The following is a 57,671-nucleotide window of genomic DNA, read 5'->3' on the forward strand; positions in this document are numbered from 1 at the left end:
CAGACGTGAAGCGTGAAGGTACGGATATAACGGTTATCTCTTACGGGATGACCCTTCACTTCGCTCTTCAGGCTGCTGAAAAACTGGCTGAAGAAGGGATTTCTGCCCACGTACTTGATCTTAGAACCTTGTATCCATTGGATAAGGAAGGCATTATCGAAGCAGCCTCCAAAACGGGTAAGGTACTGATCATTCATGAGGATAACAAAGAAGGAGGAGTGGGTGGCGAGGTCGCAGCAATCATTGCAGAGCATTGCTTGTTTGAACTGGATGCTCCAATCAAACGTCTCTGCGGACCTGACGTACCAGCTATGCCATATAGCCCTCCTATGGAAAAATTCTTTATGTTAAATCCGGAAAAAGTACTGGAAGCAATGCGTGAACTGGCGCATTTCTAGTAGAGGGAGGACAAAAAGATGGCTACAAAAGTACTGATGCCACAATTAGGTGAGAGCGTAACAGAAGGAACAATTGCTAAATGGCTCGTGCAAAAGGGCGATTTTGTAAATAAGTATGATGCACTTGCAGAAGTGAATACGGACAAAGTTACAGCAGAAGTTCCTTCAACTGTCTCAGGGCGTATCCAGGAAATTTTGATTGCAGAAGGTGAGACGGTTAGTGTCGGCACGCTCATGATGTATATAGTAGAAGAAGGAGAAAATGAGACATCTGAAAACAGTCCAGAGGTAACAAAACAGACTGAACAGAGTTTCGTACCTGAAACTACAGGAAAGCAACCCGAAATGAAAAGAGAGACAATCAATCAGATAGAGAAGCCTACACAGCAGGGGAGTAGAGGGAAAGTAAGATATTCTCCGGCAGTGATGACCTTAGCGCAGGAGCATGGTATTGATTTGTCTTTAGTAATGGGAACAGGCATAGGTGGACGGATTACGAGAAAAGATGTGGAGAAAGCCGTTCAAGAAGGTGTACCCGCCCCTACTTTTACTCAAGGAGTAAATTTGGATACAGAAGAGAAGACAGCAATGGCTTATACAACTGCTGGGCTTACTCAGGAAGATACACGGAAGCAAAACGCAGTGACCCAAGCAAAAGCTCAGCCCGTTCCAATTGGTGTTGGCGATCAAGAGATTCCGATCACACCTGTTAGACGCACGATTGCGAATCGAATGGTTCAAAGCAAGCAGGAAGCTCCTCATGCATGGATGATGGTGGAAGTTGATGCAACAAATTTAGTAAAACTGCGAGAAGTCAGTAAGGATGAGTTTAAAAGAAAAGAAGGTTTTTCACTCACATATCTTCCGTTCTTCATTAAAGCAGTGGTAGAGGCGTTAAAAGAATTCCCGATGATGAATTCCAGCTGGTCTGGTGATAAAATTATTATGCATAAGAATATAAATATCTCACTAGCGGTTGCAACGGATAACGCATTATTTGTACCAGTCATCAAAGACACCGATCAAAAATCTATTTATGGCATTGCTAAATCAATTGAAGGTTTAGCACAAAAAACGCGCGCTGGTAAACTGAGCATCGATGACATGGCGGGAGGAACGTTTACTGTTAATAATACAGGTACGTTTGGTTCTATTTTGTCGCAACCGATTATCAATGCTCCACAAGCGGCGATCATGAGTGTTGAAGCAATTGTAAAGCGTCCGGTTGTAATTGATGACATGATTGCTGTGCGTTCTATGGTGAACCTATGCTTATCCCTTGATCATCGTGTACTGGATGGTCTGATTTGTGGACAATTTATGCAGAGTGTAAAACGAAAGGTAGAAGGATACGGGGCAGGAACGAGCATCTATTAAATATTTCGTTTTTATTGATTCTAACGGTTGTTTTTGAGGTAATATACTTCAAAGGCAACCGTTTTTGAACATCATACAGATTAATTTGGATTTTTTTACGTTTTTATTGGTAACTTCATGTAACTTTCTTAGTTTTTTTACGTATTACTATATGATCTATGCCCAAAAAATTATTAGAATCTTATAGGCTATCTTCTACAACTCTTACTATTTTATGCTAAACTATAAGTGGGTCCTGTATTAGAAGACTTAGGGATAAATAGAATATTCAGGAGGATAATTATGAAAAAACAAGTGAAACAAAGCGCATTTTTACTACTCGCTACAACATTAGCATTAACACCAGTATTTAGCATGCCTCAATCTACATATGCTGCTTCAGATTTAAATATTTCTGCTGATGATTATAGAACAGAAGAAGAAACGGAATATACACTTGAATTTACAATTGATAAAAAGATGAAAGAAGGAGACGATATTATCATCACGTTTGATGAAGAGTTCGATCTCTCAGAAGTAACCAAAAAGGATGTCGATGCAGATTTTGATATCGATACTGTTTCAATCAACACAAAGAAAAACAAAATAACCATTACAATCGGTGATGATATTGATAAGGACGATGTAGTTGAGATTACTATCGATAATGTAATTAATCCAGATGATAAAGGTAAATATGAGATTTCTGTTGAAGATGCTAAAGGCAGTGAGTATGAAAAAGTAACTATTGATAACAAGAAAAGCAGCAGTAGCAGCAGCAGCAAAAACGAAAAAGATGCATTCAAAGTAGTAACCAACTCAGATAAAACCAGTGAAAAAACAAAATTTGATCTGGATAAATTTACGACAAGTACAAAATTGTCAAAGAGCGATACGATTACAGTAACCTTCCCTTCTTCTGACATGTTACCTAGTAGCATCAAAACAAAAGATGTTATTTTAAATGGTGATGAACCAGCAGATGTTACTATCTCCGGAAAAACAGTGAAACTTAAAGTTTCAAAAGATCAAGAAGGGGATAAATATATTGAAATTGAATTTGCCAAAGACGCAGGTATTAAAAACCCTAGCTCTTCTGGAGACTATAAAATCGAAGTAGATTTTGATAAGAACACATACATCTCAAAATCTTTCGAAGTGAAAAAAGGTTCTTCCAATGTTGACAGTAACTATGGCGTAAACCTGTCTGACAGCCGTACAGGTGCTCGTACTACAGTTACAATGGAAGTTGCTTTAGATTCAAATCTTGAGTCGAACCAAGAGTTTGTTGTAGAATTCCCTACGCAAGATATGATTCCTGGCTTTATCTTTAACAGCCACGTAACAATCAATGGTAGCGCATCTAAAAACGTATATGTTGCTGGAAACAAAGTATATATTTCTACACCAAACAACTTCTCTTCAACTAAAAATGCTCGTATCAACTTTGCAAACGATGCCTTTATCAAGTCTCCAGGTTCTGCTGGCTCGTACAACCTAAACGTAGTTCATAAAAACACAACATACAAATCAGCTAGCTTTAACGTTACTGGCTCTTCTGTAGTAGACCCAGGAAATCCTGGCCAAGTTACACCACCAGTTACGCCTCCTGTAACTACACCAGCTAATAACAGTGCAGCTACAGTATCGCTTAGCAAGCCAAACCCTAACTCCTTCACTGCTGTAACACTTGGCATTAAGGCTCTTGGGGCACAACTGAATACTACAGATTTCATTGAAGTGGTAATGCCTAGTAATTTCGTTGTACCTTCTACAATTGCTAATACCAATGTAACATTGAATGGTGTATATGCACGTGCGGTTGTAGTACGCGGTAAAAATCTGGCAATTTATCCTTCTGCACCGATTGCTGCTGGTCAAGCGGTTAACGTAGTAATTGGAGAAGGGGCAAAGGTTCAAACTCCAGGTGCTTCTAATATCTATAGTGTAGGTGTTTACACTTCTGAAGAGCAAAATCCATTGTTCATCCGCCAAGTAACAGTTGGTGCACAAAATGGTATTAGCTTCAAAACAGGTCAGGCTTCCTACAAAACACAAGGAAAAACGTACCCACTTGCAGTAGCACCATATACTTTGAATAGTAATACAATGGTTCCTGCAACTTTCGTTCGTGACGGTTTGAAAGTAAACACTACGTACACAAAAACATCTGCTACTGTGAAACATGGTAACAACACAATGGTATTTACAGTTGGCTCTAACATCGTGAAAATAAACGGTAAAAACTACACATTGCCAGTGGCTGTACAACAAAAAAATAACATCCCAATGCTTCCTCTCCGTAACATCACGGATACCCTTCGTTTCAACCTAGCTTGGGACAACAGCACTTCTAGCGTAATTATTTTCAAATAAGAATTGAAGTAGCAATGCTACTTCGTTCGTAAAAACCCTCGCAGACTAAGACTATCCCATAAGTATGGGATGCTTACTGCGGGGGTTTTCCTTTGTAGTAACAGGTTTTTAGAATGGACTTGGGTAGGAGTTTTCCCTCGATTCAATCATGTAGTGGGTGAGCAGAAGAAGTGCAATTTTTGTCTGTAAACTAGTTGGGGTTCTACCACTTGCGGGCGAAGACTTGAGCGAAGGATGAAAGCAGTGATACAAAAAAGCCGATTTGCTTTTACAAGCAAATCGGCTTTTTTCACCTACCTTTTTATACGATATATTGTAATACCATTGGAACCACCAGGGCCAATACAAGTATAAAAACAAGGATTTTGACGATGGTAGATTGATATTTCACAGTATACAACTCCTTCAACTATGGTAAAAATTATCCTCACTCAGCACATAGCACAGATTGAAAAAGATTTTGGCTATGCTAGAATATATTGGAGGATATTTCTTTAAATTCCAACTTTGTCACACAGGGGGACAACTGATGTCACAACATCATTTTACTCAAATCTATGAGAAGTGGCAACAAAGCATTGACCAAAAGCTAAAAAAGACACCAGAAAGAAAAGGGACTTTCACAACTTCATCCAATATTGAAGTAGAACGAGTCTATCTACCGAAAGAAGTCGACCAAGAGTATGAAGAAAAACTAGGCCTGCCTGGTGAATATCCCTATACGCGTGGAGTTCAACCCACTATGTATCGGGGGCGCTTATGGACCATGCGCCAATACGCTGGCTTCGGGTCAGCAGAGGAAACAAATCGTCGTTTTCGATATTTACTTGAACAAGGGCAGACTGGATTAAGTGTTGCGTTTGACCTTCCTACGCAGATTGGCTATGATTCTGATGATGCCATGGCTGTAGGAGAGGTTGGCAAGGTCGGTGTAGCTATTGATTCCTTGGCAGATATGGAATTGCTACTTGATCAGATTCCGCTTGATAAGGTAAGTACATCCATGACGATTAATGCCCCGGCTTCGGTCTTACTCGCTATGTACATTGTCGTGGCAGAAAAGCAGGGCGTATCCTCCGAAAAGCTTAGCGGTACCATTCAAAATGATATTCTCAAAGAATATATTGCGAGAGGTACTTACATTTTCCCACCACAACCCTCCATGAGACTCATCACAGACATTTTTGCCTATTGTGCCAGTCACGTACCAAAATGGAATACGATTAGTATCAGCGGTTACCATATCAGAGAAGCAGGATCGAGTGCTGTACAAGAAGTTGCATTTACTCTTGCGGATGGAATCGCCTATGTAGATGCTGCCATACAAGCAGGTCTCGATATAGATCAATTTGCACCCCAACTCTCTTTCTTCTTTAATGCTCACAATCATTTCTTCGAAGAAGTCGCAAAATTCAGATGTGCCAGAAGAATCTGGTCAAACCTCATGAGAAACAAATACAACGCTAAAAATCCAAAATCCTGGCAATTCCGCGTTCATACACAGACAGGTGGATCAACGCTTACTGCACAACAACCAGACAATAACGTGGTTCGAGTTACATTACAAGCATTAGCAGCAGTCCTTGGGGGAACACAGAGCTTACACACGAATTCACGTGATGAAGCGCTCGCTTTACCGACAGAAGAATCTGCTCGAATAGCATTGCGCACCCAACAAATTATTGCTTATGAGAGCGGTGTTACTGATACGGTTGATCCATTGGCGGGTTCGTATTATATGGAACAGTTAACGGATGAGATGGAAGCAGAAGTAGCAGTCTATATGGAAAAAATCGCTCAAATGGGCGGAGCTGTTGCTGCTGTTGAAGCAGGTTATATGCAGAGAGAAATTCATAAGGAAGCATATGACATGCAAAGAAAAATCGAGTCTGGTGAAGAGATTGTCGTTGGGGTAAATCGTTTTGTACTGGAAAATGAAACTCAACCAGATTTGCTTAGAGTTGATCCGTTGATTGGGAAGAAGCAAACAGAAAAGCTAGACACGCTACGGAAAAACCGCAATCAAGCACTAGTTGAGCAAACGCTCAATCAATTGCGTGAAGGAGCTAAGTCTACAGAAAATGTAATGCCACTCATTGTTGATGCCGTGCGTGCATATGCCACGATCGGAGAGATCTGTGGTGTTCTTCGTCAGGTATTTGGTGAGTATCGGTCTGTGTAGTCTACGTGTAGGAGGAAAAGCAATGAAGCAGAAGATACGTGTCTTAATTGGCAAGCCTGGATTGGATGGACATGATAGAGGTGCGCTGATTATTGCACAGGCACTTCGTGATGCTGGAATGGAAGTAGTTTATACCGGTTTGAGACAAACCCCCGCCCAAATTGTTCATGCAGCAATCCAGGAGGATGTTGATTTTATCGGTCTTTCCTGTCTGTCTGGCGCTCATAATGAATTGTTTCCGGAAATTGTCCGGTTATTAAAAGAACAACAAGCAGAAGACATCATTGTTTTTGGCGGCGGCGTTATACCGCAAGAGGATATCCCGTTTTTAAAAGAACAAGGTATTCGTGAAATTTTTACACCTGGGACACCTACACAGGCTGCAATTGATTACATTCGTCAACAAGCGAGACCAAAACAAGAGAATTGGCTAGAGCCCCCAAAGAAGATTGCTCATATTGGGATTGCAGTCCATTCCATTGATCAGGCTTTACCTTTTTACACAGAACATCTCGGTCTTCGATTAGAGGGTAGAGAAAAGGTAGAGAGTGAACAGGTGGAAGTTGCTTTTTTACGAATTGGTGAATCACGGATTGAGTTATTGGAAGCTCTTGCACCACAGAGCTCGATCGCAACATTTATAGAAAAAAGAGGGCAGGGCATTCATCATATTGCGCTCGAAGTAGATGATATAGTAGAGCGAATGAATACATTACACGAACATGGAATTCGTTTACTTCAAGAGCAACCTAAGATAGGTGCGCATGAAGCACAAATCGCTTTTATCCACCCGCGAGAAGCTCATGGTGTATTGGTGGAACTTTGTCAACCGAAAGACAGTGGGGTGGCAAAAAACGATGAGTGAAGAAATGTATAAAAAAATTGATGAAATGCACGTGAAAAAGAGAAAAGTAGAGCTCGGCGGAGGAGAAGCACGCACTCAGGCTCAGCATCAACGTGGTAAACTAACCGCACGAGAGCGAATTGATCTCCTGCTTGATCCAGACACTTTTATAGAGTTACAACCATTCGTGAAGCATCGCTCCCATCTATTTGGACTAGATCAGATGGAGGCACCAGGAGAAGGTGTCGTTACTGGATATGGTAAAATAAACGGTCGGATCGTTTATATTTTTGCTCAAGACTTCACAGTTTTTGGTGGTGCATTAGGTGAGATGCACGCTAAAAAAATCTGCAATATCATGGATTTGGCTGCAAAGAATGGAGCTCCAATCATCGGTCTTAATGATTCAGGTGGTGCACGAATCCAAGAGGGAGTTGTCTCTCTAGATGGGTATGGACATATTTTTTACCGGAATTCCATTTACTCAGGGGTAGTTCCACAAATATCGGTTATTTTAGGCCCTTGTGCAGGTGGAGCTGTCTATTCTCCTGCCATAACCGATTTTGTGTTCATGGTAGAAGAGACTTCTCAAATGTTTATCACAGGACCAAAAGTAATTGAAACGGTCACAGGTGAAAAAATCTCAAGTGAAAACCTTGGTGGAGCAAGAGTACACTCTAGTATTAGCGGGAATGCTCATATAACTGCAAAATCAGAAGTAGAGGTGTTTGAAGAGGTAAGACGACTGATGCAGTTTCTACCTCAAAATTGTGAGGAACGCCCTCCAGAGATCTCCTACGATGATAATCCTGGGAATTGGTTAGAGGAGATCATTGACCTCGTACCAGTTGCAAGCACAAAGGTTTATGATGTGAAAAAAGTATTAGAATTGATCGTTGACCATGGAGATTTCTTTGAAATTCAACCTGATTTTGCGAGGAATGTTGTCGTAGGTTTTGGTCGAATCAATGGAAAACCAGTTGGCTTCATAGCTAATCAGCCGAAAGTAATGGCTGGAGGATTAGATATTAATTCATCTGATAAGCTTGCCAGATTTATCCGAACATGTGATTGCTTTGGAATTCCACTGGTTACTTTAATCGATGTAACAGGCTTCTTTCCTGGCATTAACCAGGAACATGGAGGTATTATTAGGCACGGTGCGAAAATCCTGTATGCTTATTCCGAAGCAACGGTTCCCAAAATCAGTGTTATCACACGAAAAGCTTTTGGTGGAGCTTATGTTGCACTCAATTCCAAAGCGATAGGTGCGGACGTTGTTTATGCCTGGCCAAATGCAGAAATTGCGGTAATGGGTCCGGAAGGTGCGGCTAACATCATTTTTGCCAAGGAGATTGAAGTAAGCGAGGATAAAGTAGCGACCAGACAAAGGAAGATTACTGAATACCGTGAAAAATTCGCCAATCCGTATGTTGCAGCCGAACATGGGATGGTAGACGAAGTGATTGATCCTCGTGAAACAAGAAAATATTTACTGCATTCTTTAGAAATGTTACGTACTAAAAAAGAAATTCGCCCAAATAAAAAACATGGAAATATCCCATTATAACTCGGTTGAACCATTTTCTTCGCAAGACTACATGCAATTGAAATCTTTACACATCAGCGAAGAAGTGGAGCTTCATCAAAGATTGTTTTTCAATTATCTCAAGGTAACACTCAGCCTTTTCACTAACCTGATATCGTAAAAAGTTACATACCAAGTAGTACGGTAGTTGATTTTTAATGGTATACTAAGGAGTGTTACATAGGAGAATTTTGATCGGAGGTATGATCGTGATTAATGAACAACGTCTGTTAAATGAGTTTCTGGAATTAGTCCAGATTGATAGCCCTACAAAAGAAGAAGCAAATATCTCCAAGATTTTGAAGGGTAAACTGGAAGAAATGGGTTTCACCGTGAAAGAGGATGATGTGTCCTCCAAAACAGAGCATAGCGGCAACAACTTGTTCGCTACATTAGAAGGGACTGCGCAAGGCCCAAGAATTCTTTTCAGTAGCCATATGGATACAGTTGTTCCAGGTAACGGTGTGAAGCCCTCAATCAAGGACGGTTACATTGTATCAGATGGAACGACAGTTCTAGGTTCAGATGACAAAGCTGGAATCGCAGCGATTTTTGAAGGGATTCGTACACTGAAAGAACAAAACCTGCCTCATCCAAGCATTCAAGTGGTTCTTACTGTAGGGGAAGAATCTGGTTTGGTTGGTTCCCGTAATATGGACCCTAGCCTCCTGCAAGCAGATATGGGCTTTATCATGGACTCTACTGGAAAAGTAGGGGAGATTGTAAAAGCTGGCGCAGGACAATATCGTATCATTAGCAAAATTCACGGAAGAGCTGCCCATGCAGGTGTTAATCCTGAAGATGGTGTAAGTGCAATCAGTGTTGCTAGTAAAGCTATTTCTCGCATGCCGCTGGGACGAATTGATGAAGACACAACTGCTAACATCGGACGCTTTGAAGGTGGTAAAGCGTTTAATATTGTTACGGAGTATGTGGAGATCTGGTCTGAAGCGCGCAGTATGGTAAATGAGAAGCTGGAAGCTCAAGTGAAGAAAATGACAACAGCTTTTGAAGAAGTAGCCGAAGAAATGGGCGCGCGTTGCGAAAATGACGTGAAGTTCATGTATTCAGGTTATAAATTCAATGAAGATACCCCTGTTTTGCAGAAAGCAATTGCAGCAGTTAAGCGTGTAGGTCGCGAGCCTAAACTGACTAGCAGTGGTGGAGGAAGTGACGGAAACGTATTTAACGGACATGGTATTCCTTCCGTTAACTTTGGTATCGGATATGAAGATATCCACACAACAAATGAGCGTATGCCGATTGAAGAGCTGAATAAAGCGGCTGAATTGGTACTTGCGATTATTGCTGAATCAGTTGAATAGAAATAAAAAGGTATGCAGCCTGATTAACCGGGAAGCATACCTTTTTTTCGTTTAGATTGCTGATACGTGAGTCACATAACACTAGTACAGGTTCAATCGCTTACCGATCTGGAGTAGCTCATCATAAGGATTGCCTACCACATTAAGTACTTTCGCGAAGGCAGGCTCTGTCTTCAATCCGCTTTCCTTCAATTTGATTATCGTTTGCCTGAGAGACGGCTCTTTTTCCAAATAATAATGCTCCACGATCATGTGGCGATAAGCGTTTTGCTCTGTTACTGCTCGTGGTTGTCCAAATAGCTCAAATAAAAAACCATCATATTGAAAGTGAACCAGAACGGTAGGGTAGTCGTGAATGATATTCTTTTGAATGGAAAAGCCGTCTACATGATGATAGAGAGCAGTCACTTCTTCTCTAAAAAGAGAAAAATCATTCACCTCCATCACAATATCTAAATCTGAACTTACAATATCGATGGCAAGCGGAATCGTTCCACAAAGAACAGGGTCATAGGCGTCAAGCGAGTTCATAATTCCTAGTGAGGTAAGAGCGTTATATGCTTGCTGTTGTTTCGTTGTACCATTTCTTAAATATTCAATAGAGGTAAACAAATTTATTTCTCCTCTTCTTCCTTAATCCTTAATCTTCTTCCCATAGTATACATGCCAGTGTAAGTGTTTGGAATCCTGATAGGAACCAAGGTTAGTGAGTACCCTGCAAGCACCGTGTGTTTCAACTAATTGGGAGGCCACTTTTTTCACAACATCAAGGAGTTCTAGTAACAGCATTGAATCCGTTTCTTCCAAAGTAAGAAGCGAGGAAATATGCTGTTTAGGAATAACAACAATGTGTACCTCGTAATATGGTCGTGTGTGGTAGTACGCAAGAACATTTTTTGTTTCCCAAACCTTTTTTACCACTGTATTACCACTTAAAACCTCATCACAATAAAAGTCTTCTGACATGGAAAGCACCTCTCTTTTAACATGATATCTTTTTCTAGGAAAACAAGAGTAAATCCTTTTGTACATATTCCGTTGGTTTTTGATCATATAGATACCTATACCATGTGTGAGATGAGGAAATGTATATGCTGCAAATGAAATGCGCGGTAGTTCTGAAGCTTCTGGCTTCTAGAGACGGGTATCTAGAAGTATTAACTGAACACGAAGATGGCGAAAGAAGTGTAGCAGTATGGCTAGGATCAACTAATACTTCCTCGAAACCAGAGGTAGGCAATCATGTACTTTTAAATATCACGGGTCGCACGTTACGGTTAGGAACGGGAGGGATTGATTTTATCGTCGCCTTTCATTCTGAACGAAATCAGCTTACACAGAAGGGAATCGACTATGCTCCCAATCAATACGGGCATATTATGAAAATGAGGTACTCTCCTTGGCAACAATCCGTAGACTCGGCAGAAGAACAGAATAGTCCTTATCATCATGTGTTTCTTGATGGGCAACTGAATCTAGAGGGAGCAATCGTTATCTTGGGAGAGCTGCATAGTATGCTACCTGCGATTTGTTTACGGATCAAAGAGATGGAGCCTCAAGCTAAAATTGTATACATCATGCCTGATCATACATCACTCTTTCTCAACTTTTCCAAGCATGCCCATCATTTGAAACAGGGAGGATGGCTCGATCATACCATTACCTCAGGACATGCTGTAGGCGGGGATCTGGAATGTGTAAATACAGCTACAGCTATGCTTGTTGCAAAGCATATTTATCAGGCTGATTATATCATCTGTATACCAGGACCTGGTGGAGTCGGTACAGGAACCCCACTAGGTCATACTTCCTTGCAAGTTGCTGAAGTTATCCATCATGTAACGATATTACAGGGTACTCCTATATATGTACCTCGTATTGCTTTTCATGATCATAGAAATCGTCACATAGGCTTAAGCCATCACTCGGTCACTTTACTTACCAGATTTGTCCTATGTCCCGTATTGGTACCAATCCCTATCTTTCAAAACGAATATGATGCACTGCTGGAAAAGCAAATGAAAGAGCATCAGATCGCAAAACGTCATGTTGTGATGAAAGAGACGGTAGAAGACGAGCTGAAGCTGACTCGACTTTACGCAACATTTCCTGTTCCGTTACGCACAATGGAGACAGAGTGGCAGCGTGCATTAGAGGCATTTCAGACAGTAGACATAACAGTAAAAGCTGCCTATCGAATCAGGCAGCTCACAGAATCGTACTATTATTTATAAGAATCAAGGGTTAACGAATTTGTTGATTCAAATATTCTTGTAGGCTGAGATTTCTGGTTGCCAGTTCTTGTAAGGTAGCCTGAATCTCTTTTGCTTTGCCCACTAATCGTAACTGCTTCTTTTCTACGTACAGTTTCATCATCGATCATTACCCCTCTCAAGCGCAATGGTATTGTCCTAACAGTCTTACCAGAGTGAGCATGTACCAGACATCCTTGAAGTTTTTTTACTAGGATAGTTTGTCCCAACCGCTCTTGATGATAAGATATGGGAGGAAGATGCATTTTAGAACAAGAGATGAAAGCATACATGAGGAGGATTTACCGTGGCGAACAATCAGGCAGATCATTTGTATGAAAAAACGATCAAAACTAAGCAGATTTTTGAAGGGAAAGTTATATCTTTACAAGTAGATGATGTTGAATTACCTAATGGAAATCTGGCAAAGCGTGAAATTGTGAAACACCAGGGAGCCGTAGCAGTACTTCCCATTTCCAATGACAATAAAATGATTGCAGTAAGACAATTTCGTAAACCATTAGAGCGTAGCATTATCGAAATACCGGCAGGGAAACTGGAAAAGGGCGAGGAACCTCTAGAATGCGCAAAACGGGAGCTTGCAGAGGAGACGGGCTATACAGCGAAGAACATCACACACATTAGCAGTTTTTATACGTCTCCTGGATTTGCGGATGAGCTACTTCATCTGTACGTGGCAAAAGATTTAACGGCAGGAGAGCTTAACCTGGATGAAGATGAGTTTGTTGAGGTGTTGCACCTTACATTAGAGGAAGCAAAAGAGCTGCATGCAACTGGAGAAATACGCGATGCCAAAACAGTGTTAGCTCTCTTTGCATGGGAAAATGACATGTTAAAAGAGCAACGGAGCTAACCGAAGATGCGAGATTTTTTTGCGGATTTACATATTCATATTGGTGGAACGATGTCAAAAAAACCTGTGAAAATAACTGCTTCTCATACCATGACTCTTACAAAAATTCTGGAAGAAGCATCTGAGCGAAAAGGTATGGAAATGATCGGAATTATTGATTCCCATTCGCCTGAGGTTCAGCAAGAGCTAGAAGAGTTACTGGATAGGAAAGAGGCAAGATCACTAGCAAATGGCGGTATTGAATATAAAAGAACCACATTGTTATTAGGGTGTGAATTAGAGATCAAAGAACCTGGACGGGGAGAAGCACACTATCTCTGTTATTTACCTACATTGAACGAAATGAAGGAGTTTACATCATGGTTGGCTGCTCGTTGTAAAAATGTACATCTTAGTTCGCAACGAATAGCAACTAGCTTACTTGAATTACAGCAAAAGGTTCAAGTACTTGGTGGTGTCGTGATACCAGCCCATATTTTTACCCCTCATAAAGGTGTATATGGCAGTTGTACGGATAGGTTGGAGGAGGTAGCAGCTACAGATCTTTTGTATGCAGTGGAACTGGGATTAAGCGCAAATACGGAGATGGCAGATCGAATTAGTGAACTTCATACTATGACTTTTCTAACGAATTCTGATGCTCATTCACTGGGTAAAATCGGTCGAGAATATCAAACAATCCGAATGAAAGAGGCTTCTTTTACTGAGTGGGTAATGGCTTTACGGCGAATGGATAATCGTTCTGTTACTTGTAATTACGGGCTTTCACCCATGTTGGGAAAATATCATCAGACTGCTTGTCAGGGATGTGGCTCTACTAAATCTGCGAATGATCAGGGGCGTTGTCCTTCCTGTGGGTATAAACGTGTCGTACAGGGAGTCAGCACACGAATAGCTCAATTAGCAGATGTACAGCTTGGTATTCATCCACCGCACAGACCCCCCTATGTAGAACAGATTCCCTTGGAGTTCTTGCCAGGTATTGGATTAAAAACGAGAGAGCGAATGTATCAGCAAATCGGTACTGAGATGGATATACTCCATCGGGCAGATGAGTCTACACTGCAACGAGAACTGGGCGAAAAGGTAACAAACACGATCATGAAGGCTCGGAATGGTGAATGGCGGCTAGAAGCAGGTGGAGCAGGAATTTACGGGAAGGTACGCATCGATTAATTTGAGAGGGACAGGTTGTCATAATCAGGGAAGGGGTTCGCATAGATTGTTAGTATCCTGAATTGTAAGGAGGCGAGCAATGGTGCGATCCCGTTTTGGACAAAGCATTCAGATGTTCCTGATAGAAAACCAGTCACTCTTTTTATTTGCCATTATTCTTTTAACCATGGGCGCTATTTTTGGAGCTATTTTGGTTAATTCGCTCGACCTATCACAAAAACAGGAGTTGTTAGGATTTCTCGGATATTTCTTTACAAATTTTGATCAGAATGGAATTAGCGACCCTTCCCTTCATTTTCAACAAGCATTCGGTCATCATGTTAAAACATTGTTGATTTTGTGGCTATTAGGTATGTCGATCATTGGTTTGCCTATGATTGTGCTCCTTTTATTTTTGAAAGGAATCATTGTTGGGTTTACTGTAGGATTTTTAGTTGAAGAACTCCAATGGAAGGGGATGACTTTCGCTCTTTTCGGCGTTCTTCCACAAAATATGCTTGTTATTCCAGCGATGTTAATTGCAGGCGTGGCAGGTATTTCATTCTCATTAAAACTGGTACGCACTAGATTATTATCGAGAAGAGAGAGTATTATGCCATACTTTCGAACGTATTCGTTTCTGGTTGGCTGTATGTTTGCCATTATGATTGCAGCAGCAGTGGTTGAGACTTTTCTGTCTCCTCTGCTCATGCGCTACGCTATCAATTAAGAATAATTATAATTTAATAACAGATGTATTTGACTTAGAACATTTCTCTCCTCTATAATAAGTACAGGTTTGATGCGAACGGGGAGGGGCAAACATGGAAGAAAAAATAGAAAAAATTAAACAGCAATTGCACTCGCACCACTATAAATTGACGCCACAACGCGAAGCAACAGTTCGTGTCTTACTTGAAAATGAGGCAGATCATTTAAGTGCGGAGGATGTTTATCTCAAGGTGAAGGATAAAGCACCTGAAATAGGGCTTGCAACTGTATATCGCACCTTGGAATTATTAAGCGAACTACGCATTATCCATAAAATGAATTTTGGGGATGGAGTAGCACGGTACGATTTACGGGATGACAATGCCAAGCATCACCATCATCATTTAATATGTCTGCACTGCGGTACTGTAGATGAGATATTTGAGGACTTGCTTGCAGGATCAGAAGAGAAAGTGAACAATGACTATAATTTTGTCGTGACGGATCACCGTTTAACCTTTTATGGAATTTGTCATCGCTGCCTCGATATAGTGGATGTCGACGTTTATAAATAGAACTTCTCTATACATACGGAGAAGTTTTTTCTTTTTCAGCTAATTGGACAATCTGAGTGATACAGGAGCATAAATATAGGGTAGAGAATGTAAGAGGAGTGGTCTTTTGTGCTCATGCCTGTCAAAAAACTGATTGAACTAATCCGGTTTTTTCTGATTTTTGTTACCTGTTCACTTCTTTTTTACGGAGTTATTTCTTATTTATCTCATTTTTTGCTCCCAATTGATCCTTATGATGAACCCCTGGGCAAAGCGGTAAAAGTAATGAGTTTATTGAATCAGGAACAAGCAGATAAAGTGGACTGGTATATCCAGCGTTTACAGCTCTTCTATTCCGAATGGGAATAGATAAAAGCAGGAGAATGCTTGCTATATATAGAAAGTACTAATGTGCCTCTTTTGGTAATACTAGTCCAGAAGGAGAAGTGGCTTCATGGATATGTTGATCGATCAATTTTCTCACTTTCTCGCTGTAGAAAAGGGTCTTTCTACTAACACGTTAGAATCGTATCAGCATGATTTGGTCATGTATACGGCGTATTTAAATGAACAGGGAATATGTAACATGGAAGAAAGTACGCGAAGTCATATCGTCGGGTATCTATTGATGCTGCAGGAAAAGGGACGTGCTACTTCAACCCTTTCTCGAAATTTGGCTTCTATACGTGCTTTTTATCAATTTTTAGTTCGTGACCGCTATTTGAATAATGATCCGTCCATTCATTTAGAAACACCAAAAATTGAGAAGCGCTTGCCAAAGGTATTGTCAGTAGAGCAAGTGGAACGTTTATTAGACGGTCCTCAAGGTACTTCGCCCAATTCTTATAGGGATAAGGCCATGTTGGAATTATTATATGCAACAGGTATCCGTGTTTCCGAGTTAGTTTCGTTACAGTTCGGAGATATTAATCTGGAAATGGGTTTTCTGAAATGTATGGGGAAAGGTTCAAAAGAAAGGATCATCCCGCTAGGCAGTATTGCGATCACTGCAATACGGACCTATCTAGAAAAGGGACGACCACATCTGGTGAAGGCGGGAACTGATCAGGCATTATTTCTTAACCATTTAGGGAAACAAATTACCAGACAAGGTTTCTGGAAAATCATTAAAAAACATGCCTTAGAGGCAGGCATCCAGTCGGATATTACGCCGCATACACTCAGGCACTCGTTTGCTACACACCTGCTTGAAAATGGTGCAGACCTGCGTTCTGTTCAAGAAATGCTTGGACATGCTGATATTTCAACCACCCAGATTTATACTCATGTAACAAAAACACGTATCAAAGATGTATATGCAAAGACACATCCTCGTGCCTAGCAACGATAAATATGATAGAACTAATCGCAAAATAACTGTGCATAAGGAGGACCTACAAAGATGAAACGATTTAAACGTGTATTTCTAATTGTACTTGATAGCGTAGGAATTGGAGAGTTGCCAGACGCAGCTAATTTTAATGACAAAGGAGCGCATACTCTTGGTCATATCGCTGAAACGGTGAAAGGTTTTGCCTTGCCTAATCTGGCTCAAATGGGACTAGGAAAAATTGCGCCCCTACATAATGTGCCTGCAGTGGATAATCCAACGGCAATGTACGGTAAAATGAAAGAAATCTCTCTTGGTAAGGATACAACAACAGGTCATTGGGAGTTCATGGGGCTTCATGTATCAGCTCCTTTTAACACCTTCCCAGATGGGTTTCCACAAGAACTGATTCATGAGTTCGAAGAGAGAATTGGTCGCAAGGTATTAGGAAACAAGGTTGCTTCCGGTACAGAAATTCTGGACGAACTAGGCGAAGAACACATGAAGACAGGAAATGTGATTGTGTATACTTCTGCGGATAGTGTCTTCCAGGTTGCCGCTCATGAAGAAGTAATTCCGCTTGAGGAGCTATATCGAATTTGTGAAATTGCTCGTGAATTGACACTACGCGATGAATATGCGGTAACTCGTGTTATTGCTCGTCCGTTCCTTGGAAAGCCGGGTGCTTTTGAACGTACGTCTAATCGCCATGATTATTCTGTTAAGCCATTTGATACAACTGTTATGAACCACTTGGTGGATGCAGGTATTGATAGTATTGCACTAGGCAAAATCTCTGACATTTATGCGGAGGAAGGAATCACGAAAGCTGTTCGTACGAAGGATAACATGGATGGAGTAGACAAGCTAATCGAAACCATGAACGAGTCATTCACTGGACTCTCCTTTGTGAATCTGGTTGATTTTGATGCGAAATATGGTCATCGTCGAGATCCAGAAGGGTATGGACAAGCATTGATGGATTTTGATAACAGACTATCTGAAATCTTGGCTTCTCTTAAAGAAGAGGACCTTTTGATTATCACTGCGGACCACGGTAATGATCCAACCCACCATGGAACAGATCATACTCGTGAATATGTACCATTACTCGTAACCTATAAAGGGTTGGAAGAAGCAAAAAATCTGGGTATCCGCGAAACATTTGCTGATATTGGAGCAACTATTTCCGATAACTTTGAAATAAAGGCACCGAAGATTGGTAAAAGCTTTTTATCAGAGATATAAAGGGAGGAAGCAGAGTGTCTAACATTGAACAGGCTAAAGCATTTATTGAGGAGAAACTAAATGAAAAACCAACGATCGGTCTTGTCCTGGGCTCTGGTCTAGGAGTATTGGCTGATGAAATTGAAGATGCTGTCATTATTCCTTACGATGAGATTCCTCACTTTACGAAGTCAACTGTTGTAGGGCACAAGGGCCAACTCGTTATCGGGAAGCTGCAAGGAAAGCAAGTAGTTGCCATGCAAGGCCGCTTTCACTACTACGAGGGGCATGAACTAGAAGCAGTAGTTTTTCCGATTCGCGTGATGAAGGCGATCGGTGTGGAAACAATCATCGTAACCAATGCAGCAGGGGGAATCAATAAAGAGTTTGATTCTGGTAATCTGATGTTGATTAGCGATCACCTAAATCTAACGTTCCGTAACCCACTGATTGGTCCAAATGATGATACACTAGGCGTTCGTTTTCCAGACATGTCGGAAGCTTATTCAAAGCGTCTGCGTGAATTAGCTAAAGAAGTGGCAAATGAGCTTGCGATTGACGTAAAAGAAGGGGTTTATGTAGGTCTTCTTGGTCCTTCCTATGAAACGCCGGCAGAGATCCGTATGCTAGCAACGTTAGGAGGAGATGCAGTAGGGATGTCTACTGTTCCAGAAGTAATTGTTGCACGTCATATGGGCGTAGAAGTACTAGGTATTTCTTGCATTAGTAACATGGCGGCAGGAATCCTGGAGCAACCGCTTTCTCATGATGAAGTAATGGAAACAACAGAACGTGTTAAATCAGAATTCCTTGCTCTTGTTAAAGGAGTAATTGAAAAAGCGTAAAGTTGTAAAGGATAGAGAAAAGAAAAACTCCCGGTATTCTCGAGGAGTTTTTCTTTGTTTATATGTTTGGTAGCACATTTTATGGATGTAACGTTTAATTATTGTGATAACCTAGTCCCTCGGACAAGATCTTAGCAGTTTGTTGTACTTTTTCCCGATAGGAATCAAGAGGTGCTATCATTCGATCTGTAGGACCGATTAGGCTTATGGAACAAACTACTTGAGAAGTTACGTCGTATATAGGTGCAGCAATTCCGGTTACGCCGATATTTCTCATGTTAGAACTAACCTCATAACCGTTTTGTCTAATTCGGAGTAAACGTTTTTTCATATCTTGAGCTTCAGTGATACTCTCACTAGTATACTCCTTTAAAGGAGATGCGAGGATAGAATCAATAAAGGAATCAGGTTGAAAGGCGAGAATAGCACGGGCAGCACATGTAGCGTATAACGGGAATCTTCTGTAAATATCTACATTAAAACGAATGGTATATTGGGAATCGATCTTGTCTACATAGATTGCATCATTACCATCTCTGATACATAAACTGACTAGCTCTTTAGTAGAATTAGCAAGTTCTTGTAAGTGAGGCTTCGCATATTCGACGATATCATGGTCACGTAATACCTTATTACCTAACTCCAGAAGTGTATAGCCAAGCATATACTGCTTGGTTTTTTGATTTTGCTGAATAAAACCTTCACTTTCTAGTGTAGCAAGCATCTTATGAACAGCGCTTTTTGATAAGGAGAGCTTTTTGCTTATTTCCGTTACACCTAATTCCTTAGGGGATTCTAAAAAGAATTTTAAGACTCTACAACTATTTTTGACGGAAGATAATAAATTGTCCATTCAGCATACCCTTTCACATTATCTTTCATTGGTAGTCAATTGTAACATGTAATTCTGTATTTTCACAAATAATTGATTTTTTAAAAAAATCATGCTATTATTTTTTTATTGTTTACATATGGATAACACTGTTCTCTATAAGAGAACGAAAAAAACAATTAGGGGGCCATTTCTTATGAAAAAAAGCGTAAAAACTATTTTTTCTGTACTCGCCTTAAGTAGTCTGTTAGTTGCGGGATGTAGTGGAGGTAACCAACCAGCACCGAGCAATACCTCATCCACAGAAGGCGCTGGTCAGGAAGAAAAAATTGAGGGCAAGTTAGTTATTGCCGGAAATGGCGCAACCGTAGAGAAGCTGATGAAAGACAAGATTTTCAAGAAATTTAATGAGAAATATCCTGATGTAGAGTTAGCTTATGTTGCTGGTGTTGCTACAGAAATCGTAGCGAAAGTAAAAGCACAAAAAAATTCACCTCAAATTGATGTTACTTACATAGAAGGTGGAGAACAGGAAAAAGGTAGAGTAGAAGGTTTGTGGCAACCAATTACTGAAAAAGATGTGCCAAGCATTAGCAAGATATCAAAAGAGCTTGCTGTGTCTGAAAATTCTGGCGCAGTTATCAATTTTACACCGATGGGAATTTCCTATAATAGTGAGTTGGTTAAAGAAAAAGGATTACCAATTCCCTCGTCATGGAACGATTTGACCAAGCCTGAAATGAAAGGCAATCTAACCATGAATGATGTGACCAGTAACTTCGGTCGAAGTGCACTTATCATGCTATCTTATGCAAACGGTGGTTCTGAAAAGGATGTAGAAGAAGGATTCAAACATTTTGGAACGATTGCCGGCTACATGCCAACCTTTGCAAAATCAGCAGCGCAGCTTCAACAAAATCTGCAAAGTAAATCAGCCGTATATACAACCTGGCCAATGGCTCGAAGCATTACACAGAAAAAAGCAGGTTTACCATTAGAATTCGTTGTTCCCAAAGAGGGAGCTAACATCATTCCTACCGTTGGTTCTGTCGTAAAAGATGCGAAAAACCCTGAAGCAGCAAAAGCGTTTATTGAATTCCTGCTAACAGATGAAATTCAGACGTTATTTGCAACAGAAGCGTACTATGTACCAGCTGTCGATGTACCTTTACCTGAAGAGGTTAAGAAAGAACTAGAATTTGACCGCAGCAAAATCGTTTACTTTGATTATGGCATTCTCTCCAAAGAGAGCGGAAAATGGATCGAGCGTTTTAATAAAGAAATTGCACCAAAAGTAGGCAAGTAAGAATGAAGGGAAAAATGACCTCATGAAAAAACAAATCGATGTACAACTAAAAAATGTACAAAAAAGATTTCAAAATCAGGTGGTCGTCAAGAACTTTGATCTGGAAATTGAGCAAGGTGAGTTTATTTCCTTGCTCGGTCCTTCCGGATGCGGTAAGACGACAACATTAAATATGATTGCAGGCTTTCTTGATCCAGACGAGGGAGAACTTTTGATAAAAGGCAAGCGGATGAATGGAGTTCCCCCATATAAGCGAGAATTGGGCATGGTTTTTCAAACGTATTCACTCTTTCCACACATGACAGTAGGAGAGAACATTGGGTATGGCTTGAAATTACGGAAGGTATCCAAGCAAGAACAAGCAGAACGAATTCAAAAAGTGTTAGAACTAGTAAAATTACCACATGTTGCTGATCGTTATCCGAAGCAGTTATCCGGCGGACAGCGTCAACGTATCGCCATTGCTCGCGCATTGATTGTTGAGCCGTCTTTACTATTACTCGATGAACCGTTAAGTAATCTGGATGCCAAGCTTAGAGAAGAGCTGCGAGATGAATTAAAAAGGCTTCATCAAGAAATTGGAGTTACAACCATCTTTGTGACTCACGATCAGGAAGAGGCTTTGTCACTTTCAGATAGAATTGTCGTTATGAATTACGGGAATATCGAACAAATCGGAACACCATACGAAATCTATAATCAGCCAAAAAGTGAATTTGTACACACGTTTATCGGTAAGACCAATCGATTGCCCGGAGTAGTCTCTTCAATCGATAACATGCATGTACATGTCCGAACTGAAAATGGACTGATGATTAAAGCAACTCAGTCAACTGGTAACTGGACTGTTGGTCAGTCGGTAACTGCTTTTATACGTCCAGAAAAAATCAAGTTAACTACCCAATCAGAAAAAGACACATCAGATAATAGCGTAAACGGTACGCTTGATATTGCTTCATTCCTGGGGGCTTTTACAGAATGCAAAGTAAGCGTGGGGTCTACGTTGTTAGATGTCAGAATGCAGGAGAAAGTATGGACAGGTAACGGTCAAGATGGTGAGACCGTGACGTGTAGCTGGTCTGCAGAAGATGTGTTTCTAATGGCGGAAGGAGGCAAGTAGGATGTTAAAGCGTTTCCCGTACCTGTTTCTTCTTTTGCCAGCATTGATTCTCTTGTTAGGGGTTTTTGTAATCCCCATGCTCTTTATTCTTGTCCTTAGTTTTCAAGGGGTAGAAGGACAATTCAGTTTAGAAAATTATAAAACCATCTTTACCGATGTGTATTACTGGGAAGTGCTATGGAAAACAATCAAAATTAGTTTGTACACGGTTTTTTTTACATTGGTGTTGGCATTTCCAGTAGCGATGTTTATGGCTAAAACACCAGGTAAGTTACGTGGGCTTGTTACTATGCTCATTATATGTCCTCATTTAATTAGTGTAGTAATCCGTAATTTTGGCTGGGTTGTTATTCTAGGAGAGACAGGCTGGATTAATGTGACGTTAATGGACCTCGGATTGATTGAACAACCGCTTCGCTTCATGTATAACGAAGTTGGCGTTGTCATTGGGCTAACCGATGCGTTTATTGCTTATATGGTACTGGCAATTGCGACTAGTCTATATTCAATTGATCAATCCTTGTATAAAGCCGCCTCCATTCTGGGAGCAAATCGGATTCAATCCTTTTTCCATGTGACTCTTCCACTTAGTATGCCAGGTGTTTTTGCGGGAATAACACTTGTTTTTAGTTTATCCATGAGTGCTTATGTAACGCCTGCACTAATGGGAGGAACGGGAGTGAAGGTTATTCCAACCTTGGCATTTGAACAAATTATGGCTGTTCTAAACTGGCCGCTTGGCGCTGCACTTGCTATCTTGCTATTGGGATGCACTGTATTGTTGGTTACTTTATTCTCGCGCCTTGTTGAAACCAAACGATACAAGGAGGTATTCTCATCATGAGGTTGCCACGTTTCTCTTTGTTAGGCTTTTTAACACTAATGATTTTGATTTTTGTTAATGCCCCCTTTTTAATTATTGTTCCCAGTTCATTTACTTCTGCGGGGTACCTATCTTTTCCGCCAGAAGGGTTTTCATTTGACTGGTATTTGAAGATTCTAGATCGTCCTGAATTTATTGATGCTTTCTTTTTCAGTTTGCAATTAGCGGCTATCACAGCGATTGTATCTACCCTTCTTGGAACGTTAGCAGCACTTGCTCTGGCTAAGTACAAATTTAAAGGTAGAGATGCCATAAATGCGCTGATGCTTTCACCACTAACTGTACCTTCATTGATTATCGGGATTGCAGCATTACTCTTTTTTACCAGAATCAATCTAGGAGGATCTTTCCTCGGATTGCTGCTTTCACACATTCTGATATCGATACCGTATGTGGTTCGCTTGGTTTTAACAGGATTGACCAGCTTTGACTATACATTAGAAAAGGCAGGCTATATGCTTGGAGCTCGTCCACTTAACGTGTTTTGGGATATTACGTTGCCAATGCTTAGACCGGCCATATTATCAGGGATGATTTTTTCTTTCTTAACATCATTTGACAATGTTACAGTCTCGTTATTTATGGTAGCTCCTGATACTACCACGCTACCGCTCATGATTTTTAACTATATGCAGGAGTCTCTTGATCCTATGGTGGCGTCTGTATCATCTGTTGTGATCTTGTTCAGTCTTGTCTTTATCTTTTTATTAGAAAAGGTGTATGGATTAGATCGCCTTTTTGGACTTAATGCTCAACAACATTAATAGAGAGGGAAAGAAACATGACAATCTATGCTTATATGGAGAAAGAATTACCATTTTTTCTTCAACTACTGAAAGAGAGTGTTTCCATTGACTCTCCCTCTTTGAATAAAGAGCAAAGTGAAAAAATGATTACCTGGTATTTAGAAACAGTTGAGAAAGTCACGGGTGTAAAGCCGAGACGAATCTTGAATCAACAATACGGGGATCAACTCATTTGTGAATTTGGCACAGGAGCTAAGCGGATCTTGATTGCTGGACACTATGATACGGTTTGGCCACTTGGAGAAGCAGAGAAGAGACCTTTTACAATTGAAGGGGAAAAGGCATTCGGTCCAGGCGTATATGATATGAAAGCAGGGGTTCTTCAAGCACTATTTGCAATAAAAGCTCTACAACATTTTAATAGATTACCTAGTGATAAAACGATTGTCTTACTGTTAACAGGGGATGAAGAAATAGGAAGTCCCAGTTCCCGAGCCTTGTTAGAGGAAGAAGCGAAAAAAGCGGAAGCTGCATTTATCTTGGAGCCTCCTATGGCTACGAATGGAGCACTGAAAACATGGAGAAAAGGAAGTGCTCACTTTTCTGTCATTGCCAAAGGGATTTCTGCACATGCAGGAGTGGATCATGAAAAAGGTGTCTCAGCAATTGAAGAAATGAGTTATCAGATCCAAGCCCTGCAAAAATTGACGGATTATCAGGTGGGTACGACAGTAAACGTGGGACTTGTTCATGGAGGAATTGCCCGTAATGTAGTGGCCGATTATGCTGAAGCTCATATAGACGTGCGTATACGCACGATGGAAGAAGCAGAGCGGATTACTAGATCTATATCTAACCTGAGACCTGTATTAGCGAAAGCAGAGCTCATCGTCACAGGGGGCCTGAGCAGACCTCCTATGGAACGAACAGTAATGAGTGAGGCGTTATTTCAAAAAGCTTATCAAATCGCGAAAGCAGAGTTGAATCTCCTTCTTTCAGAGGAAGGGACAGGTGGGGTAAGTGATGGGAACTTTATCGCCGCTTGTGGTGTCCCAACACTGGATGGATTGGGAGCATCAGGAGATTTTGCACATTCGCCCAAGGAATTTATCTGGATTCCTCACATTTCACAACGAACTACGCTTTTAGCTAAACTAATCGAAGAATGTTAACACAAAAACATCTGGGGAGATAACTGAATAACTCCCAGATGTTTTCTTTATTTGGAATAAATTTCATAATAACAATCCTTGAAGTGTAAGATATTCTATAAAATATTATAAAGAATATAAAGTTAAATAATGATTGGGAATAAAAGGATATATAGGGAGGAAAAGCATCATGTAAGCGTTATCACTTAGTTAAAACAAATAGTTTTCAAAATGGGTGTTGATCGAGTTTGAAAAAACATTCAGTTTTGTTCCGTTTCGTCCTCCAATATGAGCCATTTCGCTTTTGTGTATTTCTTTTGTTTATAATATTTTATCTTTTGTGTAAGGCTAATACGTTGACAGCATAATTAATTCGTAATATTTTTATTGTAATAGAGTGTTTGTAAATTTATTTTGCGAATTTCGTAATGAAACAGAGTTTGAAATCAGTAAAATCGTAATACAGACGAACTCGAAAAGAAAATTACAATTGGAGTGGGTTAATTTGAGGAAAATCGACCATGTGGATCGACAGATATTGCAGATCCTTCAAGATGATGGCCGAACTCCTTACACCGAAATTGCTCATCAGCTAAAAGTGAGTGAAGGTACGATTCGCTCAAGGATTTCACGCTTATTGCTTGATGGGGTTTTTCAATTTGTAATTCGCACTGATCCAGAGAAATTGGGATTAAACGTTCTAGCCTTTATTGGTCTAACAACCAAGCTGGGGAGACAAAAAGAGGTCGCTAAAGAGCTTGCGGAGTTGCCAGAGGTTACATTTGTGGGAGCTTTCAGTGGCAAGCATGATCTTATTATTGAGGCCTGCTTTGCTAACAATAACGAATTAATCGTTTTTGTCAATGAACAGCTATCGCGAATTGAAGGAATTGTTGCAGCCGATGTATCACTGGAATTAAAGCAGTATAAGGAGTCATTTTCCTATGTTGGTGTAGGAGAAGATGAATCCTTACCTACAGAGAGGGGTTGAGCCCGGAAATAGAAAAAAATTACTACGCATCCTAAGTTTTCTGAAAAAACATACAATGAATGAATATTCAATTAATCATCCAAAAACTGGTAGATCGTTAATGAAGCAGTAACTTGGCTACGCCAGAAGTACTATTTCAATAGACAGGATGCAACGTAAAAAGTCTGCATCATACATATAGGACAGGGATGGATAAGAGATTGTACTACATGCTTAGTTAGTACATGAAATAAAGACGATCTAGCATTTTCCGTCACGGAGTATGGTAAATCGACTTTTCCTTATACATGCATGATCGAATCTGTCTCATTGAAATAAGGTGTATTCAACAACTCGCTAACTAAAAATGGTGCAGGATGATTCTATCCCACCCAGGAAGTTTTTGGTTAGGTATATGATCGTTCTCATATATCTACCTTCGTGCAAACGAAGAAAAGCAATTTGAAGAGAAGGGGGAATGAGTCTTGCTCCGTTACCTAGGTAAACGTGTCATCTTTATGATTATTTCTTTGTTCTTAATCGTTACAGCGACGTTCTTCCTGATGCACTCCATTCCTGGAGGTCCATTCACGAGTGAGCGAACGTTGCCACCTGAAATCGAACAAGCACTATTAGAAAAGTATAATCTTCATTTACCATTGCATGAGCAGTACGTTAATTATTTAAAAGGGGTAGTAACCTGGGAGTTAGGTCCATCATTTACAGAGAAATCATCCACAGTAAATGATATGATCAGCCGTGGTTTCCCTGTTTCTGCACATTTAGGTTTTCAAGCATTGCTTGTAGCAATATTCGGTGGGATTTCATTAGGGGTTATAGCTGCTTTATATCATAATAAGTGGCAAGATTACAGTGCCATGATGTTAGCTGTACTCGGATTATCTGTACCAAGCTTTATATTGGCCAGTTTCTATCAATACATTTTCTCTATTGAATTAGGGTGGTTCCCGATCGCTAAATGGGATACGTGGAGACACACCGTATTACCAACACTTGCACTTTCAGCCAGTCCACTAGCCTTTATTGCCCGTTTAACACGTGCGAATATGATTGAAATCATGGGTCAAGATTACATCAAGACAGCGAAATCAAAAGGACTAAGTACTCCGGTTATTACTGTAAAACATGCGATCCGCAATGCTTTACTTCCGGTTATTACTTACTTGGGCCCACTTACAGCTAGTATCCTAACGGGTGCGTTCGTTGTTGAAAAAATCTTCGGCGTCCCTGGTCTTGGACGTGAGTTCGTTATGTCCATCCAAAACCGTGACTATACGGTAATCATGGGAACGACGATATTCTATGCAATGATATTAGTTGTTATGATCTTGATCGTTGATATCGTTTATACACTAATTGATCCGCGAATTAAGCTGGGCGGTAGTAGAAAGGAGTAGTGACTGTATGCAACTAACAGAAAAACATTTTGAGCCAGTTTCCGTGGATAATCTTCAGGCTGAAGAAATCAAGCGTCCGAGTCTCTCGTTCTGGCAAGATGCTTGGCGTCGTCTGAAAAAGAATAAAGTAGCAATGGTTTCACTAATCTTTCTTGTATTGTTAATTATTGGTGCAGTTGCGCTTCCTTGGTTTAGTCAATACAATTATTTTTCTACTGATTTAACTGGTAAAAATGTACCTCCATCTGGAGATCATTTATTCGGAACAGACGACTTAGGTCGTGATATGTTTGTACGTATTTGGTATGGTGCTCGTATTTCACTTGAAGTAGGTTTTGCTGCTGCCTTTGTCGATTTGATTATCGGTGTTCTATGGGGCGGTATTGCAGGTTACTATGGTGGTAAAGTAGACGAAGTTATGATGCGTATCGCTGATATTTTGTTTGCTATTCCTTATTTGCTAGTTGTTATCCTTCTGTTGGTTGTATTTAGCCCAGGTGTTGGTACGATTATCCTGGCATTAACCATAACAGGTTGGATAGGTATGGCACGGATCGTGCGTGGACAGATGATGTTGTTAAAACAACAGGAATTTGTACTCGCAGCCAAATCATTAGGTGCTGACAGCGCACGGATTATCTTCAAGCATTTGATTCCGAATGCTCTTGGCCCGATCATTGTTACATTGAGCTTGACTGTTCCTAGTGCAATCTTTGCTGAATCATTCTTGTCCTTCTTAGGACTAGGTGTATCTGCTCCGGTTGCTTCATGGGGTACGATGGCATCGGAAGGTTTGCCTGCAATGAGATATTATCCATGGCGTCTCATCTTCCCAGCGGTATTTATCAGTACGACAATCTTGGCATTGAACTTATTAGGTGATGGTATTCAAGATGCTGTTGACCCACGCCTACGCAAATAGGAGGGATTAGGATGGAACGTATATTAGAAGTAAAAGATCTGCATGTTTCCTTCCATACCTATGCGGGTGAAGTTAAAGCTGTTCGTGGCGTTAACTTTCATGTAAATAAAGGGGAAGCAGTAGCAATCGTAGGGGAGTCAGGCTGTGGTAAATCCGTAACGGCACAGTCGATCATGAAGCTAATTCCAACCCCTCCTGGTCAATATAAAAAGGGAGAAATTCTGTTTAACGGCAAAGATATTATTCCGATGTCTAATAAACAGATGCAAGATATTCGTGGTAAAGATATGGGGATGATTTTCCAAGACCCGATGACTTCTCTTAATCCAACGATGACAATTGGTAATCAAATCATGGAAGGTTTGATTAAGCATCAAAATATGGCTAAATCTGCTGCTAAGCAAAGAGCGATTGAGCTGCTGGAAATCGTTGGTATTCCACAACCTGACCGTCGAGTTAATCAATATCCGCATGAGTTTTCAGGTGGTATGAGACAGCGTGCGATGATTGCAATCTCTCTTGCTTGTTCACCAAAACTGTTGATTGCCGATGAGCCAACAACTGCATTGGATGTTACCATTCAGGCACAAATTCTTGACCTGATGAAAGATCTGCAAAAGAAAATGGGTACATCCATTATTATGATTACCCATGATCTTGGTGTAGTAGCTGAGATGTGTGAACGTGTTATCGTTATGTATGCGGGTAAAGTAATCGAGCAAGGTACAGTTGATGAAATCTTTTACAACCCACAACATCCATATACAAAAGGATTGTTGCATTCCGTTCCTCGTCTTGACCTGAATCGTGATGAACCTTTGACACCAATTTTCGGAACACCACCAGATCTGTTAAAACCACCTGCTGGTTGTGGATTTGCTGCTCGTTGCGATTGTACGATGAAAGTATGTCTGGAACATGATCCGGAATTAACAGAAATTAATGCGAGCCACAAGTCAGCTTGCTGGTTGCAGCATCCTATGGCAAAAGCTCGTACAGGTTCGTAAGAGAGGAGGGACATCGATGTCCAGCAAAGAAATTGTAGCTAAAAATGATGATCTAATTGAAGTTCGTAATTTAACCAAGTTCTTTAACATTGGTGAAAAGAAGCTAAAAGCAGTAAATGATATTTCATTTACAATCAAGCGTGGAGAAACACTCGGAGTTGTAGGTGAATCCGGTTGTGGTAAGTCAACGGCAGGTCGAACCCTTCTCCGCTTGTATGAACCAACTAGTGGTCAAGTTTTATTTGAAGGTAAAGACTTGGCAAAGCTGAACGCTAATGAGCTAAAGGCTATGCGCCGTAACATGCAAATGATTTTCCAAGACCCATACGCATCTCTTAACCCACGTATGACTGTTGGAGATATTATTGGTGAAGCACTAGATATCCATGGTCTTGCTTCAGGAAGTAAGCGTAAAGAACGCGTGCAAGAGCTACTTTCTCTTGTTAGCTTAAACCCTGAGCATATGAACCGATTCCCTCATGAATTCTCTGGTGGTCAGCGTCAGCGTATCGGTATTGCCCGTGCCTTGGCTGTAGAACCAAAGTTTATCGTGTGTGACGAGCCTATCTCTGCACTGGACGTATCGGTTCAAGCGCAGGTTGTTAACTTGCTTGAGCAGTTGCAAGAAAAAATGGGTCTAACCTATATGTTTATCGCCCATGACCTATCCATGGTAAAATATATTTCTGACCGTGTTGCAGTAATGTATCTGGGTAAAATGGTTGAGTTGGCAGATAGTGAGAGTTTGTACGAAAAACCACTTCATCCTTACACACAGGCACTTCTATCAGCTATTCCGATTCCGGACCCAGAAATTAACCGTGAGCGTGAACGAGTAGTATTGCAAGGGGATGTACCAAGCCCAATTGATCCACCAAGCGGTTGCCATTTCCGCACACGTTGCCCTAAGGCAATGCCGGAATGTGCACAAAAAGAGCCTCAGTGGAAAGAAATTGAGCCAGGACATTTTGCAGCTTGTCATCTATATAACTAAGTAACACAAAACAGTCGAGATTCGTATAGGGATTTTCCCTTGTATCTCGACTGTTTTTATGTGTATTTCTGTATCTGGTCACTATTATCAGTAAGGAACATCGTTATAAGTAATCGGTGTTGTTATGTTATCTTCCCAATCAATTCAAAACACATCGATTTTCTGGTACGTGGGGTACGTGATTAGATGATTGGATCAACTTCAGTTCTGTAGCCTGTTTTTTTATGGCCTACATTTTGTTTCGAATATGAGCCTGAAATTGTTTGTGGTTCAGTGGAAATGGTAACCATTTCAGGATAAGCATTTTGACCATGCTCCGTGGTATCTAAGCCACGCTCCTCTGTATGCGGTGAGACACGCAATCCAATCGTTTTTTTCAAAGCGTACAATAAGATAAAGGAAACGATTGATACATAAATGATCGTACCCGCAATTCCTAATGCTTGAACGACCAATTGAGAAAGACCACCACCATATAGTAAACCAGCTTGCCCGATGCCTACTTGAGCTACTAGGTGTGGAGCAGCAAAAATTCCAGTTGATAACGTTCCTGAAATACCAGGGACTCCATGTACAGAGATAGCGTAAATCGGATCGTCAATACCTTTTCTTTCCATGTATGCCGCTACGCCAACAGAAGTAGCCCCCGCTAAAGCCCCAATCACTACCGCTGCCCATGGCTCTACAAATGCACATGATGCTGTAATCGCTACAAGAGCCGCCAACACCCCGTTTATCATTGTTGTCAAATCAGCATGATGGTTAATCATCCAAATTAAGAATAAGGCACCGATACCACCAGCAGCAGCAGCCAGATTAGTTGTTAATGCTACATATCCAAAGAAACCAGTTAATGAACCTAGTGTGGAGCCTGCATTGAAGCCGAACCAGCCAATCCAGAGGACGAAGACACCCATAATACTGTAGATTTGATTGTGGCCAGGTATTGAAACAGTTTCGTTATTTACATACCTACCTTTACGAGGCTTTAAGAGGATGGTGGCAATTAATGCAGCGATTGCTCCTTGTAAATGTACGACAGTTGAGCCTGCGAAGTCTTGCATACCTAGTTCTGCTAACCAGCCACCGCCCCATACCCAATGGCCAACTACAGGATAAATGAGTGCAGTATACAGAATGGAGAACCATACATAAACAGAGAATTTAGCGCGTTCGGCAAAACCACCCAAGGCTACAGCAAGTGAAACACCAGCAAAGGCTAATTGGAATAGGAATGTGATCCCGATGGGAATCGAAATGGCGGATAAATTTTGAAAATTGTGTTAGGTTTTCTTACATGAAAATAATGAAGCGTTTCCATTTTATTATGTTTTAATTAATAACTTTCAGCTTATAATCAATTTTTATAGATAAAGATGGTAAACTGTATTGGACGAGTGGGATTAAGATGTAGGGAGTTGTTATGTAATGAACAAATGGAAGTGGGGAGCGATAGCTACCATTGCAGTTGGTCTCATTAGCATTCCTTTACTTCAACAAGGTCAGGAAAGCACGGTAAGCAATAGAGAAAAACAAGTATTTAAAGATCAAACAGTTATTGGGAAACAAAAAGATAATCTAAATCAGAGGATCAACAATAACAATGAGGAGGGGAGTGACTTACCAGGCTGGCTAGAGGCTAAATTAAAGAACTATGAAGAGAAACTACCAGATTTACTAGAAAGGACGAGAGGAACGGTTTTATACGTCCCAGCAGATAAAAACAATCCATTCGATTTCGATAAATGGACGGTTGAATATTCGAGTAAAAATACGAAACAGCAATCTGGCTCTTCCTCCATCATCAATCTGGAGATGTTTGCAAAGACTGGTGAAATAATAAATTATCGCTATCATCAAAATGCGTTTGCGCCAAATAAAACGAACGAAACAGTACCCGATGAAAAGGCAATAGAAGTGGCAACTGATTTTATACAAATGAACTATGGAAAAGATGCAGAATATTTTACGAAGCCCCAAATTTTTGGCCGGTCTTATGATGGAACCCTTGGCAACGTTAAAATAGTCGGATTTTATAGGCTCATTCATGGTATACCTTATGATCTCTTATTCACTACGGTTAAGGTGAATCATGAAGGCAGAATCGTCTCCGTATGGGCTAGTCCCCTGCATCAGGAAGATGTCCCGAAGCTTCCTGATCCTGAGTCTGCGATGACAGAGCAACAAGCTCGTGTTAGATGGGGGCATCTTCAGAATGTAGAGCTAGTCTATTTTGATTTTTCTACTTTTAACTCTATAATCTCGGAAGAAAAGAGAAAGATCGGAACTGAGTTGATATATCAGCCTACTTATTTTGGCACTATTGATGCAATATCGGGTGAGAGAATAGGGATATCTATAGATGAGCAAGAACCACAACTTGTTACATTTGCGGGTAAAGGTACTATGCCACTATTGAAAACGAAGGAAGATGTAGCAAATACGATTCAGAAATTATTCGGAGAAAAGCTAACAGCACAACAGTTAAATGATATTGAGCAGCGTGGTACTTCAATGGATTGGTTTGTTGATATAGAAGGAAGCTCATACTTTTTTGAAATTGAAAATGGAAGTATCGTATACATGAATGCACAACGAAGTGAGACAGAATCAACAGAAAATCCTACATTTATTACCGAAGAGGAAGCTTACCAGAGTATGATTCAATTTTTAGAGAAAATATCCTCTGAAAAAGAATTGCTACTCCGTAATGTTAGTACCCCAGATGATAAATTAATTCCTGACTGGGTGGATAAAAGTAAGATAAAAGAGATAGGTTATTCTTCTTATACGTTTGAGTTCATGAATACTTTTCAAGGCATACCAGTTCAAGGAAAGCCGATAAGGATTCACGTTGATGCAGCTACAGGACAAATTTCTACTGCTCAACTTAATGGTCTTTCCATCGATAAAAAAAAGCTTCCTTCTGTAAAACCGGCAATAACGAAAGAAGAAGCAAAGAAACGAATACTAGATAATCAAGTCTTACAACTAGCGTATTACTGGGAACAATACGATACACAGCGAGCACCTGAACCGCGAATCTTTTGGGGATTAGCTCCAACCAGTGAATCTAGCTACTTGGATGCTAATACTGGAAAATGGATCTCGATCACTTTAAATTGATCAGTCAAATTAGTACATTAATACTGGTGTTAACCAAATGATTTGTATGAATATCAATAAAAGAGACATAATAATCCTGTCTCTTTTATTGATAAAAAATCTTTTAAAAGATAAAGAAAGGGTAAAAAAATCTGCCAATATTTCCGATAATAATTTATAGGGTTTTTTTATTCATATCATTCTTACTATTATAGTAGAAGAAGGGGTTGGTAATATGATAAAGGGGGTCTGGAGAGGGAAAAATAAAGAAAAGGTTCCACCAAAACTCCCTCCAGAGAAAAAGAAAAAAAGAAAGTTTAATTTGCGTTTCGGTAATTCAATTGCCTCTCAACTTATTCTGCTAGGTATCGTTTTAATTGTACTAATATTCGGGACTCTGGAGATAATTGCTGTTTCATTATCTAAACAAACCCTAATGAATATTACTGAACAACAGTCACAAAAACTGGCAGAACAGTATCGAGAAGGTATGGACGAGTGGATTGATGATATCTACAATCAAGTGAAAAAGTCAGCTGCAAAATCTGCAATGAATACCGACTTTGAGACAATAATAAAAGAAGAATTCAGACTAATGCGTCAAACGTTCCCAGAGATTAATCGAATACAATTAGTGGATGGAACGACAGGTATAGAGAAATATACAATGACTGCAATGAATCAAACAAATTTTAGTGATAAACAGTATTATAAAGAAGCAATTGAGACAAAAGCACCGCTAATTTCTGATGAAGAAATTGTTCCTTCTGTGGAAAAAAGCAATCTCATTATTGCTTCACCGATAGGGAGTAGTAATCACGATTCGTCCCGAATTATGATCGTTTCTATCTCTTTACAAAAAATGTTAGACAAAGTAGCAGGTATCTCGTTCATGGAGAGTGGCTATGCCTACGCACTTAACCAACAAGGGATGGTTGTCGCTCATCAAAATGCAGTGAACAATAATGTGTTAGTTTTAGAAGGACAAAAGAATTACGAAGAGATTTTGAAGCATGTTAAGGAACGCTCTATTGGTCATGTGACATACAAAGATAACAACACAGATTCTTTTGGTGTCGTAGTTCCATTCGAGAATCTTCCATGGAGTCTGGTACTAACAGCATCCTTAACGGAAATCTTTGCAGAAGTAAACAGCATGGGTTGGATTATTTTCTTCGCTAGTATACCAGTCACAATTATCGGAATTGTTGGCATTTGGTGGTTTGCAAAGAGAATTCGAGTTCAACTGCTATCGGTAACGAAACAGATGGAATTGATTGGTCAAGGTCAGTTTAATCAGGAAGTAACCATAAAAGGTAAGGATGAGATTGCTCAAGTAGGCGAATCTTTGAATGCGATGGTAAATGAACTACGCAATTTAATCATTCGAGTACAAACGCAGGCAACCGTTCTACATGAGGCAAGCAATGAGTTACGCGAGCATTCCGAAGAGAATTCTTCTTCTCTTCACAATATATCAGGTAGTCTTGCAGATATTTCAGAACGTGTTTCTTCCCAGACGAAAGAAGTGCAAAGCTCAGCATCAACTGTTTCAGAAATCTCCCAAGGGGTAGAACAAGTAGCGATTTCTGCTGAATCAACCTCTTCGGCTACGACAAAAACATTCGAGCAAACACAAGAGGGTATGAAGCAAGTTCAAGAGGTTGTCGGAGCAGTAAGAGGGATTGCTAAAGAGATTAGTGATAACGCGAAGAAGATGCATATGCTGCGTCAACGAGCTCAAGAAATATCAGAAATCGTCAAAATGATTACGACGATATCTTCTCAGACCAATCTACTGGCATTAAATGCTGCGATTGAAGCTGCAAGAGCAGGCGAAGCTGGACGAGGGTTCTCTGTCGTGGCTAGTGAAGTACGTAAATTGGCAGAGGAAAGTAATAGCTTTTCTGAAGGAATTGCTAATATTGCTCATTCTATCAATCAGGAAGCGAAAGAAATGACTGAGAAAATGGATGAGATGGTGAAAAAAGCAGGCGAAGGATTGATTTCAGTTGAGGGTGTAGGCACCACGTTTGCTCAGATTCTGAAAGAAATTGAACGTGCTGCTGAGCAGAGTGAAGCGATGACAGCGATCTCTGAAGAAATGGCCGCAGGGAACCAAGTGGTAACCAGTTCCATGACCCGCTTATCAAGTATGTCTGGTGAAATCGATGAATCCATAATTGAAGCAGTTGAGACAATTGAGCAGCAGCTTACCTCGATCTCACGGATTAATCAAAACGTAGAACGGATGCAGGAATTGGCGGATGATTTAAGCACAAATGTTTCTCGTTTTCATGTGTAATCAAATAGAAAGATAATATGAAACTTGCTCTGTACCCAGTTGGTACGAGCAAGTTTTTTTTCTATATTAAGTAAGTATAAACTTCTGGATTTCGCTTCCTTATACGCATAAAAAACAACCGCTACAGAAGAACCTGCAACTTCGAAAGGTGTAGATAGAAGTTTTCATATAGGAATATTATTTCTTCTAACTGGAAAAGATAGGTATAGAAATGGGGGTACGAATAAAACCATGAAAAAATTCGCACGTGTATTTCTCCTTTTATTTACCTGTTTCACGCTTATGTTATCGCAAGGTGTGGTTTTTGCTGAAAGCAATCCAGACTTGGCACCAAATGCCAAATCAGCTATCTTAATCGAAGCTGATTCAGGCACGATATTATTTGAGAAGAATTCGATGGAAAAATTACCGCCTGCCAGTATTACAAAAGTAATGACGATGCTCTTGATAATGGAAGCAGTAGAGCGGGATGAAATCAAACTGTCTGATAAGGTTAGAACGAGTGACAGAGCTGCATCTATGGGCGGATCACAAATCTTTCTGCAACCTGGTGAAGAAATGACAGTGGAAGATATGCTAAAAGGTATTGCGATTGCATCTGGAAATGATGCAGCTGTGGCTATGGCAGAACATATATCAGGTACGGAAGAGGCTTTTGTTGCAAAAATGAATGAACGGGCAAAGCAGCTAGGAATGAAAAATACGCATTTTGTAAATACAAACGGATTACCCTCGCCTGATCATTATACCACTGCCATGGATATTTCAATCATGTCGCGTGAATTATTAAAACACCAATTGGTAACCAAATACACAGGCATTTATCAAGATTATCTCCGCAAAGAAAGTGCTAGCCCATTTTGGTTAGTAAATACGAATCGGCTCGTACGTTTTTATGAGGGTGTTGATGGTTTAAAGACTGGATACACGCAGGAAGCTAAATTTTGTATCACGGCAACAGCAAAACGGAATAACATGCGAGTTATCGCAGTAGTTTTGGGAGAGCCAGATACCAAGACACGGAACGCAGAAATAACAGGAATGTTTGACTATGGATTTAACCACTATCAAGTACATCCTGTCTGGAAAAAAGGAGATGTTGTTAAGCAAATCTCCGTTGATAAAGGAAAAGAAACAAAGGTTAACATCATCACGACCCAACCAGTTAGTTTATTAACCAAAAAAGGCGATAATCCAAATCAGTATAATAAGGAAATCGTTCTGTTAGACAAAATGGATGCACCACTTCAACAATCACAAGTAGTGGGACACATTATTATTAAAAAAGAAGGAAAAGAGATTTCCAGAATTGATCTCTTCCCTGATAAAACAGTAGAAAAAGCTAACACATGGGATATTCTAAACCGGACAACAAAGAACATTTTGTTCCAGAATCGCTAACAACTAAGAAAAAAGTCGAGAGTGTCCAGGGATGTAGGATTATCTCGACTTTTTTGTTCTTTTGTCGACTGGGAGGAATTGTATTTACGCGTGAAGAAAAAGAGAGATATCTACGGGAGAAGGAGTTGTTTTAATCCATGAGTTTGCATGTAGAAATAGAAACAGTGAATGAGGTGCTCATTGTCCGTTTGCAGGGAGAGCTAGATCATCATACAGCGGATGTATTGCGTACCCAGTTGGACGAAGCTATTAAACAAGATTCCATTCGTCACGTGGTCCTTAATCTGGCTGATCTTACCTTTATGGATAGCTCCGGGATTGGAGTCATATTAGGAAGGTATAAACAAATTGTTGCCAGATCTGGTGAGGTTGTCCTTTGCTCCATGAACCCGACGATCTATCGCATTTTTGAGATGTCTGGTCTCTTTAAAGTAATGAAACACAGACAAGATCTTAAAGACGCGTTACATGTTTTGGGGGTGGCGTAAATGAGTACACGTAATCAGATGAACATGCAGTTTTCAGCATTAAGTCAAAACGAATCGTTTGCCAGAGTATCTGTTGCAGCTTTTATCTCACAACTGGATGTAACGATGGAAGAACTGGAAGAAATTAAAACGGTTGTATCAGAAGGCGTAACCAATGCAATTATTCATGCTTATGACGAAAATCCAGAGGGTGTTGTTTCGATAAGTGTCACGCTTATGGACGGAACAATAGAGTTGGTTATTGAAGATAAAGGAAAAGGAATCACAGATGTTGAGGAAGCGATGCAACCTCTTTACACATCTAAACCTGAACTAGAACGTTCTGGAATGGGATTCACGATTATGGAGAACTTCATGGACTCTATTGAGGTTATGACATCAGTGGGTAAGGGTACACGCATTCAACTCACCAAAAGTTTAGCCTATTCTAAAGCCTTGCAAAGCTAGGAGTAATGCCATGGGAGCAGATATCAAAAACGCTGGTCAACCATTTCTTACGAATGAGCAGGTCAAAGAGCTGATTGCGAAAAGTCAAAGTGGTGATATTGATTCAAGAGATTTGCTGGTTAACAGCAATATTCGTCTAGTATGGTCTGTTGTTCAACGCTTTATGAATCGTGGATACGAAGCTGATGATCTATTTCAAATTGGATGTATTGGGTTATTAAAAGCAGTGGATAAATTCGACTTACAGTATGATGTTAAGTTCTCAACGTATGCTGTTCCGATGATAATCGGAGAAATTCAACGGTTTCTACGAGATGATGGCACTGTTAAAGTGAGTCGTTCGCTAAAGGAAACAGCAAACAAGGTAAGAAGAACAAAAGATGAGTTATACAAGAAATATGGTCGATCTCCAACTATTAATGAAGTCGCTGAAGCACTTGGTCTGTCAAAAGAGGAAGTGGTATTTGCTCAAGAGGCAAGTAGAGCGCCATCTTCCATTCATGAGACTGTTTTTGAGAATGATGGTGATCCAATCACCTTAATGGACCAGATAGCTGATGACAGCCTTAATAAATGGTTTGACCAAATTGCATTAAAGGACGCTATCAGTAAATTAAATGAGCGAGAGCAACTTATCGTTTTGCTTCGATATTACAAAGACCAAACACAGTCGGAAGTTGCAGAGCGCCTAGGGATTTCTCAAGTACAAGTTTCGCGGTTGGAAAAGAGAATATTACAAACCATTCGGGACCAGATCGAGCATTAGCTCGAATGGTCTTTTTCTTTTTGTAAATACTAGCAAGGAAACAGAAATCTATTGTTTTACTTATGGCAAGAGCCTGAGGGGAGGAATAGAGATGGAACAACCCTTGTTTCTTCGATTACGAAAACGGCTGGTGGTTAAGGAGAAGGACGTCATTCTTCTGGGTGATATCTGTCAGATGTATTGGGATGGAGAAAGGGAAGCAAAGCTAAAGAGGATACCGCTTTATCAGATTAAAAAAGAAGATGGGAATCTCATCATAATTGACATCATGCAAGTCATTCGAAAAATGCGTCAGCTATACCCTGAAGTAATTCTTGAAATTCAAGGCGCGTCTCAAGTCATTGTAGAAGTGGAAAGTCCCAGAAGACAAGCACACATGCTGTTGGTTGCATTCGTATGGCTTATTCTTTTTGTTGGATCGGGACTCGCTCTTATGAACTTTCATGCGGACGTAAGCATGCCAGAAGTACAACAAAGGATCTATCAAATGATTACAGGTACAACTACAAATCGTCCACTCATGTTACAGATCCCTTATTCGTTAGGAATTGGCCTTGGTATGATTTTGTTTTTCAATCATGTTTTCCGCAAAAAAATTAATGAGGAACCGAGCCCGCTTGATGTTGAATTATTTTTATATCAACAAAATCTTGATCAATATTATCTCGAACACGAAAATGAGGAGAATCATCGGGATAAAACATGATCCTATCATATATCATCATCTTCATCGTAGGTCTGGGATGGGGGATTGCTGTTGGAAGCGGATTTGTAGCGTTCATTAGTGTACTGGACATCATCCCTCGTTTGACTCAAATTACGGGCTCCAAATCATACATGCGGTATTATGAGTGGGCAATTATTGCGGGGACATTTTTTTTTACTACTTGTGATTTTATGTCAGTTCAGTTGATGTTACCTCCCGTGCTAAGTGCGGGGGTAAGTGCCGGGATCGGAATTTTTGAAGGGATTTTTGTAGGTATGTTGGCTGCAGGATTAGCAGAAGTCTTAAATGTTTTTCCGATTATAACAAAACGCTTACAACTCCATGATTATATGCGTTTTTTCTTGCTTGCTGTTGTCTTTGGTAAGGTGATGGGATCTCTGGTACAGTGGGTGATTTTATAAGTGGAGTAGTTTCTCCAAGTACATGTTACTTCTTTGCTGGCAAATCGAACCGCTCATAGAATGTGCCCTAATCAGCAAAACTAATTATGTTCTTTTTACCTTTTGAGGAGGTTCAAAATGGCTACTAAGCAAAAAAAAGGATTCACATTCAAAGTAAATAAGGAAGAGTACCAAAAACAGGCACAAAAATATGAACCAAAACCAAAATTGTTACAGAACTGTCTGCGCGCTTTCTGGGTGGGCGGTAGTATCTGTTTATTTGGCCAGATCCTGCAAACCATATATATGAGTATTTTGAATCTCTCTGCTGAGAAAGCGGCATCACCGACTGCAGTGACCATCATTTTTATAGCAGTATTGCTGACTGGCTTTGGAGTATTTGACAAAATGGGTCAATATGCAGGAGCAGGGACTGCTGTTCCAATATCGGGTTTTGCTAACTCGATGGCTTCCGCGGCAATTGAATCTCGTAGTGAAGGATATGTCCTCGGCGTTGCCAGCAATATGTTTAAACTAGCAGGTTCAGTGATTGTGTTTGGTGTTACAACAGCCTTTATCTTCGGGCTTCTCAGAGGGGTTCTTAATCTTTTCTACTGATGAACATTACTGTAAAAGGATGTGATACATAAATGAGCTCTACCTATCGAGTTAGCCGCCAAACCTGGAAGTTTACTTCAGACGTGCGGATTCAGTCCCAGGCAGTAGTGGTTGGACCTAAAGAGGCAAAAGGCCCATTAGGACCTCTTTTTGATAAAGCTTATGACGACATGTATGCAGGTCAAGATACGTGGGAAAAAGCAGAGAAAAAATTGATGGAAGATGCAATACACCTCGCCATTAAAAAAGCAGGACTAAAAAAAGGTGACATTGATCAATTAATTGCTGGTGATTTATTGAATCAAAATATTACGGTTAGCTTCGCGGCAGAACAATTACAATTTCCTACACTAGGAATGTATGGTGCCTGTTCTACTTCCATGCTTACCTTAGGCACGGCTGCTGCATTAGTGAATGCTGGTTATTCGCATTATGCTGTTGCTGCTTGCAGCAGTCATAATGCAACTGCCGAGCGCCAATTTCGCTATCCAACTGAGTACGGTGGACAAAAACCGCCACATGCACAATGGACCGTAACAGGTTCGGGTGCGGCTATCGTCGGCATTGGTGGAAAAGGCCCCCGTCTCACCTATGCGACATTTGGCAAAATTACAGATATGGGTATAGCTGACCCGTTTGCGATGGGGGCGGCCATGGCTCCAGCTGCCGTTGCGACATTAGTAACCCATTTTATGGATACGGGCAGGAAGCCGGATGACTACGATCTGATTGTTACGGGAGATCTGGGTGAGATTGGGTCCGCAATAGCTAAAGATATGATGGCAAAAGAAGGATATCCAGTGGACAAAGTGTACAACGATTGTGGATTAATGATTTATTCGAAGGATCAGCAGGTTTTTGCTGGGGCAAGCGGCTGTGCTTCTAGTGCCTCTGTCACCTATACGTACATTATGGATCAATTAAAAAAAGGAAAAATACAAAAAGCTCTGGTATGTGCTACAGGGGCCTTGCTTAGTCCGGTTAGCTATCAACAAGGTAACTCTATTCCTTGTATCGCACATGCGGTATCGATTGAAGGAGGAAATAACTGATGGAGTATGTAATCGCCTTTATTGTAGGTGGAATCATCTGTGTAGTAGGGCAAATCATGCTGGATGTAGGTAAGCTTACTCCAGCCCATGTAATGGTTACGCTGGTAGTAACCGGCGTTGTTCTTGATTTCTTAGGTGTATACGATGGGTTTATCAAATTTGCTGGAGCTGGAGCTACCGTTCCCATCATCAGCTTTGGTCACTCCTTGTATCATGGAGCTCTGCAGGAATTAAGCAATACGGGAGTGATGGGTGTAACAACAGGGATGTTTACAGTTCCTGCGGCAGGTATTACCGCTGCGATCGCTTTTAGCTTTCTTGCTTCCCTTGTCTTTAAGCCTAGAGGATAGCAAGGAGGAAAATAGGTGGGGAATGATATGAGGAGAGTCATCATCATTACGGACGGAGATTACATAGCACAGAGAGCCGTTGAAGAAGTGGCCAGATTAGTAGGGGGCAGATGTATTTCCCTATCAGCTGGGAATCCCACACCGTTGACTGGCGAGCAGATGGTGACTTTGATTAAACAAACTCCTTATGATCCTGTCCTCGTGATGTTTGATGATAATGGCAATTATGGATTAGGGAAGGGAGAAAAAGCTATTCGTTACGTTGCCAAGCATCCTGACATTCAGGTCATTGGAGCTATTGCAGTTGCTTCAAATACGAGATGGGTAAGAGGAACACAGGTTGAATACTCCGTCAACAAAGAAGGGGTTATTGTTAACGAGGCAGTGGACAAGGCTGGGACTGATCACCAGGAACTGCAACATCGTATATACGGGGACACAGTCGATATCCTTGCGTCATGTAATATCCCTAATATTATTGGAATAGGTGACATTGGGAAAATGGATGGACGAGATCACGTAAGGCGAGGATGTCCAATTACACGTAAAGCAGTGGAATGGATCTTGGAAAGGAGTGAGATAATCGATGGCAAATAGAGCGAAGGACAAACGCCCCATATCAATTGATATCAATGAGAACAACGAATACCTGAAAGAAAAATTGGGTATTGGCAAGACGTTTGACATAGGGATTCACGAGTTTCGAGTAAGCCGGATAAAAGTCGCCTTGTACTATATCAATGGATTTGCTGATAACAGTGTTCTCACCTTGATACTTCAAGATTTAAACAATATTAAAGATCGCAATGCAGGTGAACATAACCTGGAGCGATTTTATCAAAAATTTATCCCCTTTTATCAAATCAGCAAAATAAAGACGTGTAATGAATTCATCGATAAAATCCTTGTTGGTCAGGTAGGATTAATCATTGATGGAGAAGACACTGCACTAATGATGGACGCGAAAATATATCTGACCAGAAGTCCCGATGAACCGGAAACAGAGGGAGTCGTACGTGGAGCGCACGATGGTTTTACAGAGGCTTTGATTAATAATACTTCGCTAACGCGGAGACGTATAAGAGATGAACGGTTACGATTTGAAATCATGCAAATAGGGGAACGCTCTAAGACGGATGTAGTGATTGCTTACATTCATGATATAGCAAATCCGGAGCTTATAGAGGTTCTGCGAAATAATCTACAAGACATTCAGATTGATGGTATACCGATGACGGAAAAAATGGTAGAAGAGTTTTTGATGAAAAAATGGAACTGGCACCCCTTTCCTCTTGTTCGTTATACGGAGAGACCAGATGTGGCTGCTGTTCATCTTTTTGAAGGTCATGTGCTGATTTATGTAGATACATCTCCATCCGTAATCATTACCCCAAGCACATATTTTCACCATGTCCAGCATGCAGAGGAATACAGACAAACCCCTATAATTGGAGCTTATTTACGTTGGGTGCGCTACTTCGGAATTATGGCTTCTTTGTTAATTGCACCGATGTGGTTATTGCTTGTAACCCATCCGGAGTACATTCCGCCATTTATGGATTTTATCGGGACGAAAGATACTGGAAAAGTACCTCTTACCATGCAATTTCTAATGGCTGAATTAGGAATTGATCTCATGAGGATGGCATCAATTCATACCCCGAGGGCAGTCGCTGTGTCAATGGGTTTAATCGCAGCAATTTTAATTGGAGAAATCGCAATTAAAGTAGGTTTGTTTTCACCTGAGGTTATCTTATATATTTCAATTTCAGCGATCGGAACATATACCACCCCAAGTTATGAGTTGAGCTTGGCTAATCGGTTGGTGAGGATCGTTTTTATTGTTTTAGTAGGATTATTTGGCTTACCTGGGTTCATGCTTGGAGGTTTAGCGGTACTAATTCTTCTCGCATTGACCAGATCACTAGATACTCCTTATTTGTGGCCGCTTTTTCCATTCAATTATGAAGGCCTCAAACAGATCATTTTACGTCAATCGGTTACCCAGAATACAAAACGTCCCAAAATCGTACGAATACAGAATCCAAAAAGGATGTAAAAATAGTCGAATCTCTCTTGGATTTAACGAAGTGCTGTGGTATAGTAAACCTTAAAAAATCAGCGAACGAGACTATGTGTAGACGAGGAGAAGCATGCTTCGCCCTCCTCGTCTTTTGTGAGAAATTATCAGAATGTTTCAGCGTTGTGGTGAAAAAGAGTGATTCCATCAGGGTGGGGGAGTAGTATTATGTTTTTACACGGCACTAGTCGCATAAATGAACAAGGCCATTTAGAAATCGGCGGTTGTGACACCGTTCAACTTGCCAAGCAATTTCAAACGCCATTATATGTATATGATGAAGCGTTAATTAGAGCAAAGTGTCGTTCTTTTGTTGAGGCTTTTAAGGAGAGTGGTTTCTCTTTTCAAGTCGCCTATGCTAGTAAAGCATTTTGTACCATGGCAATGTGCAAACTGGTAGAAGAAGAAGGGTTATCGTTAGATGTGGTTTCGTCGGGAGAATTATATACAGCATTGATGGCGGGGTTCCCTGTAGAACGGATACATTTTCATGGAAATAACAAGACCACTGAAGAAATTGTTATGGCCTTAGATGCTCAAATTGGCTGCTTTGTGGCAGATAATTTTTACGAGCTGGAGCTACTAAATGATTTTGCACTTGAACGTGGAACAAAAGCTAATGTTCTATTACGATTAACTCCAGGTGTAGAAGCACATACCCATGAGTATATTTCCACAGGACAACAGGACTCCAAGTTTGGCTTTGATATCATAAGTGGTCAAGCACTTGATGCAGTTCGTAAAACGATTGAACTTCCTGCGTTACATTTGCTTGGAATTCACTCTCATATCGGTTCCCAAATTTTTGAAACAGACGGATTTTTATTAGCAATCAATCGACTTTCTGCTTTCCTGGAAGAAGTAAAAGATGCTTTGCACTATGAGTGCGAGGTTCTAAATGTTGGCGGTGGCTTTGGCATTCGTTATGTTGAGGGTGATACACCACTTGCACCTAAGGATTATATACAGGCAATAACCATAAGTGTACGTGAGGAAATTACCAAGCGTAATCTAACCATGCCTGAGCTATGGATTGAGCCTGGACGTAGTATCATAGGTGATGCGGGAACGACACTGTATACGATTGGTGCTACAAAAGAAATCCCGGGAGTACGTAAATATGTAGCGATTGACGGTGGGATGACAGATAATTTACGACCAGCGCTTTATCAGGCAAAATACGAGGCTTGCGTGGCAAATCGAATGAATGCCGAAAAAGAAGAGCTGGTATCTATTGCGGGTAAGTGCTGTGAGTCAGGAGATATGCTGATTTGGGACGTTCAGCTTGCCAAGCAAAAACCAGGTGATTTATTGGCTGTATCCAGTACGGGTGCATACGGATATGCGATGGCAAATAATTATAATCGTATCGCTCGTCCAGCAGTCGTATTTGTTAAAGAAGGCGAAGCAGAAGTGGTAGTGGAACGAGAAACGTTGGCTGATCTCATTCGAAATGATCGTGTTTATTCCAAAGTCTCCATGCCATAAACTGAGAACTATTTGAATCAAAAAACGTGAGAAAGACTGGAGTTTATAATGGAGGACAGGATACTCTCAGCGGAGTATATGTCCTCTTTTTAAGTTTAGTACAATGATGATTTTACGGTGGAAGGAAATGTAATATGAGACAAGCAACAGAATTACAGGCCAATGCGGGCACAAGTCAAAAAAAACGCCTTTGGCTTGCTTTAATATTAGGTACGTTATCTGCTTTTGGGCCTTTTTCATTGGATATGTACTTGCCGGCGCTTCCCTTACTGGCAAATGATTTACATACAACAGCATCATATGCACAGCTTAGTTTAACTGCATGTATGGCAGGATTAGCATTAGGGCAGCTTTTTGCCGGACCCATTAGTGATGTCAGAGGTCGCAGATTCCCATTATTGATCGGACTACTATTGTATATCGTATCCTCTTTACTTTGCATGGTAGCTCCCTCTATTTGGACATTTATTATTTTGCGGTTTGTTCAAGGTGCGGCTGGAGCTGTAGGCATAGTCATTTCGAGAGCCGTAGTAAGGGATCTATATTCTGGAACAGAATTAACCAAGTTTTTTTCTTTATTAATGCTGGTAAATGGCGCAGCACCAATCATTGCACCTATAGCAGGGGGACAGCTATTAGAGATCACATCATGGCGAGGTGTATTTTTCTCTTTGAGCCTACTAGGCGTTCTCACTTTACTATTTGTCATTTTTGGTCTGGGTGAAACGCTTCCGGTTGAACGTCGTTCGCCAGGCGGACTGAAACAAACAATGACCACCTTTAAGAAAATAATTGGAGATCGTATGTTTATGGGTTATGCCCTGTCGCAGGGATTAGTAGGAGCAGCGATGTTCGCTTATATTGCCGGTTCTCCATTTGTCTTACAAAATATTTTTCATTTTTCACCACAAATGTTTGGACTATGCTTTGCCATTAATGGTGTAGGGATTATTATGGCTAGTCAGCTTACTGGGAGATTAGCAGGGCGAATTGGGGAAACAAGGCTTCTAGTATTTGGTCTTGTACTCGCTGCTTTAGCAGGGGTTTCATTGTTATTATCCGTTTTAGTAGACGCAGGTATCTATGGAGTATTGATTCCCTTATTTATTTTAGTGTCGTGTGTAGGAATAGTAGGTACAGCCTCATTTCCACTTGCGATGAAAAATCAGGAGAAATCTGCTGGGACTGCTTCCGCTTTAATGGGGCTCATGACGTTTATGTTAGGAGGTCTTGTGGCTCCTTTGGTAGGGATTGGTGGAGAATATACAGCAGTTCCGATGGCGCTTGTGATTACCATTGCTGAGCTTGGTGCATTAACAACCTATTTTCTCATGATTGGTAAATTGGTTCGAGAGTAAATCGAAAAAGGGAGCACATGTACAACAGATTACGATGTGCTCCCTTTTTTTATTGCATTACGGTGTTGGAATCTCATTAGGTTGTATGAGATCAACCAATTGTTTATGCGCTCGTACCATATGTCTGGGGGTTTGTTGGAGTCATGTTTTTTAAATATTAATTTTACCGGTAAATAGCTGATAGAGTGAAAAGACAGCAAAGAATACAAAAACCAAGGCAAAGATTGCTTCCATTGTGGAAAACATTTTTTTCTTTTTGTTTTCTTTTTGTGCATACATGAAAACAAGAGCACCGGGTGCGAACAAGAGAGTGGTCAGTAACAAATAACTGACTCCAGCAGCATACACAAGCCAAAAGGAATAGATGCTTGCCAAAAAGCCGACGACTAGATCTTTCGTTCGAGATTCAGTTGGTTGGTAGGCTTCACCTGTATAAGAAATCTTACATTGGTACAGTGCCGAAAAGAGATAGGGTAACAAAATAGCTGAAGATGCTAGTGAGTAGGCAAACGTATATGCTTGATCCGTGAACAAAAAGGTAAATAAGAAAAGTTGAATCAAAATATTCGTAATCCAGAGGGAGTTAATAGGAGCATGATTGCTATTCTCTTTTCCAAACCAATTGGGGAAAGTCCCGTCTTTACCAGCGATGTATGGAATCTCTGAGGCAAGTAAAGTCCAGCCAAGCCAAGCTCCTAGTACAGAAATGATTAATCCAATATTGATAAAAATTGCACCCCATTTTCCTACGATAGATTCAAGGATAAAGGCTAGGGATGGACTTGGCATCGAACGAAGTTCATCTGAAGTCACAACACCTAGAGAGAGTACAGTTAGGAGAAGGTAGATGAACAAAATGCCGATTAAACCGATAACCGTTGCACGACCGACATCTTGTTTATTTTTGGCGCGACCAGATAGTACAACAGCCCCTTCCACTCCGGTAAAAACCCATAGTGTAACGAGCATGGTACTTTTAATTTGTTCCCCTATGGTAGAAGTCAATGATGTAGCTCCCCAAAAATCGAATGTAAACTTATCGTAATGAAAGGCAAAGATAGCGATAATTAAAAAGGCAAAAATGGGGATTAGTTTGGCTACTGTCACGATGTTGTTAATAATGGTGGCATTGGAAACCCCGCGTAATAATAAAAAATGAACCATCCATAACAAGATGGAAGAACCAATGATCGAAGCTATGTTCTGCCCAGCTCCAAATACGGGAAAGAAGTATCCAATCGAACTAAATAACAGCGTAGCGTAGGCCACATTCCCAAGAAGGGCTGCGATCCAATATCCCCATGCAGAGTTAAAACCCATATATTTTCCAAATCCTGCTTTAGCAAAACTATATATTCCTCCGTCTAGTTCAGGTTTTCGATTCGTGATGTTCTGGAAGGCTAATCCTAGAGAAATCATACCGATTCCTGTAATTGTCCAGCCAATTAATATAGCTCCAGCATTCGCATTTTCTGCCATATCACTAGGTAAGTTAAATGCTCCACCGCCAATCATCGATCCAACAACAAGAGCAATTAAGGCAAACAGCCCGATCTTCTTATCATGAGCCAATACTATTCACCTCTGTAAGAAAAAAATAGATGAATGCAACAGGGGGAGAGATCCCCATTTTGTTATAATTAAGGTAAATTTCCAAGGTAGCAGCCATTACAGCCTTGATCGTATGCATCCGATTTTCCGCCACATCAAAAACCTTGGAATGTTTGCTTTGGAACACTTCGTCTTTTATCTCCATAGCATCTAGCCCGAACTTCTCATGAATGTCGCGACCTTTACCGCCCGATTCGGCAGTGAATGAAACGGCCATATCAATCCTATCTATATGGTGAGAAACTTTTGTTCACATGTTTAGAGATCTTCGCGAAGAATAGGCATACTCATACAACGTGGACCACCTCGCCCACGAGCTAGTTCTGAGCTAGGAACTTCAATCACTTCAATCCCATGACTACGCAATAGCTCATTGGAAACATAGTTGCGATCATATGTCACAACCACAGCAGGTGCGATGGCAAGTGTGTTAGATCCGTCATTCCACTGTTCACGCGGCGCTGCAATAATGTCACCGCCGCCACATGGAATGAGTAGAATTTCTGAAAGATTCAGCACTTCTTTGAGAGCCACAGCAATGTCCTGGCGATGAGATATCTTAAGATCATTCTCTGTCTCGCCACGTTCAAGGATATAGATGTTCATTTTTCCACCCGGACCTTGGATACCAGGATGAATGGTGAACTTATCATAATCAACCATCGTAAATACAGTATCAAGGTGCATGAACGCCCGTGTTTTCGGGATTTCAACAGCTAGCACTTTTTTAAAGGAAGATTGCTTGGTAAACAAATTGCGAGCCAAACGCTCGATTGCTTGAGCGGTTGTACGAGCACTCACTCCAATGGCCACGACTTCATTACTAAGTACCAGTTCGTCTCCACCTTCAATAGAAAACTTATAGTCTCGATCCGACCATATCGGAATATCATGTTTAGCAAAACGGGGATGGTAGGTAATAATATATTTCATAAAGAGAGACTCCCTGCGACGTGCAGGCTCGTTCAATCGATTAATCGTAATGCCATCTCCAATGACCGCAGCAGGATCGCGAGTAAAGTAGAGATTGGGCATAGGATCAAGATAAAACGGATAATAGTCTTCCATCATTTCGAATAGATGAGTTCGTTTGCTTACTTGTACTTCTCTTTTCATAACGCCAGCCATCACTTTATCAATCAGTTGTTCAGTAGGGAAGGAGAGTAAATACTCCTTTAATACGAGATGAGCTCCGGATTCTTCGGCTTTACTTTCTAGTAATAGTTGCTCAATAAAGTCATTTCGAATTTGCTCGTCGTGAAGAGTCTCGGTCATTAACTTCTCTAGATAAAGCACCTCTACACCCCGGTTGCGAAGGGTCGTTGCAAAATAATCATGCTCTTTTTGGATCGCTGGTAGAAAAGGAATATCATCGAATAACATCCGATGAAGATATTTAGGAGTTAAATTCTCTACTTCTTTGCCAGGTCGACGAATTAAAACAGTTTTGAGTTCACCGATTTCTGAAGTTATCTGAAGAGGGTGCCTCATGGTTGTAGCTGTACGTGCTTCTTCTAAGATGTTTTGAACCATTTTAATCCTCCAATACATAAAAAAATTATTATGTGGTAAGTAGTATGGGTTGCTTGCTTCAAAAATATCCGCAGAGTGAAGATGGACGAACGTGAACGATACTTCATAGAGAAACTATTCTGTAGATTGCTGTATACGTTCAAATCGTAGAGATTGCTTGCTATTAAAAAACGAAAAAGATAATATAAAGGAGGTTACTTTCATGTAAGACAATTACAACAGGTAACCTAATAGATAAACATGATAAATAAACCACACAATCCCGAGTAGATTGTGTGATTACGGAGGTACATACGATGAAAAAAGCACAAATTACAATGGAAAATGGAAATGTGGTTGTAGTTGATTTCTTTGAAAAAGAGGCACCTGGTACGGTTGCTAACTTTGAAAAACTAGCAAATGAAGGTTATTACAACGGATTATCCTTTCACCGTGTCATCGCTGGTTTCGTAGCACAAGGGGGTTGTCCTTATGGAACAGGAACTGGTGGTCCTGGCTACACAATTAAATGTGAAACAAAAGGAAATCCTCACAAACATGAGCGTGGTGCACTATCCATGGCACATGCAGGTAAAGATACAGGCGGAAGCCAGTTCTTCATTTGCTATGATAACTTCCCACATTTAGATGGCGTTCATACTGTGTTCGGTAAAGTAGTAGAAGGTATGGAACACGTGGATAAAATCAAGCAAGGCGATAAAATGCAAGAAGTAAAGGTTTTTGAAGAATAATAAGTGCAGGAAGAGCAGGTGATTGTGCCTGCTCTTTTTTTTATGTTGTAATCGATAGCATTTCTGTTAAATGAATTGTTTTAAGTCCTACCAGAACGAAAAAAATCCCTTCCAGCAAATACCCAGAAGGTGAAGCTCACTCCATTAGGTATCACTATAAAATAGCAACAAAACTAATTGAATACTATGGGAACCCTGAAATCCTCATGCAGAAGATAGAAGAAAACTATTGCTACTTACAGAAGTGAAAGGGGTAGGTTTTAAAAAGATCGATCGATTATGAGTTTTACGTAACAGAAGATCTTATTGCTCTGCATAAGAATTACTGGTATGAAAAGTGAATCTCAGAAATTCTAGTTAGACTATTAGAGACAAAAGGAAATTTTAAAATTGATAATATTGAGGGAAAAATAGTAGAGGCAGAGAATGAGCAAGGCTTTACTTTCACGGAGGAGCAAAGCAATGCAATATATCATGCAGTGGAGAGTAATGTAGTTGTCATAAGCGTAAAAGCAGGTACAGGTAAGTCAGCTATACTCAAAGGCATTTTGAAAGTATTGTATGATTATACCTATGAAACATGTGCTTTGTCTGGTAAGGCCCAATCGTCTACAAGAGATTTTTCATCCTTCAAGATGAGCTTGGTAAAATTGAGCTTGCTTATGCTATTACTGGTCACAGATCCCAGGGGAGTGGATGGAAGAATGTACTTGTAGTGTTGGATTATTGTGCTTATAAGTTATTGAATAGACAATGGGTATACACTGCAATGACCAGGACAATTAAGTATTGTGTAGTGATTGCTGAGTATAGAGCACTGACACATGCAATAAATACTGATGAATGTGACCTGAACTGAGGTGTTTAAGTAGATATTTATCCTGTTTACTAATCCTCTCTTTGACGACAAATCATAATCGGAAAGGATTAATTTGTACGATACATAATAATACCTTATAATGATATTAAGTAACATAGGGTTGAGGAGATAATTCATATGGAATATGTAGAAGCTCTAAGAGACATAAAACAAATCAATTCCATGAAAAGATATTTAAAAAAATATTCTGAAAGAGATTATGTACTCTTTGTTTTTGGGATAAATACAGGTTTAAAGATCACGGAAATATTGGATATTAGAGTAGGGGATGTTTTGGAAAAAGAAGGAGCTATAAGCGATTTCATTATGTCTCCTAGAATGACTAAGGAAGTATATCTCAATCACAAAGTAAAAAAGGCTTTACTACATTATATCCAAGCAAATTATTTGAACAGTGATGACTATTTATTCCAGTCCACTAAAACTCAAAAACCAATCACACGTCAACAAGCTTACCGAGTCATTCATCATGCGGCAGAAGTAGTTGGTATACGGGGGAAAATTGGTACAAATTCTATGCGCAAAACTTTTGGATTCTATGCTTATAAACGGGGAGTAGCCATTTCTCTGCTTCAAAAACATTTTAATCATTCAACTCCCTCAGAAACTCTTAAATATCTTGGAATTTCAAAAGATGAAAAAATTAGAAAGGAAATTGATGTGAATCTTTAAAAGTAACACCTCAATCCAATGTTTGTAAAATTAAAGGAGGAAAATTCGAAATGAATATTAGAGAAAGTGAGCTTCCTGGAATTGGGTATAAGTTTGAAATTATTACTAAAAATCAAGATAAGATGGTTATTGTAATTCATGATGATGGAAGAAGAGAAATATATCATTTTGATTCAGATGATCATGATGAAGTTATCTGCAATGTTACTTTAAACGATATGGAATCTAGACAAATTGCAGGAATATTAGGCGGAATGGCATATAAACCAAAAGCGTTAGAAACTGTGGAAATTGCTTTTGATGACTTAATTATTGAATGGTATCAGGTAGAACCAAATGCACCTGTTGTAAATAAAACGATTGGTGAGATTGATATACGAAATAACTTTGGGGTTACCGTTATTGCGATAAAGAAAAAAAATACGAAAAAAGCTAACAACCCAGGACCAGATACAGTTATTGAAGTAGGAGACACATTAGTTATCTCAGGGGAAAGGAACCAATTAAAAGTGCTTATTCAAGATTTATTATCTAGTAGGAAGTGAGGGAAATAGATGGATCAATTAGTATTTGAAGTTGGAACCGCACTTGTCCTTGTAGCTATTGGTTCAATTATTGCTAATAAGCTTAAGTTTTCCATTATCCCTTTTCTGATCATACTAGGTATGCTTGTTGGGCCACATGCTCCACAGGTCGGGATTATTAACTTAACCTTTATTGAAAGTAATGAAATTATTCAATTTTTAGGGCGAATAGGGGTACTGTTTTTACTTTTCTACCTAGGGCTTGAATTTTCTGTAGGTAAGCTAGTGAAATCAGGACGGAATATTGTTATAGGGGGGAGTATCTATGTAGTAATCAATTTTGTATTAGGCCTTCTATTTGGATTTATTACTGGAATGCCATGGATGGAAACTCTAATTATTGCTGGACTCCTTAGTGTATCCTCTAGTGCAATTGTAGCGAAAGTTCTTGTCGATTTAAAAAGAACAGCAAATCCTGAAACAGAGCTAATTCTTGGGATTGTATTATTTGATGATATCTTTCTAGCTTTATTTTTAACCACAATGTCAGGTATTTTGCTTGCTGGATCTACTTCCGCCCTCGGTATTATCACTTCTGTTCTTATTTCAATTGGTTATATGTTACTGTTTTTTATAATTGCACGAAAAGGTGCTCCTTTATTAAATAAATGGTTAAATATAAAATCTGATGAGATTTTCATTATTGTTATATTTGCCATATTATTTTTTGTTGCTGGATTTTCAGAAACGCTTCATGTAGCAGAAGCGATTGGCGCCTTACTATTAGGTTTAGTTTTTTCTGAAACTGAGCACCGGGATCGTATTGAACATTTGGTCGTTCCGTTCAGAGATTTCTTTGGAGCTATTTTCTTCTTTAGCTTTGGACTTAGTATTGATCCCTCAACATTGGCAGGAGCAATTTGGTTGGCATTAGGTGCTGCATTAATAACAATTATCGGAAACTTTGTAGCAGGTATGATTTCTGGTAGAAAAGCTGGTCTATCCCATAAAGCTTCTACTAGTATCGGGCTAACAATAATGGCTAGGGGGGAATTTTCAATTATTGTTGCTAACCTGGGAGTCACAGCAGGATTAAGTTCGATTTTAACTCCATTTACTGCCCTTTATGTTTTTATTTTGGCAATCTTTGGGCCACTTATGGCGAAAGAAAGCAAGAGTATTTACAAAATTTTAAACAATATTTTCAAATGGAGCAAAGAAACGGAAAAGAAAAAAAGAGAAGTTACTGGAGGATGAACTAGTCATCGACAAAACTGTGTGGGAGAAAGATGAGTATGCAGATACAGGACTCTTTACCGGTATAGGAATGTAGGACGGAAAGGTGTATGCGTTGCAAGCACCAAGTGAAGCACCTTATGTGGAGAAGCCGGAAAGCCCAGAATATAACGAAAGTGTCGACATGCTGAACCATCTTAGACAATCCATTCGTTTATGTTCATTAGATAAATGGAAGTAAGCAAAAGAATCCTTGAAGATTATCTTCAAGGATTCTTTTGCAGTAAAAATAAATATGAAGTATATCCATACAATTTACTGAAAGCATCTTGGGTGAAGATTAGGAATGCGGGTTGGAACATTATATTGAATATTGGTTAGGTAATCATATCGCTGATCAAAAAATAGATTAGCCATCAAAATCACTTTCTTGATAATCGACCTTTCTTACTTTTATCAACTTTTTATTAATCAAAAATTGTTGAAGGTTGATGATAAACTGGGATACTTTTCTTCGATTGAAAACAATCATACATGGATAAAATAATAAATGGTCTAACAAAATGATTGTAGTTACGGCGGTGTAAAATGGACTTACATATCTTAGATATTGTTTTTCGATCCGTTCTTGCATTTACAATTATGATGATTATTGCTCGTATACTTGGCAAACCAACTATCTCCCAGCTGACGTATCACGATTTCGTAGTTACAATTACACTAGGTGCTTTAACAGCTAATTTGTCATTCAATAAGCAGGTAAGTGTTTGGCAGATGATCACCGCACTACTCACGTTCTCTATCATTGCTTATATATTAATGTATCTAGCCCTTAAAAATAGAACGCTTCGTAAATGGTTCTCAGGTCAGCCAACGGTCATTATCCAAGATGGAAAAATTTTAGAGAGTAATATGCGAAAATTGAAGTTGACATTGGATACACTGAATCAAGAGTTAAGAGAAAAAGACGTATTCAACCTTGAAGAAGTTCAATACGCCATACTTGAACTAAATGGAAAACTTTCTGTACTTCGAAAACCGGAATATTTACCAGTTACGAGAAAAGATTTAAAACTAAAACCTATCAAAAAGCAATTATTTCCAATTGAACTGATCATGGACGGTCAAGTCATTGGAGACAACTTAACAGCTAATGGTGTTACAAGGGAATGGCTTCTATCCCAGGTAAAAAAACGGGGGCTCACCATTGAAAAAATCAATTATGCCGTAAAAAGTTCTAATGGAACTTTATATATTGATCAGTATGAGGATCGTATAAAGCATTCAATCGACCGGGAATAATATCCTGTCGAATCATCTGTATCCATGCTTTTTCCAAGAAGGCACTAGTTTCATCGTTGCAGACTCATCCATCAGCTTTGCTCGCGCTGTGGATACCAAAACAAAGAGGTTAAAAACCTGAATTTGCGTAAATTGTCGTGCCTAAGTTGCCGCAGCGAATGGGACAGAGACACGTCAGTTTGAACATTCTTGCCTAAGGCAAAGAGACTATGTATGAAGCACGTGGATAAAATGCAAGAAGTTAAGGTTTTTAAAGAATAGAATATAAAGAAAATATGAAATCCCTTTTAGCACATCGCTAGAAGGGGTTTTTTAAATAAAAAAACCAAACGTGTAATGGTAATTTTTGCTACAATCAAAAGAGAATTGCTTGTTTTAGAAAACCACGAATGGAGGGTGTATGTTGCAACCATTATTTCAATATAACTGGCAAGTAAGAGATGAATGGTTTGAATTGTTACAAAGGGTTCCACAAGAAGAATTAATAAAGCCCCGTGTTGGTGGAGTGGAAAGTATTATGTATACACTGTTTCATATTATCGATGTAGAATACAGCTGGATTCGTGGTATTCAGGGCAAACCAGATATTTCAGTGCAATATGAAGATTACTTGAGTATCCCCTTACTAAAAGAGCTATCTGATTCATGGCGTACCGAGCTGCAAGAATTTCTACAAACATGGTCAAATGAGGATGAAAAAGTAATTGTGACTGTTTCCTGGGACGAAGAAACATATAGAAAAGGCGAAATATTGCGGCATGTGATAGCGCATGAAATCCATCATATGGGACAGTTATCTGTTTGGGCGAAGGAATTGGGAGTAACACCTGCTTCAGCTAATCTGATTAGAAGAGGTTTATATGAGTAGGTTAGAGCGTCTAGCTAGGCTAATGGAAGTAATCCTACATACCTAATACAATTGCCCAACCGGCTACAATCCCGGTTGGGCAATGTTTTTGATCATAGTAAGTTTTATAGGTATTTGTGCAGGCATTCTATTCGCGAAAAGTAATAGGGATAAGATATTCTGAAACAAGAGGGTGAAGTATTAATAATCACAAATTGGTTGACCACCTGGTACTGGTTTACATACTGGCGGTGGTGGCGGTGGTTTTTTTCCCCCACCACAATTTGGTGTTACTTTGAATACATTGGATCCAGTGGAACTGCATGGATAAATAACATCAGTTGCATGAACGGATCCCATACTGCCCATAATTAAGCCAAGAGCCATAGCTAATGTAATTACCTTTTTCATTTAACTCACCTCCATATTTATAATCTAATAGAAGTATATCTATAAATGACATTAATGTAAATATATTCTAAATAATAAAAAAATAAAATCTTTTTAGTTTTATTATTTAGTATAAAAAAATAAAAATGTTAATTTTAGTTACTCATTTTCAAGAAATTTTCAACAAAAAATGTTACATTCATACAAACAAATAATAGGTTTTCCAAGAATAATTCATACTTTTATCGGTTTACTAGCAGCAGACACCCCTTTAAATTATTTTAATTTTCCATAAATAATATAACTGGATATATAGTGTTAGAATTGGATGTATTAGAAAAATGACACTATATATAGTAGTTAAAAACAATAAACAGGTATTAAATTTCAAGGGAGAGGTAAGCATGCTTGATAAAAGATTAAAGGGAAAAATAGATGGGATTATTTTTGGTACTGACATTGAGGTGGTAAATGAAAACTCGAATAAAGATGGGGGTGTCATTCCTGTACAACGTGATTTCGTAGCAGGAATGATCTCTAAAGAGTATGCTTTAACCTATTTAATTCCCGAAGAGGTAACTAACGCTCACACGGAGGGCCTCATTCATTTTCATGACTTAGATTATTCTCCGCTATTTCCAATGTTTAATTGCATGCTGATTGATCTTGAAGGAATGTTCAAGAAAGGGTTTAAAATTGGAAACACTGAGATTGAAGAACCAAAATCTTTCAGTGTAGCGTGCCAGGTCACTTCTCAAATTATTGCCCAGGTTTCATCACATATCTACGGAGGAACTACTATAAATGGGATTGATCGGATACTGGCACCTTATGTGAAAATTTCTTTTAAAAAGCATTTCCTCAAGGCCTTTAAATGGGTGAGAGGAGAACAGATTAACGCACAGGATTTTGAACAAGAATTCGGTAGCATTGAACACGATAATGAAGTAGTTAAAGAGAAGTTTAACAATGTTTGGATTGCTGCAAAAGAATTAACAGAGAAAGAGGTTTACG

The 57,671-nt window shown here is 39.9% G+C and carries 56 protein-coding genes and 2 pseudogenes (2 of these 58 only partly in view); 49 read left to right on the forward strand and 9 right to left on the reverse strand.

Features of this window, described 5'->3' with window-relative positions; all coding sequences use genetic code 11:
- The 7 genes from LM917_RS04090 to LM917_RS04120 all read left to right on the forward strand — a co-directional run.
- Positions 1-398, forward strand: the 3' end of a protein-coding gene (locus tag LM917_RS04090) for an alpha-ketoacid dehydrogenase subunit beta (RefSeq protein WP_232696216.1). 586 nt of this gene lie to the left of the window's left edge; the window shows 398 of its 984 coding nt (coding positions 587-984); its start codon lies beyond the left edge, outside the window; the stop codon is at positions 396-398.
- 18 nt (positions 399-416) lie between these two features.
- Positions 417-1,775 carry a dihydrolipoamide acetyltransferase family protein gene (locus tag LM917_RS04095; RefSeq protein WP_232696217.1) on the forward strand — a complete coding sequence of 453 codons (1,359 nt, stop codon included), beginning with the start codon at positions 417-419 and terminating at the stop codon, positions 1,773-1,775.
- Positions 1,776-2,057: 282 nt separating this feature from the next.
- A complete protein-coding gene (locus LM917_RS04100) occupies positions 2,058-4,130 on the forward strand; it encodes a copper amine oxidase N-terminal domain-containing protein (protein ID WP_232696218.1) in 2,073 nt (690 codons plus the stop codon).
- Between the two features lie 529 nt (positions 4,131-4,659).
- Entirely contained in the window at positions 4,660-6,312 is a 1,653-nt protein-coding gene (locus LM917_RS04105; protein WP_232696219.1) for an acyl-CoA mutase large subunit family protein, read from the forward strand.
- 22 nt (positions 6,313-6,334) lie between these two features.
- Entirely contained in the window at positions 6,335-7,177 is an 843-nt protein-coding gene (gene mce / locus LM917_RS04110; protein WP_232696220.1) for a methylmalonyl-CoA epimerase, read from the forward strand.
- Positions 7,170-8,726: an acyl-CoA carboxylase subunit beta gene (locus LM917_RS04115; protein WP_232696221.1), complete on the forward strand. Its 1,557-nt coding sequence runs from the start codon at positions 7,170-7,172 to the stop codon at positions 8,724-8,726. Before mce ends, LM917_RS04115 begins: the two co-directional genes overlap by 8 nt.
- Before the next feature lie 221 nt (positions 8,727-8,947).
- Positions 8,948-10,069, forward strand: coding sequence for a M20/M25/M40 family metallo-hydrolase (locus LM917_RS04120; protein ID WP_232696222.1), 1,122 nt, complete (start codon positions 8,948-8,950; stop codon positions 10,067-10,069).
- 81 nt (positions 10,070-10,150) lie between these two features.
- Here the strand turns inward: LM917_RS04120 and LM917_RS04125 are convergent, their stop codons facing one another.
- Positions 10,151-10,681: a DUF4269 domain-containing protein gene (locus tag LM917_RS04125; RefSeq protein ID WP_232696223.1), complete on the reverse strand. Its 531-nt coding sequence runs from the start codon at positions 10,679-10,681 to the stop codon at positions 10,151-10,153.
- 21 nt (positions 10,682-10,702) lie between these two features.
- Positions 10,703-11,035, reverse strand: a complete 333-nt coding sequence (locus tag LM917_RS04130) for an HIT family protein (RefSeq protein WP_232696224.1) — start codon at positions 11,033-11,035, stop codon at positions 10,703-10,705.
- 125 nt (positions 11,036-11,160) lie between these two features.
- Between LM917_RS04130 and LM917_RS04135 the strand changes: the two genes are divergently transcribed.
- Positions 11,161-12,303: a DUF3866 family protein gene (locus LM917_RS04135; protein WP_232696225.1), complete on the forward strand. Its 1,143-nt coding sequence runs from the start codon at positions 11,161-11,163 to the stop codon at positions 12,301-12,303.
- A 10-nt stretch (positions 12,304-12,313) separates the two neighbouring features.
- On the opposite strand, the gene mciZ is transcribed toward LM917_RS04135, so the two are convergent.
- Entirely contained in the window at positions 12,314-12,445 is a 132-nt protein-coding gene (mciZ, locus tag LM917_RS04140; protein WP_232696226.1) for a Z-ring formation inhibitor MciZ, read from the reverse strand.
- A gap of 183 nt (positions 12,446-12,628) precedes the next feature.
- Here mciZ and LM917_RS04145 point away from each other — a divergent pair, with 183 nt between their 5' ends.
- The 8 genes from LM917_RS04145 (at position 12,629) to LM917_RS04180 (ending at position 19,017) form a co-directional block, all read left to right on the forward strand.
- On the forward strand, positions 12,629-13,195 hold the full coding sequence (locus LM917_RS04145; RefSeq protein WP_232696227.1) for an NUDIX domain-containing protein: 567 nt from the start codon (positions 12,629-12,631) through the stop codon (positions 13,193-13,195).
- Positions 13,196-13,201: 6 nt separating this feature from the next.
- Positions 13,202-14,371: an endonuclease Q family protein gene (locus LM917_RS04150; protein ID WP_232696228.1), complete on the forward strand. Its 1,170-nt coding sequence runs from the start codon at positions 13,202-13,204 to the stop codon at positions 14,369-14,371.
- Positions 14,372-14,450: 79 nt separating this feature from the next.
- A complete protein-coding gene (gene spoIIM / locus LM917_RS04155) occupies positions 14,451-15,080 on the forward strand; it encodes a stage II sporulation protein M (protein WP_232696229.1) in 630 nt (209 codons plus the stop codon).
- A 94-nt stretch (positions 15,081-15,174) separates the two neighbouring features.
- A complete protein-coding gene (gene fur, locus LM917_RS04160) occupies positions 15,175-15,636 on the forward strand; it encodes a ferric iron uptake transcriptional regulator (protein WP_232696230.1) in 462 nt (153 codons plus the stop codon).
- Positions 15,637-15,750: 114 nt separating this feature from the next.
- Positions 15,751-15,984 (forward strand): DUF4227 family protein, encoded by a 234-nt coding sequence (locus LM917_RS04165; RefSeq protein ID WP_232696550.1) that lies wholly within the window; start codon positions 15,751-15,753, stop codon positions 15,982-15,984.
- Positions 15,985-16,069: 85 nt separating this feature from the next.
- Positions 16,070-16,957 (forward strand): site-specific tyrosine recombinase XerD, encoded by an 888-nt coding sequence (xerD, locus tag LM917_RS04170; RefSeq protein WP_232696231.1) that lies wholly within the window; start codon positions 16,070-16,072, stop codon positions 16,955-16,957.
- A gap of 60 nt (positions 16,958-17,017) precedes the next feature.
- The gene (gene deoB, locus LM917_RS04175) at positions 17,018-18,193 is read left to right on the forward strand and encodes a phosphopentomutase (protein ID WP_232696232.1); all 1,176 of its coding nucleotides are present in this window, start codon (positions 17,018-17,020) and stop codon (positions 18,191-18,193) included.
- Between the two features lie 14 nt (positions 18,194-18,207).
- Complete coding sequence (locus LM917_RS04180; RefSeq protein ID WP_232696233.1) at positions 18,208-19,017, forward strand: purine-nucleoside phosphorylase; 810 nt, start codon at positions 18,208-18,210, stop codon at positions 19,015-19,017.
- Positions 19,018-19,111: 94 nt separating this feature from the next.
- Here LM917_RS04180 and LM917_RS04185 read toward each other — a convergent pair whose 3' ends face one another.
- On the reverse strand, positions 19,112-19,870 hold the full coding sequence (locus LM917_RS04185) for an IclR family transcriptional regulator (protein WP_232696234.1): 759 nt from the start codon (positions 19,868-19,870) through the stop codon (positions 19,112-19,114).
- Positions 19,871-20,045: 175 nt separating this feature from the next.
- Here LM917_RS04185 and LM917_RS04190 point away from each other — a divergent pair, with 175 nt between their 5' ends.
- The 10 genes from LM917_RS04190 (at position 20,046) to LM917_RS04235 (ending at position 30,366) form a co-directional block, all read left to right on the forward strand.
- Positions 20,046-21,155, forward strand: a complete 1,110-nt coding sequence (locus LM917_RS04190) for an extracellular solute-binding protein (protein ID WP_232696235.1) — start codon at positions 20,046-20,048, stop codon at positions 21,153-21,155.
- 22 nt (positions 21,156-21,177) lie between these two features.
- Complete coding sequence (locus LM917_RS04195; RefSeq protein ID WP_232696236.1) at positions 21,178-22,275, forward strand: ABC transporter ATP-binding protein; 1,098 nt, start codon at positions 21,178-21,180, stop codon at positions 22,273-22,275.
- 1 nt (position 22,276) lies between these two features.
- Positions 22,277-23,119, forward strand: coding sequence for an ABC transporter permease (locus LM917_RS04200; protein WP_232696237.1), 843 nt, complete (start codon positions 22,277-22,279; stop codon positions 23,117-23,119).
- Entirely contained in the window at positions 23,116-23,922 is an 807-nt protein-coding gene (locus tag LM917_RS04205; RefSeq protein ID WP_232696238.1) for an ABC transporter permease, read from the forward strand. Before LM917_RS04200 ends, LM917_RS04205 begins: the two co-directional genes overlap by 4 nt.
- A gap of 17 nt (positions 23,923-23,939) precedes the next feature.
- On the forward strand, positions 23,940-25,076 hold the full coding sequence (locus LM917_RS04210; RefSeq protein WP_232696239.1) for a M20 family metallopeptidase: 1,137 nt from the start codon (positions 23,940-23,942) through the stop codon (positions 25,074-25,076).
- 484 nt (positions 25,077-25,560) lie between these two features.
- Entirely contained in the window at positions 25,561-26,046 is a 486-nt protein-coding gene (locus LM917_RS04215) for an Lrp/AsnC family transcriptional regulator (RefSeq protein ID WP_232696240.1), read from the forward strand.
- Positions 26,047-26,510: 464 nt separating this feature from the next.
- The gene (locus tag LM917_RS04220; protein ID WP_232696241.1) at positions 26,511-27,443 is read left to right on the forward strand and encodes an ABC transporter permease; all 933 of its coding nucleotides are present in this window, start codon (positions 26,511-26,513) and stop codon (positions 27,441-27,443) included.
- 7 nt (positions 27,444-27,450) lie between these two features.
- Positions 27,451-28,365 carry an ABC transporter permease gene (locus LM917_RS04225; RefSeq protein WP_232696242.1) on the forward strand — a complete coding sequence of 305 codons (915 nt, stop codon included), beginning with the start codon at positions 27,451-27,453 and terminating at the stop codon, positions 28,363-28,365.
- An 11-nt stretch (positions 28,366-28,376) separates the two neighbouring features.
- Positions 28,377-29,372 (forward strand): ABC transporter ATP-binding protein, encoded by a 996-nt coding sequence (locus LM917_RS04230; protein ID WP_232696243.1) that lies wholly within the window; start codon positions 28,377-28,379, stop codon positions 29,370-29,372.
- Between the two features lie 16 nt (positions 29,373-29,388).
- Positions 29,389-30,366: an ABC transporter ATP-binding protein gene (locus tag LM917_RS04235; RefSeq protein ID WP_232696244.1), complete on the forward strand. Its 978-nt coding sequence runs from the start codon at positions 29,389-29,391 to the stop codon at positions 30,364-30,366.
- A gap of 182 nt (positions 30,367-30,548) precedes the next feature.
- On the opposite strand, the pseudogene LM917_RS04240 reads toward LM917_RS04235, so the two are convergent.
- A pseudogene (locus LM917_RS04240) lies at positions 30,549-31,643 on the reverse strand (ammonium transporter); the annotation flags it as partial.
- 151 nt (positions 31,644-31,794) lie between these two features.
- Here LM917_RS04240 and LM917_RS04245 point away from each other — a divergent pair.
- The 15 genes from LM917_RS04245 (at position 31,795) to LM917_RS04315 (ending at position 46,931) form a co-directional block, all read left to right on the forward strand.
- Positions 31,795-33,492 (forward strand): YcdB/YcdC domain-containing protein, encoded by a 1,698-nt coding sequence (locus LM917_RS04245; protein WP_232696245.1) that lies wholly within the window; start codon positions 31,795-31,797, stop codon positions 33,490-33,492.
- Positions 33,493-33,706: 214 nt separating this feature from the next.
- On the forward strand, positions 33,707-35,776 hold the full coding sequence (locus tag LM917_RS04250) for a methyl-accepting chemotaxis protein (RefSeq protein ID WP_232696246.1): 2,070 nt from the start codon (positions 33,707-33,709) through the stop codon (positions 35,774-35,776).
- 231 nt (positions 35,777-36,007) lie between these two features.
- On the forward strand, positions 36,008-37,177 hold the full coding sequence (locus LM917_RS04255; RefSeq protein WP_373688754.1) for a D-alanyl-D-alanine carboxypeptidase family protein: 1,170 nt from the start codon (positions 36,008-36,010) through the stop codon (positions 37,175-37,177).
- Between the two features lie 137 nt (positions 37,178-37,314).
- The gene (spoIIAA, locus tag LM917_RS04260; RefSeq protein WP_232696247.1) at positions 37,315-37,665 is read left to right on the forward strand and encodes an anti-sigma F factor antagonist; all 351 of its coding nucleotides are present in this window, start codon (positions 37,315-37,317) and stop codon (positions 37,663-37,665) included.
- Positions 37,666-38,112, forward strand: a complete 447-nt coding sequence (gene spoIIAB / locus LM917_RS04265) for an anti-sigma F factor (protein ID WP_232696248.1) — start codon at positions 37,666-37,668, stop codon at positions 38,110-38,112.
- Positions 38,113-38,122: 10 nt separating this feature from the next.
- Positions 38,123-38,878, forward strand: a complete 756-nt coding sequence (gene sigF, locus LM917_RS04270) for an RNA polymerase sporulation sigma factor SigF (protein WP_232696249.1) — start codon at positions 38,123-38,125, stop codon at positions 38,876-38,878.
- A gap of 91 nt (positions 38,879-38,969) precedes the next feature.
- The gene (locus tag LM917_RS04275; RefSeq protein WP_232696250.1) at positions 38,970-39,584 is read left to right on the forward strand and encodes a stage V sporulation protein AA; all 615 of its coding nucleotides are present in this window, start codon (positions 38,970-38,972) and stop codon (positions 39,582-39,584) included.
- Positions 39,581-40,006, forward strand: a complete 426-nt coding sequence (locus tag LM917_RS04280) for a stage V sporulation protein AB (protein WP_232696251.1) — start codon at positions 39,581-39,583, stop codon at positions 40,004-40,006. Before LM917_RS04275 ends, LM917_RS04280 begins: the two co-directional genes overlap by 4 nt.
- Before the next feature lie 117 nt (positions 40,007-40,123).
- Positions 40,124-40,603, forward strand: a complete 480-nt coding sequence (gene spoVAC, locus LM917_RS04285; protein ID WP_232696252.1) for a stage V sporulation protein AC — start codon at positions 40,124-40,126, stop codon at positions 40,601-40,603.
- A 32-nt stretch (positions 40,604-40,635) separates the two neighbouring features.
- Positions 40,636-41,655 carry a stage V sporulation protein AD gene (gene spoVAD, locus LM917_RS04290; RefSeq protein ID WP_232696253.1) on the forward strand — a complete coding sequence of 340 codons (1,020 nt, stop codon included), beginning with the start codon at positions 40,636-40,638 and terminating at the stop codon, positions 41,653-41,655.
- Positions 41,655-42,005: a stage V sporulation protein AE gene (gene spoVAE, locus LM917_RS04295; protein WP_232696254.1), complete on the forward strand. Its 351-nt coding sequence runs from the start codon at positions 41,655-41,657 to the stop codon at positions 42,003-42,005. Before spoVAD ends, spoVAE begins: the two co-directional genes overlap by 1 nt.
- A gap of 27 nt (positions 42,006-42,032) precedes the next feature.
- On the forward strand, positions 42,033-42,602 hold the full coding sequence (gene spoVAEA, locus LM917_RS04300) for a stage V sporulation protein SpoVABEA (protein ID WP_232696552.1): 570 nt from the start codon (positions 42,033-42,035) through the stop codon (positions 42,600-42,602).
- Entirely contained in the window at positions 42,592-44,064 is a 1,473-nt protein-coding gene (locus LM917_RS04305; RefSeq protein ID WP_232696255.1) for a spore germination protein, read from the forward strand. The genes spoVAEA and LM917_RS04305 overlap by 11 nt, the downstream gene beginning before the upstream one ends.
- A gap of 189 nt (positions 44,065-44,253) precedes the next feature.
- Positions 44,254-45,573, forward strand: coding sequence for a diaminopimelate decarboxylase (gene lysA / locus LM917_RS04310; protein WP_232696256.1), 1,320 nt, complete (start codon positions 44,254-44,256; stop codon positions 45,571-45,573).
- A 134-nt stretch (positions 45,574-45,707) separates the two neighbouring features.
- A complete protein-coding gene (locus tag LM917_RS04315; protein WP_232696257.1) occupies positions 45,708-46,931 on the forward strand; it encodes a multidrug effflux MFS transporter in 1,224 nt (407 codons plus the stop codon).
- A 150-nt stretch (positions 46,932-47,081) separates the two neighbouring features.
- Here the strand turns inward: LM917_RS04315 and arcD are convergent, their stop codons facing one another.
- The 3 genes and pseudogenes from arcD to arcA form a co-directional block, all read right to left on the reverse strand.
- Positions 47,082-48,503 carry an arginine-ornithine antiporter gene (gene arcD, locus LM917_RS04320; RefSeq protein ID WP_232696258.1) on the reverse strand — a complete coding sequence of 474 codons (1,422 nt, stop codon included), beginning with the start codon at positions 48,501-48,503 and terminating at the stop codon, positions 47,082-47,084.
- Between the two features lie 82 nt (positions 48,504-48,585).
- Positions 48,586-48,708 (reverse strand): annotated as a pseudogene (locus tag LM917_RS04325) (ornithine carbamoyltransferase); the annotation flags it as partial.
- Between the two features lie 92 nt (positions 48,709-48,800).
- Entirely contained in the window at positions 48,801-50,033 is a 1,233-nt protein-coding gene (gene arcA, locus LM917_RS04330) for an arginine deiminase (protein WP_232696553.1), read from the reverse strand.
- 338 nt (positions 50,034-50,371) lie between these two features.
- Here arcA and LM917_RS04335 point away from each other — a divergent pair, with 338 nt between their 5' ends.
- The 7 genes from LM917_RS04335 to LM917_RS04365 all read left to right on the forward strand — a co-directional run bounded on the left by LM917_RS04335 (position 50,372) and on the right by LM917_RS04365 (position 56,288).
- Positions 50,372-50,806, forward strand: a complete 435-nt coding sequence (locus LM917_RS04335; protein WP_232696259.1) for a peptidylprolyl isomerase — start codon at positions 50,372-50,374, stop codon at positions 50,804-50,806.
- A 667-nt stretch (positions 50,807-51,473) separates the two neighbouring features.
- Positions 51,474-51,665 carry an ATP-binding domain-containing protein gene (locus tag LM917_RS24720; RefSeq protein WP_373688760.1) on the forward strand — a complete coding sequence of 64 codons (192 nt, stop codon included), beginning with the start codon at positions 51,474-51,476 and terminating at the stop codon, positions 51,663-51,665.
- Between the two features lie 138 nt (positions 51,666-51,803).
- Positions 51,804-52,358: a tyrosine-type recombinase/integrase gene (locus tag LM917_RS04340; RefSeq protein ID WP_232696260.1), complete on the forward strand. Its 555-nt coding sequence runs from the start codon at positions 51,804-51,806 to the stop codon at positions 52,356-52,358.
- A gap of 50 nt (positions 52,359-52,408) precedes the next feature.
- Positions 52,409-52,903, forward strand: coding sequence for a cation:proton antiporter regulatory subunit (locus LM917_RS04345; protein ID WP_232696261.1), 495 nt, complete (start codon positions 52,409-52,411; stop codon positions 52,901-52,903).
- 9 nt (positions 52,904-52,912) lie between these two features.
- Positions 52,913-54,139: a cation:proton antiporter gene (locus tag LM917_RS04350; protein WP_232696262.1), complete on the forward strand. Its 1,227-nt coding sequence runs from the start codon at positions 52,913-52,915 to the stop codon at positions 54,137-54,139.
- Positions 54,140-54,706: 567 nt separating this feature from the next.
- Entirely contained in the window at positions 54,707-55,420 is a 714-nt protein-coding gene (locus LM917_RS04355; protein WP_232696263.1) for a DUF421 domain-containing protein, read from the forward strand.
- Between the two features lie 403 nt (positions 55,421-55,823).
- On the forward strand, positions 55,824-56,288 hold the full coding sequence (locus LM917_RS04365) for a DinB family protein (protein ID WP_232696554.1): 465 nt from the start codon (positions 55,824-55,826) through the stop codon (positions 56,286-56,288).
- Positions 56,289-56,468: 180 nt separating this feature from the next.
- On the opposite strand, the gene LM917_RS04370 is transcribed toward LM917_RS04365, so the two are convergent.
- On the reverse strand, positions 56,469-56,678 hold the full coding sequence (locus LM917_RS04370) for a hypothetical protein (RefSeq protein WP_232696264.1): 210 nt from the start codon (positions 56,676-56,678) through the stop codon (positions 56,469-56,471).
- A 383-nt stretch (positions 56,679-57,061) separates the two neighbouring features.
- On the opposite strand from LM917_RS04370, the gene nrdD reads away from it, so the two are divergent.
- Positions 57,062-57,671, forward strand: partial view of an anaerobic ribonucleoside-triphosphate reductase gene (gene nrdD, locus LM917_RS04375; protein ID WP_232696265.1) — the beginning only. It continues 1,313 nt past the right edge of the window; 610 of the gene's 1,923 nt are visible here — the first part of the coding sequence; it begins with the start codon at positions 57,062-57,064; the stop codon falls past the right edge of the window.

Origin of the sequence: Brevibacillus daliensis (genome assembly GCF_021245735.1) — a bacterium.
Taxonomy (GTDB): Bacteria; Bacillota; Bacilli; order Brevibacillales; family Brevibacillaceae; genus Brevibacillus_B; species Brevibacillus_B daliensis.

Excerpts from the sequence above, each read along its gene's own strand:
- arcA (WP_232696553.1), bottom strand. The coding sequence starts at position 50,033 with ATGAGGCACCCTCTTCAGATAACTTCAGAAATCGGTGAACTCAAAACT.
- LM917_RS04135 (WP_232696225.1), top strand. The coding sequence starts at position 11,161 with ATGCTGCAAATGAAATGCGCGGTAGTTCTGAAGCTTCTGGCTTCTAGA.
- spoVAE (WP_232696254.1), top strand. The coding sequence starts at position 41,655 with ATGGAGTATGTAATCGCCTTTATTGTAGGTGGAATCATCTGTGTAGTA.
- LM917_RS04255 (WP_373688754.1), top strand. The coding sequence starts at position 36,008 with ATGAAAAAATTCGCACGTGTATTTCTCCTTTTATTTACCTGTTTCACG.
- LM917_RS04225 (WP_232696242.1), top strand. The coding sequence starts at position 27,451 with ATGCAACTAACAGAAAAACATTTTGAGCCAGTTTCCGTGGATAATCTT.
- LM917_RS04280 (WP_232696251.1), top strand. The coding sequence starts at position 39,581 with ATGATCCTATCATATATCATCATCTTCATCGTAGGTCTGGGATGGGGG.
- LM917_RS04165 (WP_232696550.1), top strand. The coding sequence starts at position 15,751 with ATGCCTGTCAAAAAACTGATTGAACTAATCCGGTTTTTTCTGATTTTT.
- LM917_RS04350 (WP_232696262.1), top strand. The coding sequence starts at position 52,913 with ATGGATCAATTAGTATTTGAAGTTGGAACCGCACTTGTCCTTGTAGCT.
- LM917_RS04345 (WP_232696261.1), top strand. The coding sequence starts at position 52,409 with ATGAATATTAGAGAAAGTGAGCTTCCTGGAATTGGGTATAAGTTTGAA.
- sigF (WP_232696249.1), top strand. The coding sequence starts at position 38,123 with ATGGGAGCAGATATCAAAAACGCTGGTCAACCATTTCTTACGAATGAG.
- LM917_RS04205 (WP_232696238.1), top strand. The coding sequence starts at position 23,116 with ATGAGGTTGCCACGTTTCTCTTTGTTAGGCTTTTTAACACTAATGATT.
- LM917_RS04355 (WP_232696263.1), top strand. The coding sequence starts at position 54,707 with ATGGACTTACATATCTTAGATATTGTTTTTCGATCCGTTCTTGCATTT.
- LM917_RS04340 (WP_232696260.1), top strand. The coding sequence starts at position 51,804 with ATGGAATATGTAGAAGCTCTAAGAGACATAAAACAAATCAATTCCATG.
- deoB (WP_232696232.1), top strand. The coding sequence starts at position 17,018 with ATGAAACGATTTAAACGTGTATTTCTAATTGTACTTGATAGCGTAGGA.
- LM917_RS04370 (WP_232696264.1), bottom strand. The coding sequence starts at position 56,678 with ATGAAAAAGGTAATTACATTAGCTATGGCTCTTGGCTTAATTATGGGC.
- LM917_RS04235 (WP_232696244.1), top strand. The coding sequence starts at position 29,389 with ATGTCCAGCAAAGAAATTGTAGCTAAAAATGATGATCTAATTGAAGTT.
- LM917_RS04120 (WP_232696222.1), top strand. The coding sequence starts at position 8,948 with ATGATCGTGATTAATGAACAACGTCTGTTAAATGAGTTTCTGGAATTA.
- LM917_RS04210 (WP_232696239.1), top strand. The coding sequence starts at position 23,940 with ATGACAATCTATGCTTATATGGAGAAAGAATTACCATTTTTTCTTCAA.
- LM917_RS04185 (WP_232696234.1), bottom strand. The coding sequence starts at position 19,870 with ATGGACAATTTATTATCTTCCGTCAAAAATAGTTGTAGAGTCTTAAAA.
- LM917_RS04275 (WP_232696250.1), top strand. The coding sequence starts at position 38,970 with ATGGAACAACCCTTGTTTCTTCGATTACGAAAACGGCTGGTGGTTAAG.
- LM917_RS04115 (WP_232696221.1), top strand. The coding sequence starts at position 7,170 with ATGAGTGAAGAAATGTATAAAAAAATTGATGAAATGCACGTGAAAAAG.
- spoIIAB (WP_232696248.1), top strand. The coding sequence starts at position 37,666 with ATGAGTACACGTAATCAGATGAACATGCAGTTTTCAGCATTAAGTCAA.
- lysA (WP_232696256.1), top strand. The coding sequence starts at position 44,254 with ATGTTTTTACACGGCACTAGTCGCATAAATGAACAAGGCCATTTAGAA.
- spoIIM (WP_232696229.1), top strand. The coding sequence starts at position 14,451 with ATGGTGCGATCCCGTTTTGGACAAAGCATTCAGATGTTCCTGATAGAA.
- LM917_RS04195 (WP_232696236.1), top strand. The coding sequence starts at position 21,178 with ATGAAAAAACAAATCGATGTACAACTAAAAAATGTACAAAAAAGATTT.
- LM917_RS04230 (WP_232696243.1), top strand. The coding sequence starts at position 28,377 with ATGGAACGTATATTAGAAGTAAAAGATCTGCATGTTTCCTTCCATACC.
- LM917_RS04335 (WP_232696259.1), top strand. The coding sequence starts at position 50,372 with ATGAAAAAAGCACAAATTACAATGGAAAATGGAAATGTGGTTGTAGTT.
- mce (WP_232696220.1), top strand. The coding sequence starts at position 6,335 with ATGAAGCAGAAGATACGTGTCTTAATTGGCAAGCCTGGATTGGATGGA.
- LM917_RS04315 (WP_232696257.1), top strand. The coding sequence starts at position 45,708 with ATGAGACAAGCAACAGAATTACAGGCCAATGCGGGCACAAGTCAAAAA.
- LM917_RS04105 (WP_232696219.1), top strand. The coding sequence starts at position 4,660 with ATGTCACAACATCATTTTACTCAAATCTATGAGAAGTGGCAACAAAGC.
- LM917_RS04095 (WP_232696217.1), top strand. The coding sequence starts at position 417 with ATGGCTACAAAAGTACTGATGCCACAATTAGGTGAGAGCGTAACAGAA.
- spoIIAA (WP_232696247.1), top strand. The coding sequence starts at position 37,315 with ATGAGTTTGCATGTAGAAATAGAAACAGTGAATGAGGTGCTCATTGTC.
- LM917_RS04130 (WP_232696224.1), bottom strand. The coding sequence starts at position 11,035 with ATGTCAGAAGACTTTTATTGTGATGAGGTTTTAAGTGGTAATACAGTG.
- LM917_RS04250 (WP_232696246.1), top strand. The coding sequence starts at position 33,707 with ATGATAAAGGGGGTCTGGAGAGGGAAAAATAAAGAAAAGGTTCCACCA.
- LM917_RS04190 (WP_232696235.1), top strand. The coding sequence starts at position 20,046 with ATGAAAAAAAGCGTAAAAACTATTTTTTCTGTACTCGCCTTAAGTAGT.
- xerD (WP_232696231.1), top strand. The coding sequence starts at position 16,070 with ATGGATATGTTGATCGATCAATTTTCTCACTTTCTCGCTGTAGAAAAG.
- LM917_RS04245 (WP_232696245.1), top strand. The coding sequence starts at position 31,795 with ATGAACAAATGGAAGTGGGGAGCGATAGCTACCATTGCAGTTGGTCTC.
- spoVAD (WP_232696253.1), top strand. The coding sequence starts at position 40,636 with ATGAGCTCTACCTATCGAGTTAGCCGCCAAACCTGGAAGTTTACTTCA.
- LM917_RS04200 (WP_232696237.1), top strand. The coding sequence starts at position 22,277 with ATGTTAAAGCGTTTCCCGTACCTGTTTCTTCTTTTGCCAGCATTGATT.
- LM917_RS04150 (WP_232696228.1), top strand. The coding sequence starts at position 13,202 with ATGCGAGATTTTTTTGCGGATTTACATATTCATATTGGTGGAACGATG.
- fur (WP_232696230.1), top strand. The coding sequence starts at position 15,175 with ATGGAAGAAAAAATAGAAAAAATTAAACAGCAATTGCACTCGCACCAC.
- LM917_RS04100 (WP_232696218.1), top strand. The coding sequence starts at position 2,058 with ATGAAAAAACAAGTGAAACAAAGCGCATTTTTACTACTCGCTACAACA.
- spoVAC (WP_232696252.1), top strand. The coding sequence starts at position 40,124 with ATGGCTACTAAGCAAAAAAAAGGATTCACATTCAAAGTAAATAAGGAA.
- spoVAEA (WP_232696552.1), top strand. The coding sequence starts at position 42,033 with ATGAGGAGAGTCATCATCATTACGGACGGAGATTACATAGCACAGAGA.
- mciZ (WP_232696226.1), bottom strand. The coding sequence starts at position 12,445 with ATGATGAAACTGTACGTAGAAAAGAAGCAGTTACGATTAGTGGGCAAA.
- LM917_RS04305 (WP_232696255.1), top strand. The coding sequence starts at position 42,592 with ATGGCAAATAGAGCGAAGGACAAACGCCCCATATCAATTGATATCAAT.